General features: G+C 41.0%; 52 protein-coding genes (2 of these 52 running past the window's edge). 45 read left to right on the plus strand and 7 right to left on the minus strand.

Annotated elements, in window-relative coordinates; all coding sequences use genetic code 11:
* From tig to yihA, 3 genes are all read left to right on the plus strand, one after another.
* Positions 1-637 carry the 3' end of a trigger factor gene (gene tig, locus ACTFWY_RS03400; RefSeq protein WP_003126431.1) on the plus strand. It extends 647 nt beyond the left edge of the window, so 637 of the gene's 1,284 nt are visible here — the last part of the coding sequence; the start codon falls outside the window, past its left edge; its stop codon occupies positions 635-637.
* Between the two features lie 288 nt (positions 638-925).
* Positions 926-2,170 carry an ATP-dependent Clp protease ATP-binding subunit ClpX gene (clpX, locus tag ACTFWY_RS03405; RefSeq protein ID WP_005471356.1) on the plus strand — a complete coding sequence of 415 codons (1,245 nt, stop codon included), beginning with the start codon at positions 926-928 and terminating at the stop codon, positions 2,168-2,170.
* Between the two features lie 81 nt (positions 2,171-2,251).
* Positions 2,252-2,839: a ribosome biogenesis GTP-binding protein YihA/YsxC gene (yihA, locus tag ACTFWY_RS03410; protein ID WP_003126435.1), complete on the plus strand. Its 588-nt coding sequence runs from the start codon at positions 2,252-2,254 to the stop codon at positions 2,837-2,839.
* A gap of 114 nt (positions 2,840-2,953) precedes the next feature.
* Here the strand turns inward: yihA and ACTFWY_RS03415 are convergent, their stop codons facing one another.
* On the minus strand, positions 2,954-3,136 hold the full coding sequence (locus ACTFWY_RS03415) for an SPJ_0845 family protein (RefSeq protein ID WP_029486767.1): 183 nt from the start codon (positions 3,134-3,136) through the stop codon (positions 2,954-2,956).
* A 131-nt stretch (positions 3,137-3,267) separates the two neighbouring features.
* Here ACTFWY_RS03415 and ACTFWY_RS03420 point away from each other — a divergent pair, with 131 nt between their 5' ends.
* Positions 3,268-4,599 carry a hypothetical protein gene (locus ACTFWY_RS03420; RefSeq protein WP_138372002.1) on the plus strand — a complete coding sequence of 444 codons (1,332 nt, stop codon included), beginning with the start codon at positions 3,268-3,270 and terminating at the stop codon, positions 4,597-4,599.
* 123 nt (positions 4,600-4,722) lie between these two features.
* On the opposite strand, the gene ACTFWY_RS03425 is transcribed toward ACTFWY_RS03420, so the two are convergent.
* The 3 genes from ACTFWY_RS03425 to ACTFWY_RS03435 are packed head-to-tail and all read right to left on the minus strand — an operon-like array spanning position 4,723 to position 8,316.
* Positions 4,723-6,627, minus strand: coding sequence for a PTS fructose transporter subunit IIABC (locus ACTFWY_RS03425; RefSeq protein WP_103299792.1), 1,905 nt, complete (start codon positions 6,625-6,627; stop codon positions 4,723-4,725).
* A 22-nt stretch (positions 6,628-6,649) separates the two neighbouring features.
* Positions 6,650-7,564, minus strand: a complete 915-nt coding sequence (gene pfkB / locus ACTFWY_RS03430) for a 1-phosphofructokinase (protein ID WP_003126439.1) — start codon at positions 7,562-7,564, stop codon at positions 6,650-6,652.
* Entirely contained in the window at positions 7,561-8,316 is a 756-nt protein-coding gene (locus ACTFWY_RS03435) for a DeoR/GlpR family DNA-binding transcription regulator (RefSeq protein WP_003126440.1), read from the minus strand. The genes pfkB and ACTFWY_RS03435 overlap by 4 nt, the downstream gene beginning before the upstream one ends.
* Positions 8,317-8,519: 203 nt before the next feature.
* Between ACTFWY_RS03435 and ACTFWY_RS03440 the strand changes: the two genes are divergently transcribed.
* A complete protein-coding gene (locus ACTFWY_RS03440; protein ID WP_081132025.1) occupies positions 8,520-9,986 on the plus strand; it encodes an alpha-amylase in 1,467 nt (488 codons plus the stop codon).
* Positions 9,987-10,161: 175 nt separating this feature from the next.
* Here ACTFWY_RS03440 and ACTFWY_RS03445 read toward each other — a convergent pair whose 3' ends face one another.
* Positions 10,162-11,709 carry a ClC family H(+)/Cl(-) exchange transporter gene (locus tag ACTFWY_RS03445; protein WP_060813319.1) on the minus strand — a complete coding sequence of 516 codons (1,548 nt, stop codon included), beginning with the start codon at positions 11,707-11,709 and terminating at the stop codon, positions 10,162-10,164.
* 167 nt (positions 11,710-11,876) lie between these two features.
* Between ACTFWY_RS03445 and pcrA the strand changes: the two genes are divergently transcribed.
* The 27 genes from pcrA to coaE all read left to right on the plus strand — a co-directional run bounded on the left by pcrA (position 11,877) and on the right by coaE (position 43,111).
* The gene (pcrA, locus tag ACTFWY_RS03450) at positions 11,877-14,117 is read left to right on the plus strand and encodes a DNA helicase PcrA (protein WP_021149781.1); all 2,241 of its coding nucleotides are present in this window, start codon (positions 11,877-11,879) and stop codon (positions 14,115-14,117) included.
* Between the two features lie 12 nt (positions 14,118-14,129).
* Positions 14,130-16,160, plus strand: coding sequence for an NAD-dependent DNA ligase LigA (gene ligA, locus ACTFWY_RS03455; RefSeq protein WP_103299797.1), 2,031 nt, complete (start codon positions 14,130-14,132; stop codon positions 16,158-16,160).
* A complete protein-coding gene (locus tag ACTFWY_RS03460) occupies positions 16,150-17,247 on the plus strand; it encodes a CamS family sex pheromone protein (protein ID WP_311828169.1) in 1,098 nt (365 codons plus the stop codon). Before ligA ends, ACTFWY_RS03460 begins: the two co-directional genes overlap by 11 nt.
* Before the next feature lie 105 nt (positions 17,248-17,352).
* The gene (gatC, locus tag ACTFWY_RS03465; RefSeq protein WP_003126448.1) at positions 17,353-17,658 is read left to right on the plus strand and encodes an Asp-tRNA(Asn)/Glu-tRNA(Gln) amidotransferase subunit GatC; all 306 of its coding nucleotides are present in this window, start codon (positions 17,353-17,355) and stop codon (positions 17,656-17,658) included.
* The gene (gene gatA / locus ACTFWY_RS03470; RefSeq protein ID WP_311828170.1) at positions 17,658-19,130 is read left to right on the plus strand and encodes an Asp-tRNA(Asn)/Glu-tRNA(Gln) amidotransferase subunit GatA; all 1,473 of its coding nucleotides are present in this window, start codon (positions 17,658-17,660) and stop codon (positions 19,128-19,130) included. The genes gatC and gatA overlap by 1 nt, the downstream gene beginning before the upstream one ends.
* Positions 19,127-20,557 carry an Asp-tRNA(Asn)/Glu-tRNA(Gln) amidotransferase subunit GatB gene (gene gatB / locus ACTFWY_RS03475; protein WP_003126451.1) on the plus strand — a complete coding sequence of 477 codons (1,431 nt, stop codon included), beginning with the start codon at positions 19,127-19,129 and terminating at the stop codon, positions 20,555-20,557. Before gatA ends, gatB begins: the two co-directional genes overlap by 4 nt.
* Before the next feature lie 10 nt (positions 20,558-20,567).
* A complete protein-coding gene (locus ACTFWY_RS03480) occupies positions 20,568-21,602 on the plus strand; it encodes a diacylglycerol kinase (protein ID WP_003126452.1) in 1,035 nt (344 codons plus the stop codon).
* Between the two features lie 376 nt (positions 21,603-21,978).
* The gene (locus tag ACTFWY_RS03485) at positions 21,979-22,278 is read left to right on the plus strand and encodes a YlaN family protein (protein WP_003126453.1); all 300 of its coding nucleotides are present in this window, start codon (positions 21,979-21,981) and stop codon (positions 22,276-22,278) included.
* Between the two features lie 2 nt (positions 22,279-22,280).
* Entirely contained in the window at positions 22,281-23,444 is a 1,164-nt protein-coding gene (locus ACTFWY_RS03490) for an FtsW/RodA/SpoVE family cell cycle protein (protein WP_003126454.1), read from the plus strand.
* Positions 23,445-23,465: 21 nt separating this feature from the next.
* On the plus strand, positions 23,466-26,894 hold the full coding sequence (locus ACTFWY_RS03495; protein ID WP_252711921.1) for a pyruvate carboxylase: 3,429 nt from the start codon (positions 23,466-23,468) through the stop codon (positions 26,892-26,894).
* Between the two features lie 16 nt (positions 26,895-26,910).
* Positions 26,911-28,041 (plus strand): CAP-associated domain-containing protein, encoded by a 1,131-nt coding sequence (locus ACTFWY_RS03500; protein WP_103299802.1) that lies wholly within the window; start codon positions 26,911-26,913, stop codon positions 28,039-28,041.
* Complete coding sequence (locus ACTFWY_RS03505; protein ID WP_003126467.1) at positions 28,031-28,474, plus strand: YlbF family regulator; 444 nt, start codon at positions 28,031-28,033, stop codon at positions 28,472-28,474. Before ACTFWY_RS03500 ends, ACTFWY_RS03505 begins: the two co-directional genes overlap by 11 nt.
* The gene (locus ACTFWY_RS03510; RefSeq protein WP_003126468.1) at positions 28,446-28,793 is read left to right on the plus strand and encodes a YlbG family protein; all 348 of its coding nucleotides are present in this window, start codon (positions 28,446-28,448) and stop codon (positions 28,791-28,793) included. Before ACTFWY_RS03505 ends, ACTFWY_RS03510 begins: the two co-directional genes overlap by 29 nt.
* Before the next feature lie 101 nt (positions 28,794-28,894).
* A complete protein-coding gene (rsmD, locus tag ACTFWY_RS03515; RefSeq protein WP_242387054.1) occupies positions 28,895-29,449 on the plus strand; it encodes a 16S rRNA (guanine(966)-N(2))-methyltransferase RsmD in 555 nt (184 codons plus the stop codon).
* Position 29,450: 1 nt separating this feature from the next.
* On the plus strand, positions 29,451-29,945 hold the full coding sequence (gene coaD / locus ACTFWY_RS03520) for a pantetheine-phosphate adenylyltransferase (RefSeq protein WP_003126473.1): 495 nt from the start codon (positions 29,451-29,453) through the stop codon (positions 29,943-29,945).
* Positions 29,935-30,978 carry a SepM family pheromone-processing serine protease gene (locus ACTFWY_RS03525; RefSeq protein ID WP_021149767.1) on the plus strand — a complete coding sequence of 348 codons (1,044 nt, stop codon included), beginning with the start codon at positions 29,935-29,937 and terminating at the stop codon, positions 30,976-30,978. The genes coaD and ACTFWY_RS03525 overlap by 11 nt, the downstream gene beginning before the upstream one ends.
* 228 nt (positions 30,979-31,206) lie before the next feature.
* Entirely contained in the window at positions 31,207-31,626 is a 420-nt protein-coding gene (locus tag ACTFWY_RS03530; RefSeq protein ID WP_005471385.1) for a DUF1149 family protein, read from the plus strand.
* A gap of 5 nt (positions 31,627-31,631) precedes the next feature.
* On the plus strand, positions 31,632-32,003 hold the full coding sequence (locus ACTFWY_RS03535; RefSeq protein ID WP_311828171.1) for a VOC family protein: 372 nt from the start codon (positions 31,632-31,634) through the stop codon (positions 32,001-32,003).
* 267 nt (positions 32,004-32,270) lie between these two features.
* Positions 32,271-33,005 carry a metallophosphoesterase family protein gene (locus ACTFWY_RS03540; RefSeq protein ID WP_003126481.1) on the plus strand — a complete coding sequence of 245 codons (735 nt, stop codon included), beginning with the start codon at positions 32,271-32,273 and terminating at the stop codon, positions 33,003-33,005.
* A 382-nt stretch (positions 33,006-33,387) separates the two neighbouring features.
* Positions 33,388-35,571: a Tex family protein gene (locus ACTFWY_RS03545; protein WP_103299807.1), complete on the plus strand. Its 2,184-nt coding sequence runs from the start codon at positions 33,388-33,390 to the stop codon at positions 35,569-35,571.
* On the plus strand, positions 35,568-36,008 hold the full coding sequence (locus tag ACTFWY_RS03550; RefSeq protein ID WP_176333557.1) for a SprT family protein: 441 nt from the start codon (positions 35,568-35,570) through the stop codon (positions 36,006-36,008). Before ACTFWY_RS03545 ends, ACTFWY_RS03550 begins: the two co-directional genes overlap by 4 nt.
* A 138-nt stretch (positions 36,009-36,146) precedes the next feature.
* Entirely contained in the window at positions 36,147-37,481 is a 1,335-nt protein-coding gene (murC, locus tag ACTFWY_RS03555; protein WP_003126484.1) for a UDP-N-acetylmuramate--L-alanine ligase, read from the plus strand.
* 269 nt (positions 37,482-37,750) lie between these two features.
* Positions 37,751-38,218: a MaoC family dehydratase gene (locus tag ACTFWY_RS03560; RefSeq protein WP_003126486.1), complete on the plus strand. Its 468-nt coding sequence runs from the start codon at positions 37,751-37,753 to the stop codon at positions 38,216-38,218.
* Entirely contained in the window at positions 38,199-38,891 is a 693-nt protein-coding gene (locus tag ACTFWY_RS03565) for a Bax inhibitor-1/YccA family protein (RefSeq protein WP_003126488.1), read from the plus strand. Before ACTFWY_RS03560 ends, ACTFWY_RS03565 begins: the two co-directional genes overlap by 20 nt.
* Before the next feature lie 126 nt (positions 38,892-39,017).
* Positions 39,018-41,663 carry a DNA polymerase I gene (gene polA, locus ACTFWY_RS03570; protein ID WP_103299812.1) on the plus strand — a complete coding sequence of 882 codons (2,646 nt, stop codon included), beginning with the start codon at positions 39,018-39,020 and terminating at the stop codon, positions 41,661-41,663.
* A 15-nt stretch (positions 41,664-41,678) separates the two neighbouring features.
* Positions 41,679-42,521, plus strand: a complete 843-nt coding sequence (mutM, locus tag ACTFWY_RS03575) for a DNA-formamidopyrimidine glycosylase (protein ID WP_003126490.1) — start codon at positions 41,679-41,681, stop codon at positions 42,519-42,521.
* A complete protein-coding gene (gene coaE, locus ACTFWY_RS03580; protein ID WP_156247466.1) occupies positions 42,518-43,111 on the plus strand; it encodes a dephospho-CoA kinase in 594 nt (197 codons plus the stop codon). Before mutM ends, coaE begins: the two co-directional genes overlap by 4 nt.
* A 140-nt stretch (positions 43,112-43,251) precedes the next feature.
* Here the strand turns inward: coaE and ACTFWY_RS03585 are convergent, their stop codons facing one another.
* Entirely contained in the window at positions 43,252-44,049 is a 798-nt protein-coding gene (locus ACTFWY_RS03585) for an ABC transporter ATP-binding protein (RefSeq protein ID WP_003126492.1), read from the minus strand.
* 128 nt (positions 44,050-44,177) lie between these two features.
* Here ACTFWY_RS03585 and ACTFWY_RS03590 point away from each other — a divergent pair, with 128 nt between their 5' ends.
* The 12 genes from ACTFWY_RS03590 to ACTFWY_RS03645 all read left to right on the plus strand — a co-directional run bounded on the left by ACTFWY_RS03590 (position 44,178) and on the right by ACTFWY_RS03645 (position 54,852).
* Entirely contained in the window at positions 44,178-44,510 is a 333-nt protein-coding gene (locus ACTFWY_RS03590; protein ID WP_135172123.1) for a CsbD family protein, read from the plus strand.
* Between the two features lie 306 nt (positions 44,511-44,816).
* Complete coding sequence (locus ACTFWY_RS03595) at positions 44,817-45,458, plus strand: FusB/FusC family EF-G-binding protein (protein ID WP_138371989.1); 642 nt, start codon at positions 44,817-44,819, stop codon at positions 45,456-45,458.
* 201 nt (positions 45,459-45,659) lie between these two features.
* Positions 45,660-46,160, plus strand: a complete 501-nt coding sequence (gene nrdR / locus ACTFWY_RS03600) for a transcriptional regulator NrdR (RefSeq protein WP_103299819.1) — start codon at positions 45,660-45,662, stop codon at positions 46,158-46,160.
* Between the two features lie 14 nt (positions 46,161-46,174).
* Positions 46,175-47,536: a replication initiation and membrane attachment family protein gene (locus ACTFWY_RS03605; protein ID WP_167757160.1), complete on the plus strand. Its 1,362-nt coding sequence runs from the start codon at positions 46,175-46,177 to the stop codon at positions 47,534-47,536.
* Complete coding sequence (gene dnaI, locus ACTFWY_RS03610; protein ID WP_003126498.1) at positions 47,536-48,468, plus strand: primosomal protein DnaI; 933 nt, start codon at positions 47,536-47,538, stop codon at positions 48,466-48,468. Before ACTFWY_RS03605 ends, dnaI begins: the two co-directional genes overlap by 1 nt.
* 18 nt (positions 48,469-48,486) lie before the next feature.
* Positions 48,487-48,921 carry a hypothetical protein gene (locus ACTFWY_RS03615; protein WP_003126500.1) on the plus strand — a complete coding sequence of 145 codons (435 nt, stop codon included), beginning with the start codon at positions 48,487-48,489 and terminating at the stop codon, positions 48,919-48,921.
* A 509-nt stretch (positions 48,922-49,430) separates the two neighbouring features.
* Positions 49,431-50,126: a tRNA (adenine(22)-N(1))-methyltransferase gene (locus tag ACTFWY_RS03620; RefSeq protein ID WP_103300798.1), complete on the plus strand. Its 696-nt coding sequence runs from the start codon at positions 49,431-49,433 to the stop codon at positions 50,124-50,126.
* Positions 50,126-51,241: a Nif3-like dinuclear metal center hexameric protein gene (locus ACTFWY_RS03625; protein WP_103300799.1), complete on the plus strand. Its 1,116-nt coding sequence runs from the start codon at positions 50,126-50,128 to the stop codon at positions 51,239-51,241. Before ACTFWY_RS03620 ends, ACTFWY_RS03625 begins: the two co-directional genes overlap by 1 nt.
* A gap of 12 nt (positions 51,242-51,253) precedes the next feature.
* Positions 51,254-52,483, plus strand: coding sequence for a peptidase T (gene pepT / locus ACTFWY_RS03630; protein WP_113849645.1), 1,230 nt, complete (start codon positions 51,254-51,256; stop codon positions 52,481-52,483).
* Positions 52,484-52,614: 131 nt separating this feature from the next.
* Entirely contained in the window at positions 52,615-53,523 is a 909-nt protein-coding gene (locus ACTFWY_RS03635) for a diacylglycerol/lipid kinase family protein (protein ID WP_103300801.1), read from the plus strand.
* A 20-nt stretch (positions 53,524-53,543) separates the two neighbouring features.
* Entirely contained in the window at positions 53,544-53,816 is a 273-nt protein-coding gene (locus ACTFWY_RS03640) for a DUF1294 domain-containing protein (protein WP_005471409.1), read from the plus strand.
* Positions 53,817-53,826: 10 nt separating this feature from the next.
* Entirely contained in the window at positions 53,827-54,852 is a 1,026-nt protein-coding gene (locus ACTFWY_RS03645; protein ID WP_005471411.1) for a lysylphosphatidylglycerol synthase transmembrane domain-containing protein, read from the plus strand.
* A gap of 127 nt (positions 54,853-54,979) precedes the next feature.
* Here the strand turns inward: ACTFWY_RS03645 and ACTFWY_RS03650 are convergent, their stop codons facing one another.
* Positions 54,980-56,503, minus strand: a complete 1,524-nt coding sequence (locus ACTFWY_RS03650; RefSeq protein ID WP_005471413.1) for an ABC-F family ATP-binding cassette domain-containing protein — start codon at positions 56,501-56,503, stop codon at positions 54,980-54,982.
* 407 nt (positions 56,504-56,910) lie between these two features.
* On the opposite strand from ACTFWY_RS03650, the gene clpB reads away from it, so the two are divergent.
* Positions 56,911-57,671, plus strand: the start of a protein-coding gene (gene clpB, locus ACTFWY_RS03655; RefSeq protein WP_311828173.1) for an ATP-dependent chaperone ClpB. The gene runs 1,843 nt beyond the window's last position; 761 of the gene's 2,604 nt are visible here — the first part of the coding sequence; the start codon lies at positions 56,911-56,913; its stop codon lies off the right edge, out of view.

Below are 57,671 nucleotides of genomic sequence, written 5' to 3' on the forward strand. Positions count from 1 at the left end.
CGTCACTTTCCCTGAAGATTATCAAGCAGAAGATCTAGCAGGTAAAGATGCGGTCTTTAAAGTAACAGTTCACGAAGTCAAAGCAAAAGAATTGCCTGAATTAGATGATGAATTTGCCAAAGATGTTGATGATAGCGTTGAAACACTTGCTGAACTAAAAGAAAAATACCGCAAAGAATTGACAGAAACAAAAGAAAAAGCTGCTGAAGATGCAAAAGATGAAGCAGCGATTCGCCAAGCAGTAGAAAACGCAGAAATCGTTGAATTACCACATTCAATGGTCCATGACGAAGTTCACCGCTCAATGGATGAGTTCTTGAACAACATGCAACGTCAAGGAATTTCACCAGAAATGTACTATCAATTGACTGGTTCAACGGAAGCTGACTTGCATCAACAATTTGAAGGCGAAGCAGAAACTCGTGTGAAAACTAACCTTGTGATTGAAGCAATCGCAAAAGCAGAAGGTTTGGAAGCAACTGAAGAAGACATCGAAAAAGAAATTCAAGAGCTTTCAGAAGCTTACAACATGCCTGTTGATCAAATCAAACGCGTCTTGACAGAAGATATGTTGAAACATGACATCACAATGAAGAAAGCCGTTGAAATCGTAACTGGTACGGCGAAAGAAGCTTAATTTTCATCAAAAGAGCGGCAAACGTCTTTTCCGATGTTTGCCCTTTTTGATTGATCAAAAAGCAATGGTGTGTATATTTCATACGATCGTTTTTTGCTTACTTTGCCTTTTTGAGCAGGAGGATCTTAACTTATTTTGCGGACGTGGTCAATTGCTAAGAAAACGTAACGGCCATGAGAAATAGCTTTTTCTTTCAAATGAGTTATGATAAGATGATTAAAGACTGTAAAGATAGTAAAACCAATTCCACTCCTTTACAGGTTAGAAATTTATCAAGGGGTGAACAGTATGTACGACAACACAAATGGAAATGACGCTGTTCGTTGTTCTTTTTGCGGGAAGACGCAAGAGGAAGTAAAGAAGATCGTTGCCGGTCCTGGTGTATACATATGTAATGAATGTATCGACTTGTGCAAGGAGATCATTGACGAAGAGTTCTACGAAGAAGCCATTCGTGAATTTACCGAGGTACCTAAACCACAAGAATTGCTGCATATATTAAATGATTACGTCATCGGACAAGATCGTGCGAAAAAGACACTTGCTGTAGCGGTTTACAATCATTACAAACGAGTGAACGTTGAGCCGACCGCAGAAGACGTTGAGTTGCAAAAAAGCAATATTTGTCTAATTGGACCAACTGGCTCTGGGAAGACGTTCCTTGCTCAAACATTGGCCCGTTCATTGAATGTGCCATTTGCTATCGCCGATGCCACCAGCTTGACGGAAGCTGGATATGTCGGAGAAGATGTAGAAAATATTTTGCTGAAACTTCTGCAAGCAGCGGACTATAACGTTGAAATGGCAGAAAAGGGCATCATTTATATTGATGAAATCGACAAAATCGCTCGTAAAAGCGAAAATGTTTCGATCACGCGAGATGTATCGGGTGAAGGGGTGCAACAAGCGTTGCTGAAGATCTTGGAAGGGACACAAGCAAGTGTACCGCCTCAAGGTGGACGGAAGCATCCTCATCAAGAAATGATTCAAATCGATACGACGAATATTTTATTCATCGTTGGTGGTGCATTTGACGGGATTGATACCATCGTTAAAAACCGGATGGGTGAAAAAACGATCGGTTTTGGAACGAACAACAAACGGTTCTCAGAAGATGAAAGCATCATGCAACATATCATTCCTGAAGACTTGTTGAAATTCGGCTTGATCCCAGAATTTATTGGCCGTTTGCCGGTTATGGCAGCTTTAGACAAATTGACGACCGATGACTTGGTCCGTATTTTGACGGAGCCGAAAAATGCGCTAGTCAAACAATACCAAAAACTGCTAGCATTAGACGATACTGAGCTTGAGTTTGAACCAGCTGCTCTACGCGCGATTGCGGATAAAGCGATCGAACGCAATACGGGTGCTCGTGGTTTACGTTCGATTATCGAAAATATCATGATGGACGTGATGTTCAATGTTCCTTCTGATGAGTCGATTGAAAAAGTCATTATTACCGAAGATGCAGCCAAAGAAATCGGTGAACCGACAATCATTTATAATGAAGAAACAAAAAAAGCAGTTTGATTTTAGTAAGTCGGATAGTTTGATGACTATCCGACTTTCTTTCTGAAAGCATATGAGATTTTATTAGAAGGGAGCGAGCAGATGAAAGTACATGATGCAGAAATTGTGATCAGTGCTGTTTCACCGGCACAATATCCGGATACACATTTACCGGAAATCGCGTTAGCGGGTCGTTCCAATGTTGGGAAGTCTTCCTTTATCAATACATTGATTAATCGAAAAAATTTAGCGCGAACGTCTTCGAAACCTGGTAAGACCCAAACATTGAATTTTTACTTGATTGAAAATACCTTGCATTTTGTGGATGTGCCAGGATATGGCTATGCAAAAGTTTCAAAAACGGAGCGGGCAAAGTGGGGGAAGATGATCGAGACGTATCTTGCAGAGAGACAGCAGCTGCGGGCAGTCGTCTCTCTAGTGGATCTGCGCCATGCGCCTTCTCAGGAAGATATTCAAATGTATCAGTTTTTGAAATATTATGAGATTCCAGTAATCGTGGTGGCCACGAAAGCAGACAAGATTCCTCGCGGGAAATGGAACAAGCATGAAAGTGTGATCAAAAAAGCGCTGGAATTCGATCCAGCAGACACCTTTATTCTTTTTTCTTCCATCACTAAACAGGGGAAAGAAGAAGCTTGGCAAGCGATAGAAGCGGCCATCAAGCAATAATAGATAAGAGGTAAGATGCATGGGGCAATCTCTCAGGACTAGAAAATAAACGGAGAAAGTTTGCTCCGGAACATCTTTTATCGGAAAAATTCTGTGCAAACAAAAAAACATCGATTAGGATGTTTTTTTTGTTTGTTTTTTAAGATCCGTATTTTTTTCAGTTTCTTCTTTATCTTCTTTCGCATTCAAGAAGCGTTCGATGTCGGGTTTGTTTTCTTTTTTGTCATTGTCGGGAAGAATAGCAAACTCATCGAACATTTTATCAAGAGAATCTTCACGTTGGAATTTTAATCCCATATTCCCACCTCCAAGCGCCTCTAGTTTACCATGAAAACCAAAGTTTTTCATCTCAAAAGTAAGCGAAATAGTGTTCAATCATGAATCCCTTTACTATAATAAAATAAGAAGTACATAAAGAGGTGAGAAAGATGATCAAAACGAAGAAAATCTATGCCTTTATTCAATCGGCACAACTCGCCGATGCTCTGATGCGTGAACAAATAGCCAACTGGTTCGCTTTGGTCCGTCTTTCCTTTACCCCCACCAGCTACTATTTAAATCAAAAGGAAATCCACTCCTATGATATCGCTGAAGTACGCTCATTGCTGGAGGGAAGTATTGATGAGGTCAATTTTGAACTGATTTTAACCGATGGACAAAATGAATCCAGTATACACGTTGTCCAAGAAGCCGTACTGCAACGACATCTTTTTACATTTGATGTTTTTCAGGGATCGCGAGAACTATTACTGAGTTATATAAAGACCACAATGGAACAAGGCGGTCTCTTTAGTTATATTCGAGCTTATGATGAATTCCTCAATCATAATGTCGAAAGTGTAGAGAAACGCTATAACTTTCAGAAACCAGAAGAAATCGCTGAATTACCAAAGCGAAAAAACCATGCCAAAGAAATCGTGATCGATTGCAATCAATTTGCCGGATATGATGTTTTTTATAACGGGTTTTGTTTAACTTCCTGTTGGCGCATGTATTTCTCAGAGTACTATGAGCGAGTATTACCGTTAGTGATTATTAAAGATGCCCAACAAGTAGAACAAATCCAAACGATGGAGGAAGGGGTTGTCATGGTGGAGCTTTACCGTGATCCGTTTCAATGGGATCATCCTGCCAACCTTTCTTATCAACGTTTGTTTCGGGACCAAATCGGGGTGGATCAACTTACTTGGGATAACGGAGTAGGGATTTTGCGAGAACCGTTTATTGAATACGCGTTTGGCCATCAGTTGATCCAAACGATCCAATATCAAAATGATCGTTTACAGCCCACCGTCAAACGCAAAGCGACCCATTTTATCACTCGGAACTTTGATTTAGTTCGTGAGATTTACCAAGAACGTCGGGTGAGGGGATTGTTGAATGCACAGGCTTATTTCCCTTGGATCGACCAAGAAGGCATGCGGATGATGGATTACATTGTCTTAAAACCACAGTTAACGCTCGATAATGGCTTAGATGCTTATGAATTTTATATTCGCAGTCATTTAGAGGCGGATTACACTACGGAACATTTTGAAGAATACACCGTCTGTTTGCAGTTCTATTTGCCGCAAGAGGCGATGACAGATATACCTATCGACGAATTGAAAGATCGTATGTCAGATGTTCGCTTTGGTTTTTTGCATCGCAGCAAAAAATATACCTGGGTCAATCTAAAAAAAGAAACCCATCGCTTGCGGGTCTATTTTATGAATATGGAACGCTTAGCTGAACACCAATCCATTTCCGGAAATAAATAGAGCCATATAAAATAGCAAAGACAAGAAAGTTGAATGATTCTCGCAAAAAAATCTCCAGTGTGTTTCAAACACACTGGAGATTTTTTTTGCATAGGAGACGCTAGTTGTTTCACACAACACGTATTAAGCGGTAGTTACTTCTTTTTTTAACAAACCGAAGATGATTCCTGAAACAATCGCACCAATTAATATGAACAATAGGAATAATAATGGTTTTGATAGTAAAAGGACCACAAAGATCCCGCCGTGAGGAGCCATCAATTGAATATTGAATGCACCGACTAGGGCACCAGTTAAAGCAGAACCAATCACGAAACTTGGAATGGCCCGAAGAGGATCAGCTGCTGCAAAAGGAATCGCACCTTCAGTAACAAAAGATAAGCCCATCACGATATTCGTCAAACCTGCTTCTTTTTGATCTTTAGTGAATTTATTTTTGAATAAAACTGTTGCGATAAAGATCGCCAATGGCGGCACCATTCCACCAGCCATGACTGAGGCCATTACGACACTACCACCTTCGGCAACCGTTGTGGCAAGTGTTGCTGTACCGAACACATAGGCAGCTTTGTTGATTGGACCACCTAGATCGGCTGCCATCATAGCTGCTAACAGAGCACCTAGTAAAGCGGCATTTGTTCCACTCAATCCTGTTAAGAAGCTGTTTAAGCCGTCATTGATCGCTTTCATTGGGACATTGATCATTAGCATGAGGAACCCAGTAATCAACAAACCAAAAACAGGGTAAAAGAGAATCGTTTTGATTCCATCTAATGACTTAGGCAAACCTTTGAAAAGATTGCGCAAGAATTTGATGACATATCCTGCTAAAAATCCACCAATCAATGCACCAAGGAATCCTGCGCCACCACTGTTTGCCAATGCGCCAGCAGCAAAACCAACGATCAAACCTGGGCGATCACTGATACTCGATGCAATAAATCCAGCCAAGACAGGTAACATGAATCCGAAAGCGGCATTACCGATTTGATTGAACCAAGCAGCTTGTTGATTATAACTACCTAATTGATTTAAAGCGTCTTGCGGTACACCCATGAATTGATCGACCATAAAGGAAATAGCGATCATGATTCCGCCTGCAATAACGAATGGCAACATATGGGAAACACCATTCATCAAATCTTTATAGATTCGTTGACCAAACGTACCATCAGCAGAAGATTCTTCTGCAACTGTTTGTCCGCTACTGTGAAAGACAGGAGCATCACCGCTTAAAGCTTCATTGATCAGTTGTTCCGTCTTACGAATCCCGTCACTAACAGGACGATTCACTAGATGTTTGCCGTTGAAACGATCCATCTCGACCTTTTTATCAGCAGCGACAATGACGCCAGCTGCTCGCGCAATATCCTCTTCTGTTAATCGATTTTTAATGCCTTCCGAACCATTCGTTTCAACTTTGATTTCTACGCCTAGTTCTTTGGCTTTTTTCTTTAATGCATCTTCAGCCATGTAAGTATGAGCAATACCCGTTGGACAGGCTGTAACAGCAACGATATAAGGGCGATCACTCACTGATTCTGTAGTTGTGACATCTGTCTGTTCTTCTTTTTGTACTTCTGCTTCAGCAAATAGTTGTTGGACTGCATCCGCAGTTGGTGCTTTCTTTAATTTCTCAACAAATTCTGGATCAATCAACAAGCGGGAAAGAGCAGCTAAGGCTTGTAAATGGGTATCATTAGCCCCTTCAGGAGCAGCAATCATGAAGAAGAGGTAAGTAGGTTGACCATCCAGTGCCTCATAATCCACACCGGTTTTACTTTTAGCAAATAAAACAGTCGCTTCATTGACTGCTTGATTTTTCGCATGAGGCATTGCGATACCGTCGCCAAGACCGGTTGATGTTTGGGCTTCGCGAGCCAAGATCCCTTCTTTGTAGACAGCAATATCTGAAATGCGGCCAACTTCATAAAGTTTGGCAACCATTTCGTCAATCGCACCTTTTTTATCCGTTGCTTGAAGGTCCATGATCATGGCATCTTTTAAGAGTAAATCGTTGATTTTCATTGTTTATCCTCCTTATGTTAAGTCAAAGTATCTTTTCAATAACAACTTCTGGCAATAATTCTTGAATAAATGCTGATGTGGCTAAATCATCTGAAAAAGCAGTGGCGCTGCCGCAAGCAACTCCCCATTTAAAGGCTTCCAGTGCATTTTTTGTTGCTGTATATTGTCCGATAAAGCCAGCAATCATTGAGTCGCCAGCTCCAACCGAGTTTTTCAGTGAACGCTTCAGAACATTCGAGCGGTAGATTTCGTTTCCAGTAAAGAAAATGGCTCCATCTCCGCCAAGGGAGACAATGACATTCTTGGCGCCATCAGCGATTAATTTTTGTCCATAAGGTAAAATATCTTCGAAGGAGTGGAATGTCGTTTGATACAGTTCCGCTAATTCATGATTGTTGGGTTTGATCAGCAACGGTTGGTCGGGTAATGCTGCGAACAACTCTGGACCCGTTGTGTCAATGACGAACTCGGCTCCAGCTTCTTTGACGATGGCGATCAACTCTTGATAGTAGTCAGCCGTCAGTCCATTCGGTTTGCTACCAGAAAAAATGACGATATCTTCCTTGGTAAGAGAAGACAGTTTGTCTTTCAATTGCTGACTTTCATCCTTTGAGATTGTTGGCCCTAATCCATTGATTTCAGTTTCTTCGCCAGATTTTAATTTAATATTGATCCTTGTATCGGCAGCAACTTGTGTGAAATCGGTCGTGATTCTTTCATTGATCAGCCAATCTTCAATGAAACGTCCAGTGAATCCGCCAATAAATCCAAGTGCAGTGGAAGGGATCTGGATCCGCTGTAAAATACGAGAAACATTGATGCCTTTGCCGCCAGGAAGTTTAAAGTCTTGCTTCATTCGATTAAGTTCGCCCAATTGTAATGCTTCGACGTGGACAATATAGTCAATTGATGGGTTGAGTGTGACAGTATAAATCATTCGGATACCTCCATAATAGTTGTTTGTGTTCGAAATTTAGCCGCATAGTTTTTCGGACAGAAGTCTGTGATAATCTCTGCGTCTTCAATGGCAGCAACTTGAGCAAAAGTAGTTTGTTGAAATTTAGAATGGTCCAGTAATACATAAGCTTTTTGACTATTTTCAATCGCGATTTTTTTGATCATTGCTTCTTCAGGATCTGGAGTCGTAAAGCCTGCGTCTACATGAGCACCATTCATTCCAATAAAACAGCGATTGAAGCGCAGTTTTCGCAATTGCTCACTGGCACCGCTCCCCAAGACAGCGTTCGTACTGATTTTGATCGTTCCTCCTAAAATCAATGTCTCGATTCCTTGATCGATCAGTAATGCCGCATGTTTGACAGAGTTGGTTACAACCTTCACATTTGAGATCGATGACAAGAAAGGGATCATTTCTAAAGTTGTGGTTCCAGCATCCAAGTAAATGACCTCATCCTTTTTGATCAATGAGACGGCATATTGGGCGATTTTTTGTTTCTCTACTTGGAACTTTTGCGTTTTTTCTTTCATATTGGGTTCAAATCCAAGGTGCTGGATCTTTTTGGCACCTCCATGGATTCGGACCAAAACTCCCTGTGCTTCAAGTTCTTGTAAATCGCGACGGATAGTGGACTCAGATGCTTGTAATTGATGGATCAATTCGCTGACTTTCACGATATCCGTTTCTTCTAAAAGGGCTAAAATCCTTTGATGACGCTCTTCTGTAAGCATTTACATCACCTCTTCAATTGTTATGATAGCACATAAAACAGTCATAATCAATCACAATCGGTTAAAAACAGTCAAAATGTAAGGGTAATACATTCTTAAACGGTCAAAAACGGTCGGCAAATCATTCAGAAAAGAATCGAAATGGGTTAATGTTTGACAAGAATGGCTATTCTTTGGCTTAATTATTTTAAGGGGGGAATTATATGAAGAATGAAGTGATATTGCAAGGCTTCGAATGGGACTTGCCTGCAGACAGTCAACATTGGAATAGATTGAAAGAAATGAGTAGTGAGCTTAAAGATTATGGATTTACAGCGGTATGGTTGCCTCCTGCATATAAAGGTACAGCGGGCGTCGAAGATGTTGGCTATGGTGTTTACGACTACTACGATCTTGGAGAATTTGATCAAAAGGGATCAATACCGACCAAGTACGGAACCAAAGATGAATATCTTGAAGCAATCAAAGCGTTGCAAGATCAGGGGTTGGAGGTTTACGCAGATATTGTATTCAATCATTTGATAGGAGCCGATGAAAAAGAAACGGCACCAGCGGTCAAATACAGTTGGGACAATCGCAACAAGCCGATAAGTGATGAAGAAGAGATCGAAGCTTGGACGAAGTTCACTTTCCCTGGAAGAAAAGGGAAATACAATGACTATGTCTGGACGTGGAAAAATTTTTCTGGCGTTGATTATGATGACCGAACCAACGATCATGCCTTGTTTAACTTTGCCCAAAAAGGGTGGGAAGATCAAGTGGATGATGAGATGGGCAACTATGATTATCTAATGGGCTGTGATTTGGATATGGAGAATCCAGAAACTATCGAACAGCTGGATAAATGGGGCAAATGGTATCAAGAGTTAACGAATGTGGATGGCTATCGCCTAGATGCTGTCAAACATATTGAGTTTAATTATTATGTTAATTGGCTTTTGAATCGCCGAGAAGAAAAAGGCAAAGATTTATTTGTGGTGGGAGAATATTGGTCGGGTGATCTGCCGAAACTAGAAGAGTATCTCGATTCTTCTGGAAATCTGATCCATCTGTTCGATGTGCCACTGCATTACAATTTCTATGAAGCATCTCATTCGAATGGTGCGTACGATATGAGTCAAATCTTTGCAGGTACATTGACTGCTTCTCGAGAAGACTACGCTGTGACTTTTGTCGATAATCATGATACGCAAGTCGGTCAGAGTTTACAGTCATGGGTAGATGGCTGGTTTAAAGTGCATGCCTATGCGTTGATCTTGTTGCGAAAAGCTGGAGTACCAGTTGTTTTCTGGGGGGATCTATTCGGTATTCCTGAACAAGGTATTGAACCAGTTGGAGAAGATTTAGAAAATCTCCTGAAATTGCGTGAGAAAATCTCCTTTGGCAATCAAGTTGATTATTTCGATGACCCAAATTGTATCGGTTGGGTACTGACAGGAGATTATGAGCACGAACTGTCTGGCTTGGCCGTGGTCATGACGAATGCCCAAGGTGCTGAGAAAGAAATGACCATCAGCGCCATTCATGGTGGCGAAACTTACGTAGATATTTTGAAAAATAATGAAGCAAAAGTTGTCTTAGACGAAACAGGTAAAGGAATTTTCCCAGTCAATGACGGTCAAGTTTCCGTTTATGTGGATGAACGTTTGGTAGAAAAATACTATAGCTGATTACAGAAGCTGATTTTAGAAAGAACCGTTTGGCAATATTATACGACAGCGATTGTATGGCAATGAAAGAAGGAGCAAAGCTGCAGACACATGTTCTGCAGCTTTGCTCCTTCGATTTTTTTCTGATCGACAAATAAAGACAGGAGGATGTTGACGGCAATTTGGCAGCCAATGTTTAAGTCAGAGGACCATCAGCTAAATAGCTGATTTTTTTCTTCACTTCCGAAACACTATTCGAATCCGTTAAGATCAAAAGGGCATCACCAACTTTCATGATCGTATCTCCGCGGGTCAAAATTTCATTTTCGCCACGACGAATGGAAATCAGCAACATGTTTTCTGGCCAAGGAAAGTCTCGAACGGCCATCCCATCAAATGAACTTTCTGCGGTTACCGGATACTCGATCACTGTTTTCGTTCCTCGGATATTCACAGCGGGTTCTTTATGCATCTTTTCAAGGAGAGACTCATAAATAGGATGACCACCAAGACCATCGACCACGATATAAGCTACTAAACTAACTAGTCCTAACGGCATTAGGTGATTGATTGATCCAACCATCTCTGTTACTAAAATAATAGCAGTTAAAGGAGCCTTACCGATCGCTGTAAAATAACCAGCCATTGCTACGATCACGAAATTCTTGATATAAATAGGATCCAGACCGATCGACTGTGCCAAAAAGGTACCAAAGATCGCACCAATCAGCGCACCTAATGTTAAGATTGGTAGGAAAATCCCCCCAGGCAGTCCAGCTCCATATGAAATCATGGAAAAACAGTAACGCAAAATCAGCAACATGACCAAAAACAACAGGGGAGCCCCGGTTTCTCCTAAAGTCAAGATAATTTGATTCCCGCCGCCTAAATAGTCTGGTAAAAATAGACCGATTGGAATAATCAGCACAAAAGGAATCAATCCATACCAGTCAGAGGATATGGGTAGTTTTCCATACCATTTAGGCAAAGACAGCAATGTCCACTGGTAAAATCGTCCTAAGATCCCTAGTAAGATACCTAAGATGACTAAAGCACCGTAATATTTCAAAGGCAAGTCATTGATCTTTCCTTGGTAAAGGACAGGTTTCAATCCAAAAAAATTTAAAGAGACAAAGTTAGCGGTAATCACTGAAGCAAAAGATGTCAGCCATACAAGAGGTGAAAAGGAATGGTGGATCTCTTCTAAAATGAACAGCAAACCGGCAATCGGTGCATTGAAAGCCGCCGACAATCCTGCACTGGCACCACTGGAAATCAATATTTTTTCTTCTGACTTTGGGGCTTTGAAGAACTGACTTAAACCTTGTCCGACAGCAGCACCTAGTTGAATCGAAGGACCTTCCCGCCCCAAAAAAAGACCCGATCCGACGGATAAAATGCCCCCGATAAACTTTTTCCAAAGGACAGAGAACCAATTATAATCGATCTCGCCACTTAACTTCCCTTCAACTTGAGGAATACCGCTGCCTTTGATTTGAGGTTCTGATTTTACTAAAAGGATCACAATAATTGCAGTGATGATAGAGAGAATTACCCACAGTATGATCTGATCTGGATGATCAGCAAGGTGTCGATAGACAGCAGCAACTTTTTCGCCTATCCATTCAATCGCAAGGCGAAACAAACTAACCACGATCCCCACAAATGCTCCTACCAAGATTCCTTTGCCTATAAAGGCCAGGCGGGTTGTATCTAAATAATGGATTTCATGTTTCTTCATCAAACTCCTCACTTTCCTTATTTAATTTAGCCCTTTTTTGAATAGATAACAAGGAATTTTTTTGAAGGACAAAAAAGAAAAATTTAGCAACTTTTCAAGGCGTTCGGTTTTCCCTACAATCGGATAATGCTATAATTGAATGGATTGAGAAAGAAAGGATGGTTAAAACCATGTCATCCAAAAATGAATTACTTGCGAATATGAATCCCCGGCAAAAAGAGGCCGTGATGCATACAGAAGGACCTCTGTTGTTAATGGCCGGAGCCGGTAGTGGCAAAACGCGGGTCTTAACCCATCGGATTGCTTATTTGATTGAAGAAAAAAATGTCAATCCTTGGAATATTCTAGCCATTACTTTTACGAATAAGGCGGCTAGAGAAATGAAAGAACGGGTGAATCAGCTTCTTGGATCTGGGGGAGAAGATGTTTGGGTCTCTACGTTTCACTCGATGTGTGTCCGGATTTTACGAAGAGATGTTGATCAGATCGGCTACTCTAGAAACTTTACGATCATTGATACCTCTGAACAAAACACTTTGATGAAACGAGTCTTAAAAGAGTTAAATATTGATCCAAAAAAATATGACCCGCGTTCCATTTTAGGAGCGATCTCCAATGCCAAAAATGAATTGTTGACTCCGGCAGATTATGAAAATCAACAAGGGAGCTTGTTTGAACAGATCGTAGGCCGCTGTTATGCGCTGTATCAAAAGGAATTACGAAATAATCAATGTATGGATTTTGATGATCTGATCATGAATACCATTCGCTTGTTTAAGGAAAATGAAGATGCACTGCAGTTTTATCAACGAAAATTTCACTATATCCATGTGGATGAATACCAAGATACGAATCATGCCCAATATACGCTTGTTAATTTATTAGCGGACCGCTTCAAAAATCTTTGTGTCGTGGGAGATGCGGATCAAAGTATCTATGGCTGGCGGGGTGCCAATATGCAAAATATTTTGGACTTCGAAAAAGATTATCCGGATGCAGCAGTGATTTTGTTGGAACAAAATTACCGCTCAACTCAGACGATTTTGAATGCTGCAAATCAAGTCATCAAAAACAACCGCAACCGTCCAGACAAAAATTTGTGGACTGAAAATAGAGCCGGTGAAAAAATCACTTACTATCGCGGGGATAGTGAACGAGATGAAGCTCGTTTTATTGTCAGTGAGATGCAAAAACAAATTGCAGATAAAGGACGTAAATTCGGCGACTTTGCTGTTTTGTATCGGACCAATGCTCAATCCCGGGTGATTGAAGAAATGCTATTAAAAGCAAACGTGCCTTATACAATGGTGGGCGGACGCAAATTCTATGATCGGAAAGAAATCCGTGATATCTTGGCTTATCTTTCGGCCATTGCTAACCCAAGCGATTCTCTAAGCCTAGAACGGATCATTAATGTGCCTAAACGTGGTATCGGGGCGACTTCTGTCGAAAAACTTCGTGAGTTTGCTTCGCTTCATGAATGGTCCTTGTTAGAAGCTGCGATGAATGTCGATTTAGCCAATATCTCAGGCAAGGCCGGCAAAGAACTTGGTAGCTTCGGCATGATGATGGACCAGTTTGCCCAAATGATTCCTTATCTGTCAGTGACAGAACTGACGAAAGAAATTTTGGATAAAACAGGTTACAAACAAGATTTGATCAATCAGAACAATCTGGAATCACAATCCCGGCTGGAGAACTTGGAAGAGTTCTTAACAGTGACCCAAGAATTTGACAAACGCTTTGAGGCACAAAATGAAGATGATGCCGATGCGCCAGAAGAAAAATTGACTGTCTTCCTCAATGACCTCGCTTTACTTTCCGATGTTGATTCCTATGAAGAAGAAAGCAGTCAAGTGACATTAATGACATTGCATGCGGCAAAAGGATTGGAATTTCCTGTGGTCTTTTTGATTGGGCTAGAAGAGAACATCTTCCCGTTATCTCGAGCATTGATGGAAGAAAGCGAACTGGAAGAAGAACGTCGTTTGGCTTATGTGGGGATTACTCGTGCAGAAGAAGAGCTATTCTTGACAAACGCATTTTCTCGTACATTGTATGGACGCACTCAATACAATCGTCCTTCTCGGTTTGTGGAAGAGATTGAACAAGATCTTCTGCAGTCACTGGGAGAAAGAACTCAGCCGAAAGGGGCAGCTGCTTCCTTTCAGCCTAAAGTTTTCAAACCAACGTATACCCAACCTCGTCAGTCCACTGTTTCGTCGAGACAAACCACGACTGCAGCCGGCAATCAATGGCAAGTGGGGGAAAAAGTCAACCATAAAAAATGGGGTGTCGGCACGATCGTTCGGACCACAGGGGCCGCCCAGGATCTAGAATTAGATGTCGCTTTTCCCCAACAAGGAGTAAAACGGCTGCTTGCAGCATTTGCTCCGATCGAAAAACTATAAGGAGGAATCAAAATGGCTGTGCCATCAACTGAAGTTCAACAACGAGCGGAAGAATTAAGAACCACTTTGAATCAATATGCCTATGAGTATTATGTGAAGGATCAGCCGTCTGTCGAAGATTACGTCTATGATCGACTTTATAAAGAACTTGTTCAATTAGAAACGGATTACCCGCAGCTGGTCACAGAAGATTCTCCTACTCAGCGAGTGGGTGGAATCGTTCTGCCTGGATTTGAAAAGGTCATCCATGATATTCCTCTGTACAGTTTGAATGATGTGTTTGATAAAGAAGAAATCATCGCTTTTGATGCGCGAGTCCAAAAAGCGCTAGGTCGTGCCGTTGATTATGTCTGTGAATTGAAGATCGATGGGCTATCAATCTCTTTGAAATATGAGAATGGACGGTTTGTGCGTGGTGCAACACGGGGTGACGGAACAGTCGGCGAGAATATTACGGAAAACTTGAAGACAGTCAAGTCAATTCCATTAAAATTGAAAGAACCTGTTTCATTAGAAGTCCGAGGCGAATGTTACATGCCTAAAGCTTCTTTCATCCGTTTGAATCAAGTACGGGAAGAAGAGGGCTTAGAGGTATTTGCCAATCCTCGAAATGCCGCAGCAGGAAGCTTGCGGCAACTGGATACACGGATTGCTGCCAGCCGTAATTTGAGCACATTCTTATATACTCTGGCAGATTTCGGTCCTATCGAGGCACACGATCAATTCTCAGCGCTTGATGAATTAGACAGTTTGGGTTTCCGGACAAATCATGAACGGCGTTTGTGCCGAACGATCGATGAAGTTTGGGCGTATATCGAAGAATTTCACGAAAAACGCAGTGAGCTGCCTTATGAAATCGATGGTGTTGTCATCAAAGTCAATGACTTCTCCGATCAAGATACACTAGGATTTACGGTTAAAGCTCCTCGGTGGGCGGCAGCTTATAAATTTCCACCCGAAGAAGCAGAAACGACCATTGAAGATATTGAATGGACAGTTGGACGCACAGGTGTTGTGACACCAACAGCGGTCATGACGCCGGTTCGAGTAGCTGGTACAACAGTAAGTCGTGCCAGCCTGCATAATGTCGATTATATTCGCGCTAAAGATATTCGCTTGAATGACTCTGTGATTATCTATAAAGCAGGAGACATCATTCCAGAAGTTGCCAACGTATTGACGGATAAGCGGTCAAAAGCCAGTGAGCCCTATCCGATTCCTACCCATTGTCCCATTTGCGACAGTGAATTGGTCCATTTAGATGAAGAAGTGGCACTGCGCTGCATCAATCCGAAGTGTCCTGCACAAATGAAAGAAGGATTGAGTCATTTTGTTTCCCGAAATGCTATGAACATTGAAGGGTTAGGCCCACGAGTTCTTGAACAAATGTATGAAAAGCACTTAGTTGCTGATGTTGCAGACCTATATTATTTGACGGAAGAACAATTGTTGACATTAGACAAAATCAAAGAAAAATCGGCAAACAATATTTTGTCAGCAATCGAAGCCAGTAAAGAAAATTCCGTTGAGCGTTTGATATTTGGCTTAGGGATTCGCCATGTCGGATCTAAAGCAGCAAGAATTCTTGCGGAACATTATCGCAATCTGCGTAATCTAAGTAAAGCGGATGAGTCGGAGATCGTTTCTTTAGAAACGATTGGGCAAACCATCGCGGATAGTGTTGTCACTTATTTCAACAACGAAGAAGTCCATGATCTTTTAGATGAGTTGGAGAAAGCAGGGGTCAATTTTGATTACCTTGGTTTAAAAAATGAGGAGCTCTCGGCTATTGACTCACCCTTTAAAGGTAAGACAGTTGTCTTAACAGGAAAGTTGACTCATTTCACTCGGGAAGAAGCAAAGGAAAGAATTGAGAACCTTGGCGGCAAAGTGACGGGAAGTGTCTCAAAGAAAACAGATATCGTCGTAGCGGGAGAAGAGGCTGGTAGTAAATTGACGAAAGCGCAAAGCTTGGGCATTACAGTTTGGGAAGAGAATCAAATGGTGGCAGCGATTGAAGGGAGCCATAACCATGAAGATTAAACACTTCTTGATCGTCGCGATGTCGTTAAGCTTTTTGTCAGGTTGCGGCAATCTCAACAAAGGAATCACGAATATCAACGAAGGTGAAGAGACGGCCAGCGGTAATATTACCACTGGCCGTGTCGATAATTCAGTCTATCAGGCAGTCATGACAGACGGCAAGTACCAACCGAGTGCTGCTAGAGGATTGAATGCAGAGCAAATGAACAGCGGGTTCAATCAAACCAATTTTGAGAATGGCTTGCTGAGGCTGTCCAAGCAGACTTTTTCTGTCGATACGTGCTACTTTCAAGAAGGTCAAAAAATTCCTGCTGATACGATCAAGAATTGGCTGAAACGTGTCTCTGATGATAACCCGCAAGGTCTTAACCCTGCCGGTTCAGATCAGCCGCTTATTTTTCAACAATTGATGGAGCAAGATTTTATTAAAGAAGACGGCAAAACATTGGCAGGTATTAGTTTAGGCTTTGCCTTTAATACCGTCTACTATGGCAGCGACGAGACCATTTCTATCTCTCGTGATGAGTGGATGGCAAACGCGCGGAAGACAGTCAATGCTGTTTTGACACAAGTAAGAAAAATCAAAGGGTTGGAGACTGTACCTATCGTGATCGGGTTATTCGAACAAGCTGCTAAAGATGATATCGCCGGAGGCAATTATGTTTATCAAGCAGTCAGCCAAGATGGAGGAACAACTATCGATCAGTATGAGAAAGTAGCAGAGGCCCACATTATTTTACCTGTAGCTGCGGGGGTCACCAATGCTGCAACCGATGATGGTTTGGATAATAAGTTCAAAACATTTCGTGATGCTGTCATTAGTTTCTTTCCTGACTTGAGTGGTGTGACCGGCAATGCGTATTACGTAAATGATCAACTCCAAAAACTTGTTTTGAAAGTCGAGTCGAATTATTACAGTAAAACCGAGATCACCAGTTTTGTTCAGTATAGCGCAAAGCAAGTGGAATCTGTCTTCAAAGGAGTTCCTGGCGAGATCGAAGTCCAAGTTGGCTCTCTAGGGAAACAGCAAGCTTTTATTGCCCGTAAAGATGGGGAAGAAAAAATCGAGACCTACATTTTCAATTAAGTATGATAATTTTCAAAATGTATTTCATGATTTGCTGGAAAAGTGATACAATACATTGGAAAAACGTAAACGTATTTTTATGGATGCGAGAAAGAGGAGGATTTTATGGCGATAAGCGAAGAACAAGTCAAACACGTTGCCAAGCTAGCAAAATTATCATTCTCAGATGATGAATTACATGAGTTTACCTCTCAGCTAGGAAAAATTATTGATATGGTAGAAACCTTAGAGGAAGTAGACACAGAAGGTGTGCCATTTACATCAAACGTTGCTGAAACAATCAATGTGATGCGTGAAGATATCGCAGCAGAAGGCTGGAACCGACAAGAATTGATGCGTAATGTGCCGGAATCAGAAGATGGTTTCATTAAAGTACCAGCAATTATTGATAATGGGGAGGCCGGTGCGTAATGACAGAATTAGTAAGTAAAAGTTTGGAAGAGCTCCATGGCATGCTTGTTGCCAAAGAAATTTCAGCTGTCGATTTGGCAGCAGAGACATTCGAGCAAATCAAAGCGACTGAACCAAAAGTGGATTCTTTTATTACATTGAACGAGTCAAACGCGATGGCATTAGCCAAAGCAATTGATGAGAAGGGTATTTCTGAAAGCAATGTTTTGGCAGGGATTCCGATTGGGATCAAAGACAATATCGTGACCAAAGACCTACTGACTACAGCTGCATCTAAGATCTTGGCTAACTTTGAACCAATATATGATGCAACTGTGATGGAAAAAGTCTACCAAGCAGACATGATACCAGTCGGTAAATTGAACATGGATGAATTTGCCATGGGAGCAAGTACGGAAACTTCTTACTTCAAAAAAACAAAGAATGCGTGGGATCATACCAAAGTTCCTGGCGGTTCTTCTGGTGGTTCTGCAGCTGCAGTAGCTGCTGGGCAAGTACCAGTCTCATTAGGGAGTGACACAGGTGGTTCGATCCGGCAGCCTGCTTCTTTCAATGGAATCGTAGGAATGAAACCAACATATGGTCGTGTTTCACGTTTTGGTCTGATTGCGTTTGCTTCTTCATTGGATCAAATCGGACCAATGACTCGTTCAGTAAAAGATAATGCACTGGCATTGTCTGCCATTAGTGGATTTGACGCCAAAGACAGCACTTCTGCTGGAGTAGCAGTACCAGATTTTGCTTCAGGGTTAACTGGCGATATCAAAGGTATGAAAGTTGCGCTGCCAAAAGAATATATGGGTGAGGGGATTCAACCTGGTGTCCGTGAAGCTGTGTTGAAAGCGGCAGAAACATTCCGAGCATTAGGAGCAACAGTCGAAGAAGTCAGCTTGCCTCATTCTAAATATGGCGTTTCCGTTTATTATATTATTGCCTCTTCTGAAGCAAGCTCTAACTTGCAACGTTTTGACGGAATCCGTTATGGCTACCGTTCAGAAAACGTAAAAAATCTAGACGATGTGTATGTCAATTCTCGTAGTGAAGGATTCGGAGAAGAAGTAAAACGCCGGATCATGTTAGGGACATTCTCATTAAGTGCTGGATATTATGATGCTTACTTCAAAAAGGCTGGACAAGTCCGTACATTGATCAAACAAGATTTTGACAAAGTATTTGCTGATTACGATTTGATTATTGGTCCTGCATCTCCAACCGTTGCTTTTGGTCTAGGTGAAAATATCAATGATCCAATCACAATGTACATGAATGATATCTTAACGATTCCAGTCAATTTGGCTGGATTGCCAGGTATGTCTGTACCAGCAGGATTTTCTGAAGGATTACCAGTCGGTTTGCAAATCATTGGTAAACATTTTGATGAAGCAACGATGTATCAAGCGGCTTATGCGTTTGAACAAGCAACTGATTTTCATACGAAAAAACCAGTGATTTTAGGAGGGAATAACGCATGAACTTCGAAACAGTCATTGGGCTTGAAGTCCACGTAGAATTAAAAACCAACTCAAAAATCTTTTCACCGGCGCCAGCACATTTTGGTGCCGAGCCAAATAGCAATACGAATGTGATTGACTGGGGTTATCCAGGGGTATTACCGGTGATGAATAAAGCCGCGTTAGAATTTGGGATGAAAGCAGCACTAGCGTTAAACTGTGAAATTTCCAAAGATACTCATTTCGACCGCAAAAACTATTTCTATCCGGATAATCCGAAAGCCTATCAAATTTCTCAATTTGACCAACCAATCGGTCATGATGGTTGGATCGAGATCGAAGTAGCAGGCAAAAAGAAAAAAATCCGTATTGAGCGGGTTCATCTTGAAGAAGATGCTGGGAAAAATATGCATGGCATCGGCGGCTATTCCTATGTGGATTTAAATCGTCAGGGCACGCCGTTGATCGAGATCGTTTCTGAAGCAGATATGCGCTCGCCAGAAGAAGCCTATGCTTATTTGGAAGCTTTGCGCTCTATCATCCAATTTACAGAAGTATCTGATGTGAAGATGGAAGAAGGATCCATGCGTTGTGATGCCAATATCTCTTTACGTCCTTATGGCCAAGAAGCTTTTGGTACCAAAACCGAATTGAAAAACCTAAACTCTATGTCCTTTGTCAAAAAAGGCTTGGCTTTCGAAGAAAAACGCCAAGCAAAAGTATTGCTTTCTGGCGGTGAGATCCAACAAGAAACACGTCGTTTTGATGAAACCACTAATAAGACAATCTTGATGCGGGTCAAAGAAGGATCATCTGATTACCGTTATTTCCCAGAACCAGATATTCCTAAATTTGTTATCGATGACGAATGGATCGAACGAGTACGGCAAACATTGCCAGAACTTCCACAAAAACGCCGCCAACGGTACATCAACGAACTTGGATTGCCAGAATACGACGCAATGGTCTTGACACTGACCAAAGAAATGTCCGACTTCTTTGAAGCAACCATCGATGCTGGGGCAGAACCAAAACAAGCATCAAACTGGTTGATGGGTGAAGTTTCGGCCTACTTGAACAGTGAAAAATTGGAATTAGAAGAAACCAAATTAACGCCGGATAATCTTGCAGGAATGATCCAACTGATTGCTGATGGAACGATCAGTTCTAAGATTGCGAAAAAAGTCTTTAAAGAATTGATCACCAATGGCGGCGATGCCAAAGAAGTTGTCAAAGCGAAAGGATTGATCCAACTATCCGATCCAGCACAACTTCTGCCAATGATCAATGAAGTCTTAGATAAGAATCAACAATCTGTTGATGACTTCAAGAACGGAAAAGACCGAGCAGTTGGGTTCTTAGTTGGACAAATCATGAAAGCAACTAAAGGACAAGCGAACCCTGGCGTTGTGAACAAATTACTTCAAGAAGAATTAGCAAAACGATAAGAGGCGGAATATGAAAAGAGCCAGAGTCATTTATAATCCAACATCAGGAAAAGAACTGATTCGTAAACATCTTGCCGATATATTAGAAGTCTTAGAGAAAGCCGGTTATGAAGCCAGTGCTTTTGCGACGACTGCTCTCCCATTCTCTGCTCGCGATGAAGCAAGTAGGGCAGGGAGAGCCGGATTTGATCTGGTTGTTGCAGCCGGAGGCGACGGAACCATTAATGAGGTAGTTAATGGTATCGCTCCGCTAAAAAAGCGCCCCAAAATGGCGATCATCCCAGGCGGAACAACCAATGATTATGCTCGTGCATTGAAGATTCCTAGAAACGATGTGAAGGCTGCTGCAGAAGTCATTCTCAAGGAACAAACGATCAAAATGGATATTGGAAAAACTGATCGGGATTATTTTATCAATATCGCTGCAGGTGGACACCTGACTGAGTTGACCTATGATGTTCCTTCAGAGTTGAAGAGTGTGTTCGGTTATTTGGCATATCTTGCTAAAGGCGCAGAATTGTTGCCGCGAGTCAAACCAATCAAGATGCACTTTAAATATGACGATGGAGAATATATTGGCGGCGCTTCGATGTTCTTCCTAGGATTGACGAATTCAGTGGGAGGTTTTGAACAAATCGCCCCGGATGCGAAACTTGACGATGGGAAATTTTCGCTGATCATAGTGAAAACGGCAAATATTTTTGAGATCGTTCATCTGATTGCATTGATGATGAACGGTGGCAAACATATCAATGACCGACGCTTGATCTATACAAAAACGTCTCGTTTGGAAGTCGATGCGCCAGATGCAAAAGATCGTTTGATGATCAATTTAGATGGTGAATACGGCGGCGATGCCCCGATGATCTTTACCAACTTGCATAATCATATTGAATTTTTTGCTAACCTAGATCAAATTCCAGATGACGCAGTTGTTGGAGAATCTTACGAAGAACTTAGTCAGGGATTCATCAAAGAAGTCGAACGGTTATCAGATGAGGACATCAACGGTGATGGCTTTATCGGTGAAAAGCAGAAACAGTAGTAATCAAAAGAACATGAAGCGGTGCGCTTCCTGTTCTTTTTTTGAAAGGAAAAAAGAACATGTGGACAATTCCACTTCTTTTTTTTCAATAAAGGCTGCTGGATCAATCTTTTGTCTTTTTCCTTATTAAGAGAATCGCAAAGGATGTTTCACAATTGGCTCGTGTTTCACGATTTACAAAGCAAAGCGGAACCCAATGAAACAGAAAAAAACGAATGAAAATACTTCTTTTTTTTATATCAGTCGATAATTCGCTTTTTTTGTTAGCAAAAAAAAAATTATGTTCGTTATTTACGGTTGAATTTATGGCATCCTACTGTGCCAAATCGGTATAGAATATGCTATAATAATGAAACTAAGAAATGGGGGGACCAGAATGGCGCAGATTGATTCAGAAATGGCATTGAATCTGCTTTTAGAGGATGCCGAACGAATCAAACGATTGATTCGCAATCAAGAAAATAGTTTGTGTATTGCTCAGTGTAAAGCATTCGAGGAAGTCGTTGACACACAAATGTATGGCTTATCACGACAAGTCGCTTTCGCAACACGCTTGGGTATTGTAGACAATGCTGCTGGCCAACAATTGATGGCAGATCTGGAAAAAGACCTAAATCAATTGTATAGCGAAGTATATGAAGAACAAAAATCTACTGAAATCGGCAAGGAGGCATAATCTTGCCAGAAAAAGTTAAAAAAAGACACCTTTTAGACTATAGCATTTTAATACCTTACCTTATTTTATGCGTAACTGGTTTGATGATGGTTTACAGTTCGACCTCATATGTCGCAATGACAGCAAAGCCACCGACTACTTCAGCAGCTTATGTGATCAATCAAGCCGTTTTTTGGGTGGTAAGTTTGATTATGATCACGATCATGTACAAGATGAAAACTGATGTCTTTCGCAATAAGAAGTTTGTCCAAATTGCCATGATCGTTATTTTCTTTCTTTTGATCGCCGCCTTTTTCTTCCAAAAAAGGAATGGTGCATGGGGCTGGCTCTCGATTGCAGGATTCTCTGTTCAGCCAGCGGAGTACTTAAAGTTTATTATCATTTGGTTCTTGTCGGTCACATTCTCTTATCGCCAAGAGGGCATCCAGCAAGACTTCTGGGGTTCTGTGAGAAGACCAATGGCGATCGTATTGGCTTATACGGTGATTTTGGCCTTCTATCCCGATTTCGGGAACGCTGTTATTATTTTCATGCTGGCTTTTGTGGTTTTGCTGGCTAGCGGATTAAACTATGTGTATACCCTGATATTAGGTGGGGCCACAGTTCTCTTTAGTTTTTTGGCGATTACTTTTGTCAATTTGACAGGTGGGAAATTTCTGCCTGAATATATCTACAATCGATTTGCCGCTTTCACCAATCCTTTTGCCGATGAATTTGATACAGGACATCAAATGGTCAATGGATATTATGCCATGTTCAATGGCGGATTATTTGGTCGCGGATTAGGAAATAGTATTCAAAAACGAGGCTTCTTGAATGAAGCCCATACCGATTATATTTTTTCAATCGTGATGGAAGAACTTGGCTTGATTCCCTCAATCGTTTTGTTGGGGATTCTCTTTTATATGGTAGGAAGAATGTTTTTGATTGGCATTCGATCAAGAGATTCCTTCAATTCCATGATGTGTATTGGGATCGGGACATTATTTATGTCACAGATCTTTATCAATTTAGGTGGGATCACCGGCTTGATTCCGTTAACGGGGATCACTTTTCCTTTTTTGAGTCAAGGAGGATCAAGTTTGTTAATGTTGTCGATTTGTATCGGCTTTATTTTGAACATTAGTGCAGAAGAAAAGAGGAAACAATATAGTTTGAATTATTGATCAATGGAATGGAGTGGTATGATGAAAAAAGTATTAGTCGCTAATCGTGGAGAAATCGCGATTCGAGTTTTCCGTGCGTGTGCAGAGTTGGGCATCAAAACAGTGGGTATCTACGCTGCAGAAGATGAATATTCAGTCCATCGTTTTAAAGCGGATGAAGCGTATCTTGTCGGAAAAGGCAAGCGCCCCATTGAAGCCTATCTGGACATAGAAGATATTATTCGCACCGCGAAAAAGGCCGGTGCCGAAGCGATTCATCCCGGTTACGGATTTTTATCCGAGAATTTAGCGTTTGCGCAACGCTGTGAAGAAGAAGGCTTGATTTTTATTGGACCTTCGACACACCATCTGGATATCTTTGGCGATAAAATCAAAGCCAAAACAGCTGCAATCGAGGCTGGTATCCAATCCATTCCAGGTTCCGACGGACCCGTCAACACTATTGATGACGTTTTGCTGTTTGCTGAAACCCATGGTTATCCAATCATGATCAAAGCAGCCTTAGGCGGTGGTGGCCGCGGCATGCGGGTCGCTCACGATGAGAAAGAAGCCCGAGAAGGTTACGAACGAGCGAAAAGCGAAGCGAAAGCGGCATTTGGTAGTGATGAAGTCTATGTAGAGAAATACATCAGTAATCCAAAACATATCGAAGTGCAAATATTAGGGGACAGTCATGGCAATGTTGTCCATCTATTTGAAAGAGATTGTTCTGTCCAACGTCGACACCAAAAAGTGGTGGAAGTCGCTCCATGTGTATCAATGAATGCTGCCCAACGAGAAAAAATTTGTCAAGCTGCGGTACAGTTGATGAAACATGTCGGGTATATCAATGCGGGAACCGTAGAGTTTTTGGTAGAAGGAGACAATTTTTACTTTATCGAAGTGAATCCTCGGGTTCAAGTAGAGCATACCATTACTGAAATGATCACTAACTTGGACATTGTAACGACACAAATTTTGATTGCTCAAGGGAAAGACTTGCACAAAGAAATCGGTATCCCGCAACAAAAGGATATCCACTTTGAAGGGGTTGCGATCCAGTGTCGTGTAACGACAGAAGATCCTGCCAATAACTTTATGCCTGATACTGGAAAAATCGATACTTATCGTTCACCTGGTGGTTTTGGCGTTCGGCTAGATGTTGGTAATGCCTATGCTGGCGCCGTTGTAACTCCCTATTTTGATTCATTGCTGGTAAAAGTTTGTACCCATGCAGCGACATTTGATCAAGCGATTCAAAAAATGATGCGCTGCTTGAAAGAATTTCGGGTTCGTGGAGTCAAAACCAATATTCTCTTTATGCGTAATGTTGTTTCTCATCCGCAATTTCGTTCTGGCGAAGCGAAAACGACATTTATTGATAATACTCCTGAATTGTTTGAGTTTCCTCGCATTCGTGACCGCGGAAATAAAACAATGAAATATATCGGTGAGATTACGATCAATGGCTTTCCGGGAATCGAGAAACAGAAAAAACCATTTTATAATGATCCAAGAATCCCGCAACAGATCGAGACATTGCCTGATTTCGTATCGGCTAAAACCATTTTAGATACTCAAGGTGCTGATGGTGTCATTCGTTGGATCAATCAGCAAAAAAATGTTTTACTAACGGATACGACTTTCCGTGATGCGCATCAAAGCTTGCTGGCTACACGAGTTCGCACCCAGGACTTCAAGAAGATCGCTGCGTTGACAGAAGAGGGAATTCCTCAACTATTCTCCAGTGAAATGTGGGGCGGAGCAACGTTTGATGTTGCTTACCGTTTCTTGACAGAAGATCCATGGGAACGGCTGCGTATGTTTCGTAAGAAAATGCCGAACACATTGTTACAAATGCTGTTTCGAGGATCAAATGCGGTGGGATATTCAAATTATCCAGATAATGTGTTAGAAGAATTTATCAAAGAATCTGCTGCGCAAGGAATCGATGTCTTCCGAATTTTTGATAGCTTGAACTGGGTTCCGCAAATGGAAAAAAGCATCCAAGCAGTAAGGGACGCAGGCAAAATTGCAGAAGCAGCGATCTGTTATACCGGAGATATTAATGATCCGACTCGTCAAAAATACTCGATCGATTATTATAAGGATATGGCCAAGGAGTTGCAAAATCTTGGTGCACATATCATTGCGATCAAGGATATGGCAGGATTGCTGAAACCACAAGCGGCGTATCGCTTGATCAGTGAACTGAAAGCGAGTATTGATGTACCAATTCATCTGCACACCCACGACACAAGTGGCAATGGCATCATCACTTACTCTGCCGCAACCAAAGCGGGTGTCGATATTGTCGATGTTGCTATGTCTGCAGTCAGTGGAGCAACTAGCCAGCCAAGTATGAGTAGCCTTTACTATGCGTTAGTCAACGGCGAACGTTGTCCAGAAATTAATGTCGATAATATCCAGCAGTTGAATCATTACTGGGAAGATGTTCGTATGTATTACCATCCTTTCGAGAATGGGTTGAATGCTCCTCAGACAGAAGTGTATAAACACGAGATGCCTGGTGGTCAATATTCGAACCTGCAACAACAAGCAAAAGCAGTGGGACTTGGGGAAAAATGGGACGAAATCAAAGAAGTTTATCATGAAGTCAATATGATGTTCGGTGATATCGTCAAAGTCACGCCATCATCAAAAGTGGTTGGCGATATGGCTCTTTTCATGGTACAAAACGGGTTATCTGAACAAGACATTTATGATAAAGGTGAAACCTTAAGTTTTCCAGAATCAGTCGTTACTTTCTTCCAAGGTGAACTAGGTCAACCAGTCGGCGGTTTTCCAAAAGAATTACAACGGATCATTCTGAAAGGTCGGCCAGCATTCACAGAACGTCCTGGTGCGTTTGCTGAACCAGTAGATTTTGAAAAAGTCAAAGCCGAATTAGCAGAAAAGATCGGCTACCAGCCTAAAACAGAAGAAGTATTGAGCTATTTGATGTATCCGCAAGTCTTTTTAGACTACCGAAAAGCATATGAACAGTTTGCCGACGTCAAGGTCCTAGATACACCAACATTCTTTAATGGGATGCGATTAGGTGAAACGATCAATGTTGAACTTGAAAAAGGGAAAATCTTGATCATCCGCTTGGATGAAATCGGCGAACCAGATATTGAAGGCAACCGCACGTTGTTCTTTAACTTGAATGGACAACGTCGGGAGATCTTAGTCAAAGATTATTCGATCATCAGCTCCGTTCAAACAAAACGCAAAGCTGAGCCAACAAATAAAGAACAAATTGGTGCAACGATGTCAGGTTCTGTTCTACAAGTATTAGTCAAAAAAGGGGATCGGGTAGCGAAAGGACAAACCGTTCTAGTAACTGAAGCGATGAAGATGGAAACAGCGATCGAAGCTCGTTTCTCAGGTGTGGTAGAACACGTCTATGTTGCAGAAGGAGAAGCCATCACATCAGGTGATTTGCTGATCGAAATCAAAGAGAAGTAGGAAGTAGGTCTTGAAGATGAAACGTAGAGGAATTTTATTTTGCTGCTTGTTTATTTTGGCGCTGGTCGTCGTCTATCTGCAGCCAGTATTTTTTCAGCGGGTTTCTCCTTCAAGACCTCTTTTTGATAATCCTGTAAAAGCGCCTACCAATTTGAATTATGAACCAATCAAAGCAGATGGCTTAGCAAAAGCGATCGGTGAACCTCTTTCTGATTTTGAAGAAGATTTTGGCTCGCCGATACGCACGTATCGCACAGGATATGACTTTGAAGTTCGCGTATATAATCACCTAGATGATCAACAATATCTCGAAATCAACACCGACGGCGAAAGTGTTCAGGCAATCAAAGTGATTGGCCAGGGCGGCGCATCCTTAGCCCCATTTTCGATTGGGATGACAATGACAGATCTTACAGAGCTTACGATGATCTATCCGAATTTTACATTGAGTCAAAATGATCGTTCAGTGAGTTTTGAACTTATGGAACAAGATATGAACTATCGTCCCTTAGTGGCGTTTGACAATGGCACTTTCGCGGTTTTGTTTTTTGATCAAACGACATCGGAATTAGCAGCAGTCACTTATCTGGATCAAACGACATTATTGAAGCTGTCTCCTTATCAATTAACAGAAGGGGAGCTGCCGCTGTTTCAAGAGTCTCAAACAGTGAACCAAGAAACAGCTGCTCTTGAAAAAGAAACGTTAGCTTTCGTGATCATCCAAAAAATGCGTGATCAAAAAGAGCTGGAAAGTTTTGGGATGGCTTTAGATACTCATAGTGAAGCCAAAGATCTCCTTCAAGAAATCACGGAGAATCTTTCGGATCACTTAACATCTCAACGGATTCATGCCTATCAAAAAGCATTGACAGCAGAACGAACCAGCACCTTCACTCTGACCCAAGAAGAATGGCAGGATATTTTAAAGGAAAAGGAAATTTCAACCGTTTCTTCCATCTTTGAAGCACCTGTCTACGATCCGACATTTACGATTTTATCATGGTATAGTGATCCTTCGGTTTACAATGTTTTATCGAATCAAACCCCTGAGAAGATAGGAATTGCTTTTTCTAAAGCAAATATGGTAGTCTTAATCCAAGAAGATGAGAATGAACACACAGAGGATAGCACATCAGATGATTTATAATGACCATTTATATGCAATTGAAGACCAAATTGAACAATTAATTTCCAGTATCAAGAACAGTCAGTTGTTTCGCTCTTATTGTTACAACAAGAAGGCGATGTACCAAGACCAAGAAGTATTGGGATTAATTGATTCATTTGTACATAAAAAGACCGATTTTGAAAAAATAGCTGCTTATGGCACGTTTGCTCCCGGGTATAAAGAACAGCAGCGGGCATTACGCAAAGCCAAAAGGGCACTTGATTTGAATCCTCAAGTCGGAGAATTTCGACACAGTGAAAACCAGCTGCAAGTCTTGCTTGATGAGATCACAGTGTCGATAGCTGATTGTTTCTCAGAGGAAGTCAAAGTGGACGCTGGAAGTCCTTTTTTTCAATCGAAATCAACATGTGGAGGAAGTTGTCATGCAAGAGGAGACGAAAGAAACGTTTGAGATCCAAAAACGACGGGGACTGATCGTATGGGTCTATAGTTTACGCCAATTAAAAAATTTACGCAGATTCGGATTTGTCCATTATGTGTCACGCAAAATGAAATATGTGGTCATGTACTTGAATGAAGAAGACTATGAAATGAAAAAAAATAAAATCGAACAATTTCATTTCGTACGGCAAGTGGAACCTTCATATCGACCAGATGTTGAGATGAATTTTGCGGAAAAAATCGGCACTGACGCAGCATATCAAGTGAGTGATGATGGATTTGATGTGGAAGAAAAAAATACGACGATTCGACTGGCAGAAAATGTATAACAAAAGTTTGGGTGCCAATCGCACCCATTTTTGTTGCTCAAAAAGATGACGGTCACTGGAATACTTTTTTAAGAAATTATAGAACCTTTGGAGGAACGCATATGCGTGTTGTTGCAGGAGATTATCGAGGAAGAAAATTGAAGAGCTTAAGCGGGGATAATACCCGGCCAACCACCGATAAAGTGAAAGAATCGATTTTTAATATGATTGGTCCTTATTTAGATGGCGGCTTGGTATTGGATTTATTTGCGGGCAGTGGCGGATTAGCTATTGAAGCTGTTTCTCGCGGCGCCGCACATGCCATCTGTGTCGATCGCAGTTATCCAGCGATTAAGATTATTCGAGAAAATATTGGCATCACAAAGGAGCCCGAAAAGTTTACTGTTTTAAAAATGGATGCCAAACAAGCCCTAAAAGACTTTGTGGGCACTCAACAGCAGTTCGACTATATTTTTTTGGATCCTCCTTATGCGAAGCAAGAGCTGGTTTTGCAGCTGGAACAAATGGTACAAGCGGATCTTATGGCAACTCATGCGGTCATTGTTTGCGAAACAGCAAAAGAAGTGGATTTGCCAGAGAGGATTGGCACATTGGTCCAAAGTAGACGGCAGGTTTATGGGATTACGGCAGTCACGATTTATAGAAATGAGGGATAAGATGAAGAGAATAGCATTATTTCCGGGCAGTTTCGACCCATTGACTGCTGGTCACGTAGATCTGATCGAACGGGGAGCTTCCCTTTTTGATGAATTGATCATTGGTGTCTTTGTGAATACTAGTAAAGTCAACTTCTTTACCGGTGGCGAAAAAGTGGAATTGATCACTGAGGCACTAGCGCATGTCCCGAATGTTCGCGTTGTTGCGCAAGAGACGGAATTGACCGTTACGGCTGCCAAAAAAATGGGTGCCCAATTTTTACTGCGAGGAATTCGGAGTGTCAAGGATTATGAGTACGAACGAGATATCATGGAAATGAATCACCACTTAGATCCGACGCTCGAAACAGTCTTTTTATTGGCAAATGCCAAATACAGTTATATTAGTTCAAGTTTGCTAAAAGAAATCTTGCATTTCGGTGGCGATGTGGAAGCCTATTTACCACCAAATATTTACCAAGCAATCGTAAAGAAGCGTGATGCTCATGAATCTTAAATCAACCGTTAAATATACCTTATTACTTGTTGCAGCATTAGTAGTTGCCGCCTGTGCCTTTTTACCAATCCCTTATTATATTGAACAGCCTGGGGCAACGATCAATTTGAAAGAACTAATTACAGTCAATGACCAAAAAGATCAAAACGATGGCTCGTTTTCATTGACCAGTGTCGGTATTCGGCAGGCAACCGTTTTTACGGCAATTGGCAGTAAATTTAATCAATTTCAAGACTTGGTTTCTGAAGAAGAACTTTTTGGCGGTGCAACGGATGAAGAGTACAATCGGATCCAACGTTACTACATGGAATCCTCTCAAAATAGTGCCATTGAGCAAGCACTGAAGCTAGCAGATATTCCCTACACAATGAACTATAAAGGTGTTTATGTTATGGGTGTAGAATCCAACTCTAGCTTCAAAGGAAAAATTTCTGTTGGTGATACAGTAGTAGCTGTCAATGGAAAACGATTTGACAACAGTCAAGATTTTATTGATTATGTTCAAAGTCAAAAAGTCGGTGATAAGATCCAAGTGACGTATCTCCAAGATGATGTAGAAAAAGAAGCAACCGGATCGCTGATTGAATTGCCATCGAATAAAAAAGCCGGCATCGGCATTTCGTTAGTTGACCATACGGAAATTAGTTCAGATCAAGATATTGTTATTGATGCAGGAAATATCGGTGGACCATCAGCAGGCTTGATGTTCACATTAGAAATCTACGAACAATTGACGCAGCAAAACCTGCGTAAAGGGCATAATATTGCCGGTACTGGAACGATTTCCAGTGACGGAACCGTTGGCCGCATTGGTGGTATCGATAAAAAAGTAGCAAGCGCAAGTGAAAGTGGTGTAGAAATCTTTTTTGCACCAGAGGATGAAATCACGAAGGAAGAAAAAGAAGTTGATCCTTCGATCAAAACAAATTATCAAGAAGCTTTAGCAGCTGCGAAGAAACTAGGGACTGACATGAAGATCGTACCAGTCTCAAATGTGCAAGACGCACTAGATTACCTCAAAACGCTTAAATAAAAAATTTTACTTAACGAAATAGAAGCAAGAACCCATCAAGAAGCAAGAACCCATCAAATAGAAAAACAATTTATCAAGTCACGATTGTATCCTAACGATCCAATTGTAACGACGGAACAAGTTTTCTAGCATGGAGGAGATCTTGCTTCTTTTTGTCTGGATTTTTTTAATGAAGGTAGGCTGGATGTCATCGGTATGCTATACTTTTAATCAAGGAGTGTGAAGACTGTGGAAATCAAACGACAACAACCAATCGTCGAAGCTTATCATTTCGATATGAAGCCTAAAGACAAAGAAATGGAAACCAAATTGAATGTTGGCTTTGCCCCGTTGAAGGTACAAGATGAAGAGTATATGAAACAAAATAGCATTATTGGCGCCCGCTTGGAATTTCAACTCGTTTTTCCTGAATATGTGCTGTCCGGTCGGGTAGGGCAGGTCAATCACATCTTGAACCGGCAAGTCCGTTCAGGTGAAGACTTAAGCAAAGCGGAGACAGACCGCTTAGTGGAGCCGCTGTTTGATATTATCAAACGCTTAACCTATGAAGTAACAGAAATCATTACCGACAAACCAGGTCTGCAATTGAATTTCAATACGTCAAATGAAGCCTCAGAAACATCAGAATCATCAACAACAGAGGAGTGAGAGATATGTTTGCGAATCAAATGCAGATCATGTTATATGTAGAGGACGTGCCCAAATCCGTTGCGTTTTGGCAATCATTGGGATTTGAAATCATTGATGAGCAAACGGCAGATGGGACTTCTGTCGTTGAAATAGCACCAAGCAGAGAATCAGATGCTCGTTTTGTGCTTTATGATAAAGGCTTTATTGGCGCCCATTCTCCTGAAGTAGCATTGAACTCACCATCGATCATGTTTTTTTCAGAAGATATCACAACGCTTTACAAGAAATTACTAGATACAAATGTAGAAGTTGGCGACCTGATCCAGATGGAAGAACGAATGGTCTTTAATTTTGCAGATCCAGATGGTAATTACTTTGCTGTTTCTGGAAAATAAAAAAAGAGAATTCCCAGTACTTAACTGGAGAATTCTCTTTTTTTGATTCAATCAATTAACAATCAAAATTCAAACTATTTCTTACCATGTGCAGCGATAGCTCCTGTATCAAAAGCTTCTCGCATGTCTTTTTTAAAATGGATCCATTGTTGATGCAGCCAATTCATCTTCTCGCTCCTTTAGTTGGTTTTATTATAAGGAAAGGGCTAACAGTTGTAAAGTTTCGCTGGCTTTTTTATAATAATTTAAAGAAGGGGATGAACCCAAATGAAAAAACTCATTTACGTCATTAGTGATATCCACGGGATGTATGATCTTTTTAAAAAACTTTTATTGGATTACGATCCATCACTGCATCAGCTTGTTCTGATTGGGGACTTGAATGATCGAGGGCCACGAAGTAAAGAGTGTCTCTTGTTGGGTAAACAATTGGTGGAAGAGACAGGAGCGATTTATTTGCGCGGGAACCATGAAGAATATTTTCTGCAATTTTTGAACGCACCAGAAGACTGGTATTCCGCTTATGTCCGCAATGGAGGCAAGGAGACGATGGAAAGTCTTTTACATCCGGGAGCAACAGAAGAGTACTCGCCAACTGAGATTGCATTAATGATCCGGAGTCGCTACCGTGACTTAGTGGCGTTTTTGATGGCAAGGCCGCTTTCTTATGAATGGCAAAAATATCTTTTTGTTCATGCTGGTGTTGATTTGACCAAGAAGCATTGGCAGGATACTTCTGACCACGATTTTATCTGGATCCGAGAGCCATTTCATACTGGAGAAAATCATACGGGAAAAACAATCGTCTTTGGACATACCATCACACCCATGCTTCATGGTGACATGGAAACAACGGATTTATGGTTTCATGATAATAAGATTGGCATTGATGGAGGGGCTGTTTTTGGTGGTTCCGTTCACGGCGTGATTTTTGATGAAGACGGCATTGTACAAGATATTGAATACCAAAATTTAACCGGCCCTTGGCATCCAGACTTTTAAAAAACTTTTCTAATCATAGAGGAATCTATGTGTCATTATGACTATTGGGTCTAAAGGTCCTTGGAAAAAGATAGGGTATACAAACTATTTCCAAACAGATTAGTTAAGATGGATCCGCATAGTAAAAAGGAAACATCCATGCTTGGTAATAACTAAGGCTTTCGAGGACGTTGAAGAAAGATTTTGAATGTAGATGACACTTCCTGCTGATGATTCAGCGGAAGTGTTTTTTGCTGGTTTATACCTTGAGCTTTAATTTCGCACCTCATGTTCTGTATGTTCTGTTTTTAGCCTGTTACTTACGTCTCTTTTCTGAGGTGTCTTTTTTATGTTAAACTTTTTATGTTAAACTTAGAGCAGTTAAATTGAAAGGTGAACGAATATGGCAGAATTAAATCATGATGTGTTGCACTTACTAATGCAGGAAACCACATCTTACAATCAACGACAAATCACGAAAGTACTGGAACTGCTCCATGAAGGAAACACCGTTCCGTTTATCGCTCGCTACCGCAAAGAAATGACTAGCGGTTTAGATGAGGTACAAATTCGTGAAATTGAAGAGCGCTATCAATATCTGGAGAATTTGGAAAAACGCAAGCAAGAAGTTGCTCGGTTGATCGACGAACAAGGAAAATTGACTAGTGAATTGGCGCAATCGATTCAGCAAGCAACAAAAATGCAGCAGGTCGAAGATCTTTATCGTCCTTACAAACAAAAACGGCGTACGAAAGCAACTATTGCAAAAGAAAATGGCTTGCAGCCGTTAGCTGACTGGATAGCGGCATTTCCAACAACAGGAGATGTCTATGCAAAAGCGGCAGAATTTACCAATGAAGCCATCCCTGACCCTGAATCTGCGTTACAAGGTGCCCACGAGATCATTGCTGAAACCATTGGAGATGAGCCGATCTATCGTTCTTGGATCAGAAGTTATTTTGCAAATAAGGGAAGTTACACGAGTACACTTCGCGATGCTGAAAAGGATGAGAAAGGTGTTTATGAAATGTATTACGATTTTCAGCACCCCATCAATAAAATGGTTTCTCATCGTATTTTGGCAACGAATCGCGGTGAAAAAGAAGATGTTTTAAAGGTTGCCTTAGTCGTCGATGAGTCAAAAATCACTGATTATTTTGAACGGCAACTCATTAAGCACGCCAATTCACCAGCAACTCCATTTGTTCGTGAGGCTTATCTTGATGCTTATAAACGATTCATTGCACCATCGATTGAGCGGGAAATCCGCAATGAATTAACAGAGAAAGCAGATGAACAAGCAATTGCCATCTTCGGTGAAAACTTGCGAAATCTTTTGCTGCAGCCACCTTTAAAAGGAAAAATCGTCTTAGGGTTTGACCCGGCTTACCGAACAGGTTGTAAATTAGCTGTGATTGATGAAACTGGGAAAGTATTAGCCATCGAAGTTATTTACCCTCATAAACCGGCACCGATGAATAAACGCCAAGCAGCTGGTCCAGCACTGCAACGTTTGATCAATCGATACGGTGTCCAAATGATCGCTATTGGGAATGGGACGGCAAGTCGTGAATCAGAACAATTCGTTGCCGAACAATTGAAACAAATCGATCATGAAGCATTTTATGTGATTGTGAATGAAGCGGGTGCATCCGTGTATTCCGCCAGCCCAATCGCCCGTCAAGAATTTCCGGATCTACAAGTGGAAGAACGCAGCGCCATTAGTATCGGGCGTCGACTCCAAGATCCTTTAGCTGAACTGGTCAAAATCGATCCTCAATCTGTAGGGGTTGGTCAATACCAGCACGATGTTTCACAAAAACGATTGAGTGACCAACTTGATTTTGTGGTCGAAACTGCCGTCAACCAAGTAGGGGTCGATGTCAATACTGCTAGTCCTCAACTGCTGCAGCATGTCTCAGGATTGAATAAAACGACTGCACAAAATATTGTTGCTTACAGAGAAGAAAACGGTAGCTTCACGCAAAGAAGCCAATTAAAAAAGGTGCCTCGTTTAGGACCTAAAGCTTATGAACAAGCGATTGGATTTTTGCGGATCCCTGGTGGGAAGAATATTTTAGACAACACTGGAATCCATCCGGAAAGTTATACTGCAGCCAAAGAAATTTTAGAAGTTGCTGGAGTTAAACTAACTCAACTAGGAGCCCAATCAGCAGAAGCCAAAGAACGACTTGCACAGTTAAATGTTGCTGATCTTTCTAAACAACTAGCGATCGGAAAAGAAACGATCACAGATATCTTGAAATCACTGATGCAACCTGGAAGAGATATGCGAGATGAGATGCCGGCACCATTATTGCGTAAAGATGTCCTGAGCATGGAAGACCTTAAACCAGGAATGGAATTGATGGGAACTGTCCGGAATGTGATTGACTTTGGTGCGTTTGTTGATATTGGTGTCAAACAAGATGGTTTGGTTCATTTATCAAAATTAAGCCGAAATTTTGTCAAGCATCCGAAAGACGTTGTCGCTGTCGGAGATATCGTTACTGTCTGGATTGAACAAGTCGATACCACGAAAGGCCGAATCAGCCTGACAATGGTTGATCCAACACACGGAAAATGACCACCAAAGAATTGCAGCAGCTCGTTGAAAAAGTTTCTCTAGAATCGTTTGGCAAACCATTTCAACATGAGGCGTATTTCAATGGGCGGCTAAAGACCACCGGTGGACGTTATCACTTAAGCGATCATCATTTAGATTTCAATCCGCATTTATTAGCTGAATTTGGTGTAGATACATTCATTCAAATCATCAAGCATGAGTTGTGTCACTATCATCTGCATTTAGCTGGCAAAGGCTACCGACACCGAGATCCAGAATTCAAAGCTCTTTTGGCAGCTACTGGTGGACTTCGTTATGCCCCAAGTATGATGAAAAATGCGAAGCATCAGTACCAGTGTCAACAATGTGGAGCTGTGATCAAGCGAACGAGAAGGCTGAACACTAAACGTTTTGGCTGTGGAAAGTGCCGCGGACGCTTGAAAGAAATAGCGATTTGAGCAAAAAGTCAAGCCCAAAAACAAAACTCGTTGCTATTTTTTTCATTTTGTATGATAATGTAGGACGTGCAACAAATCTAAATGTTAATAAACATGCGTTTATTGTAATGTGAACTTGAGAAAAGAGGATTTTAAAAAATGGAAAATCAAGACAAAGTATATCATTTTGTTGGAATCAAAGGTTCCGGCATGAGTTCATTGGCTTTGGTTCTGCATGAAAAGGGCTATCATGTACAAGGTTCAGATGTGGAAGAGTACTTCTTTACACAGCGTGATCTGGAAAAAGCCGGAATCACATTACTGCCTTTCGATAAAGAGAATATTCAGCCAGAAATGGTGATTATCCAAGGAAATGCCTTTCCGGATACCCACGAAGAAATCCTTCGTGCGAAGGAATTAGGGTTAGAAATTACGCGTTACCATGATTTTATTGGTAAATTCATTCAACCTTACACAAGTATTGCAGTCACTGGTTCTCATGGTAAAACCAGTACGACAGGTCTATTGTCCCATGTGTTGAGCGGTGTTCGTCCAACTAGTTTTCTGATTGGCGATGGAACAGGTCATGGAGACCCTAACGCAGAGTTCTTCTCATTTGAAGCCTGTGAATATCGTCGTCACTTTTTAGCGTATTCTCCAGATTATGCGATCATGACGAATATCGATTTTGATCACCCTGATTATTATCAATCGATCGACGATGTTTTCTCAGCTTTTCAATCGATGGCCAAGCAAGTCAAAAAAGGAATCTTTGCGTTTGGTGACGATGCCTATTTAAGAAAATTAGAAGCAGATGTACCGATCTATTATTATGGTGTGAATGATGATGATGATGTACAAGCAAAAAACATTCAGCGTACAACGACAGGTTCTGAGTTCGATGTCTATATCCATAACGAAAACATCGGTCACTTCGTGTTACCGGCATTTGGCCAACATAATATCAACAACGCTTTAGGGGTCATTGCAGTAGCCTATAAAGAAGGGCTGGATATGACAGAAGTTGCGGAAGAAATGTTGTCATTTCCTGGTGTTAAACGTCGTTTCAGTGAGAAGAAAGTCGCTGATATGACAATCGTTGATGATTATGCTCATCATCCGGCAGAAATCAGAGCAACAATTGACGGCGCACGCCAAAAATACCCTGAAAAAGAAATTATCGCTGTTTTCCAACCCCATACCTTTACCCGAACGATTGCATTGATGGACGAATTCGCAGAGGCATTGGATCTAGCCGATAGCGTTTATCTATGCGATATCTTTGGCTCGGCTCGGGAATCTCGCGGCGATGTGAAAATTGAAGATCTTGGGAACAAGATTCAAAAGGGTGGACAAGTGATCAAAGAAGAGAATGTTTCACCATTATTGGATCATCAAGATGCTGTGATCATTTTCATGGGTGCTGGGGACGTACAAAAGTTTGAATCAGCCTATGAAAAGTTGTTGAGTAATACGACTCGAAACGTGTTATAAAAAATACGGAGCGATGACCAAATCAAATCACCCGAGCAGATCAACGAAACAAATGGTATCTCAATTGCACTGGCTGTCAACAGAACTATGATACAAAATCAACCAGTGAGACCTACTATTTAGCCTTCGTTGCTATTGCTCGCATCGATTTGACAAAAGTCAGCGCCCCGTTTTTGCTTTTTTGGGACATCGCACCACGAACTTGCACTTTTATCTGCATCTGATAAAATGAAATCAGAGTAAAATTATTTATTTTGGAGGAAATAAATTTGAACATTGGTAAACCGCGAAAATTAGGTAAGAAAATTGATGAAATCGAGGAAGGCGATTCGTTATCTTTAACAGAATCGATCGAAGACAGTCAGCTTTTGTTGTATCTCGGTTTGACAAATGATGCCAATCCGCTTTATATTCAGCATGACTATACCCAAAAAACAGAATACCAACGGCCAATCGTGCCTTCGGTAATGTTGATGGGGATTATTACAAGTGCGATTTCTAAACATTTGCCAGGACCAGGTTCTCATGTGGTGAATTTTTCGGTGAACTTTATTGAACCTGTTTTTCATTATGAGACGTTGACCTTCGATTTCGAAGTGATCAAAGTCGATAAGATGAAAGACGTAGTGACGATCTCTGTTGAAGCTGTCAATACGCAAGAAGATCGTGTGTTGGATGCAGTAGTGATGGTCCAACCTCCAAAAATCGTAGAGGAAGGTGAAGAAAATGAACAATGAAGTAGTTAATGCCCAAGGGCTCAATCGTTTTTATTCCAAAGTCTATCTATTTTTTGCTGTAGGACTAGGAATCAGCGCAGTGTCTGCCTACTTTTTCGGACAAGTATTTGCAGAACAAACAATGAATTTTATCCGTAATTTTCCACTAGGCTTTACAGGGTTATGGATCCTTCAAATTATTTTGGTCTTGGTATTAGGCGCAAAAGCGCAAAAGAATCCTTCGCTGACCATAGCAGGATATCTGGTTTACTCCCTTTTAAATGGGGTGACGCTGTCAGTTACACTAATGTATTATGACTTCGGATCGATCGCAGGTGCATTTGTTTCCGCAGCGATCACTTTCGGCGTAATGTCAGCATTTGGTATCATGACAAAACGTGATTTAAGTGTTGTGGGACGAATCGGCTACGGCATATTGATCGGGATCATCATTTCGACATTGCTGAATGTGTTTATTTTGCATAGTGGTCCAGTTGACTTTTTCTTGTCAATCGTGACAGTATTTGTCTTTATGGGAATCACTGCCTATGACAACCAACAGATCCGTAATCTATACCAAGCAACGAATGGCCAAGCAAATACTGGAATGGCTGTCTTCATGGCATTACAGTTGTATCTTGACTTTATCAACTTGTTCTTAGCGATTTTGCGAATCTTTGGTAAAAACAACTAATGAGGAAATGCGAGGAAACTCGCATTTTTTTTTGCAATTGGCTTAATCGAACAAAGGCAATCCATCGCTTTTCATGGATTTCTTTGATAGAATAAGAGAGAACTTTTGAGGTGAGGAGTTATTCAAATGACAAAAAATAAATTATTGCTAGTTGACGGAAATAGTGTCGCATTTCGGGCTTTTTTTGCACTGCACAATTCATTGGAACGTTTTAAAAACAACAATGGTTTGCATACCAATGCGATTTACGCTTTTCACACCATGTTTGAAAATGTAATGGCAAAAGAACAGCCAACTCATGTCCTGGTGGCTTTCGACGCGGGCAAAACAACTTTTCGGACTGCGATGTATGAGGAATATAAAGGCGGCCGTTCAAAAACGCCTGGAGAATTCAAGGAACAAATGCCCTATATTCGCGAATTGATCACCGCTTTAGGTGTTCAGTATTATGAACTGGACAATTATGAAGCGGATGATATTATCGGCACATTGGCACAAAAAGTTGACAAAGAGCAATTTGATGTTGTGGTACTATCTGGAGATCGCGATTTGACCCAGTTGGCTACCGACCATGTGAAGGTTGATATCACAGTAAAGGGTGTCAGCGAGATCGAAAGTTATACGCCAGAACATGTTGCAGAAAAATATGATGGTTTAGCGCCATTACAGATCATTGACATGAAAGGATTAGCTGGAGATGCCTCTGACAACATTCCCGGTGTCACAAAAATCGGTGAAAAGACGGCCATCAAACTTTTGAAAGAATATGGTTCAGTTGAAGGAATCTACGAGCATATCGATGAGATGAAACCAAGCAAGATGAAAGAAAACTTGCTCAATGATAAAGAGACAGCCTTTTTGTCAAAAAAATTGGCAACGATCGATGTGGATGCGCCAGTGGATGTGGCCATTGATTCATTGAAGTACGAAGGAAAAGATCTGGATAAATTGATTCCATTCTATCAAGAAATGAACTTCAATTCTTTCTTGGAAAAATTAAATGTGGTGACTGAACCGGAAGAAATGGAAGATATTCTTTTTGACGTTGTAACAGAGGTCACTCCGGAAATGTTTACTGAGGATATGGCTCTTTATATCGAGATGCTGGGCGATAACTATCATTTAGAAGATATCGTTGGTGTCGCTTGGGGGAATCAGCAAAAAATTTATGTGACCAATCAAGATGATCTCTTTGAAAATGAGTATTTTATTGCTTGGCTAAAAAATGCCTCTTCACAGAAGAAAGTCTATGATGCAAAACGAACGTATGTGGCGCTGAATCGTTATGCGACTGCACCACAAGGGATTGTCTTTGATACATTATTAGCTGCTTACTTGCTAGATACCAATGATTCAAATAATGATATTGCAGGTGTTGCTAAGCATTATGGATTTGATGCGATTCAATCGGACGAAGCTATCTATGGCAAAGGTGCGAAACGAGGACTACCGGCAGATGAAGAAGTCTTTTTCGCTCATTTAGCTCGAAAAGTTGCGGCGATCAACTACCTTTCTGTCCGTTTGGCGAAAGAGCTAGCAGAGAAAAATCAGACTGCACTCTTTACTGATATGGAATTGCCATTATCAAAAATTTTAGCAGAGATGGAAATCACTGGGATTCGCGTGGACGCTTCTCGTTTGCATCAGATGAAGGGCGAATTTGCAGAACGTTTGCATGAAATCGAACAAAAGATTTATCAAGAAGCTGGCGAAGAATTCAATTTAAATTCGCCAAAACAATTAGGCGTGATTTTATTTGAAAAAATGGGGCTGCCAGTGATCAAGAAAACTAAGACTGGCTATTCAACGGCAGTGGATGTTTTGGAACAGTTGAAGGAACAGGCACCGATCGTCGAAGACATTTTGATCTATCGTCAAATTGCCAAAATCCAATCCACCTATGTGGAAGGACTGCTTAAAGTGATTCAAGGAGATGGCAAAGTCCATACCCGTTACGTGCAGACTTTAACACAAACTGGACGTTTGAGTTCCGTTGATCCAAATCTGCAGAATATCCCAATCCGATTAGAAGAAGGGCGGAAAATTCGAGAAGCCTTTGTTCCAAGAGCCAAAGATTGGGTCATTTATTCTTCGGATTATTCTCAGATCGAGCTGCGGGTTTTAGCCCATATCTCGAATGATGAGCATTTAAAAGCGGCCTTTGTAGAAGGACAAGATATTCATTCAAGTACCGCTATGCGAGTCTTTGGGATCTCCACTCCAGAAGAAGTTACACCAAACATGCGACGTCAAGCAAAAGCGGTCAACTTTGGGATCGTTTATGGTATCTCTGATTATGGACTCTCCCAAAATCTTGGGATCACTCGCAAAGCGGCGCAGCAATATATTGATACCTACTTTGAAAAATATCCAGGGGTCAAAACTTATATGGAAGAAGTTGTCCGTGAAGCGAAAGACAAAGGCTATGTGGAAACATTGTATCATCGTCGTCGCTATTTACCAGATATCAATTCCCGCAATTTTAATTTGCGGACATTCGCGGAACGTACAGCAATCAATACACCGATCCAAGGCAGTGCCGCAGATATTTTGAAAATTGCCATGATTGATTTGGATCGTCGTCTAAAGGATGAAAAATTACAAGCAACGATGCTTTTACAAGTCCACGATGAACTTGTCTTCGAAGTACCAGAAGATGAATTAGAACGCTTAGATGCTCTTGTCAAAGAAGTCATGGAAAATGCTGTTTCACTGCATGTGCCATTGTTGACAGATAGTAACTGGGGCAAAACGTGGTATGAAGCAAAATAAATGAGGTGAGATGTTGTGCCGGAATTACCAGAAGTGGAAACAGTTCGCAGAGGACTAGAGAAACTGATTTTAAATAAAACGATCAAAGAAATGGAGATTCGTTGGCCCCGGATCATTGAATCTCCAGAAGTACCGATTTTTGCAGCGATGCTAAAAGGACAACAATTTCAAGCTTTTGATCGTCGAGGCAAATTCTTGATTTTCAAATTGACCGATTATGATCTGATTTCCCATTTACGCATGGAAGGCAAGTATGAATTTTTTGAAAAAGAAGGGGTGCCGGACAAACACACGCATGTGATTTTTCAATTCACTGATGGCAGTGAATTGCATTATCGGGACGTGCGAAAATTTGGACGTATGACTTTAGTTGAAAAAGACCAGAGCAGTACGTATAAAGGAATCATGCAGTTGGGGCCGGAACCATTGCCGGAACTGTTTCTGTTGACAGACTTTACTCGTGACCTAAAGAAATCAAAAAAAGCCATCAAGCCGCTGCTTTTAGATCAAAAGCTTGTGACAGGTTTAGGCAATATCTATGTGGATGAGGCTTTATGGGAAGCAAAGATTCATCCCGAGCAATCGGCAGCGACACTGAATGAAGCCGAAATTAACTTGTTGCATCGGGCGATCATTGATGTCTTAGCCCGAGCAGTGGAGGCAGGAGGCACAACGATTCGGACCTATTTGAATGCGTTAGGCGAAGCGGGGCATTTCCAAGTCTCTCTACACGTTTATGGTCAAACCGGCAATCCTTGTGTCCGCTGTGGTACCCCGATCGTAAAAACAAAAGTTGCACAACGAGGGACCCACTATTGTCCATTCTGCCAGCAATTACACGCGGGGACAGAAAGATGAGCTTGGTTGTAGGTGTAACGGGCGGGATTGCTACTGGCAAGAGTACCGTTGTCAAGTGCTTTGAAGAAGCTGGTATCCCAATCATCGATGCTGATATCGTTGCTCGCGAAGTGGTGGAGCCAGGGATGCCAGGGCTTGAAAAAATCGAAACTGTTTTTGGGCCAGAGGTCATCAATCCCGATGGGACACTAGCTCGGAAAAAATTAGGAAAAATCATTTTTGCGGATGACAATAAACGGGAATTGCTGAACCGCACATTAGGACCCTTTATCCGTAAAGAAATCCTACGACAGATTGAAGTCATGAAAGCAAAAGCTGATCTTGTGATCGTAGATATTCCTTTGTTATACGAAACTGGTTATGAATCCCTGCTAGATCAAGTAGCGGTGGTCTATCTTCCGGAATCGATCCAGTTGCAGCGACTGATGAAGCGAGACCATTTAACCAGCATCGAAGCCCAACAACGTATCAATAGTCAAATGCCAATAGAAGAGAAGCGCAAACGGGCAGATATCCTCTTTGACAATCAAGGAACCATTGAAGAAGTTAAGACGCAAGTACAAGAATGGCTTGCTAAAAGAAAGAATTAAGACAGAGACACCGGCACAAAGGAGCCCCCTTTATTTCTGAAAAGCTAACAGTTGACGCATTACTTTGTCGTTTGCTGGAAACTGAAGTTAGAAAGGATATCTGGAAAGAGGCTTTGGTTGTCGCTGTCTCTTTTTTTGTTTCATTTTTTGTTTAGTGAGTTGCTTTTTGGTAAAACTGCCAGACGATCGGAAGTGACTTCATGAAAAAAAACAGGTTTCCCATAAAAAGCAGATAACGTTTTTTCGTTAAAAATTTGCTGGCGCTTGCCAGAAGCGTGGATTTTACCATTTTTCAGCATCATGATATGGTCAAAAATCGGTAAAATCTCTTCTGTATGGTGGGTCACATAAATCAACGTAGGTGATTCCTTGTGCGCCATCTCGCCAATTCGACTTAGCAATTCTTCTCGAGCAAAAAGATCCAATCCATTACAAGGTTCATCTAAAATCAACAATTCGGGATTTGCCATCAAAGCGCGGCTGATTAAGACTAATTGACGTTCCCCTTGAGATAACTGATGAAATGGCTGGCCAATCAGTTGACTGCCGCCAGTTGAACAAAGAATGGCAATAGCTTGGTTCAAGTCTTTCATTTGGTAGTCTTCATAAATACCGATACTAGCATATTTTCCCGATAGAACGACCATTTCTGAGAGCTCCTGAGCAGGAATCTTCTCTTGCAAGGTCGCACTTATCCAACCAATTCTGCGTTGAAGGTCTGGCACAGATGTTTTTCCGTAGACTTGACCTAGGACTTGCCGTTTGCCAGAAGTCGGCCAGATCATCCCAATGATCAGTTGTAATAAAAGTGTTTTGCCAGCACCATTTAATCCTAAAAGTGCCCAATGCTGATTTTTAGCAATTTGCCAGTTGATGTCTTGCAACAAAACAGTTTGCTTGCGAACCAACTGGATGTCTTCAAAATTTAAGATGTCCATAAACTGCTCCTTGTCAAAGAATATTCTGAAAATTTGATTCAGTATACCATATCTTTAAATGAAGCGCATACGTATCTTTTGTCAATCGAAGAAATTCTTGCTATGCTAATAAAAAAGGAGGAATCATCATGGGATCATTGAAAGACGAAAAAGATGTAATTGTTGGTTCTGCAAAAGAAAAAATTGGTGAATGGATCAATAATGAAAAAATGGAACAAGAAGGAAAAGAACAGGCAAATGAAGCAAAAGCCAAAAAAGATCACCGTCAACAACAGGTAGACGAAATTGAGGATCGGCATGATGAATTAGATGCTCAACCAGGTGATAAAACATCAGAAACACTTGGTCGGGACCGATTGCTAAACGAAAATGAAGACACAGATGCTGCAAAGATCTCTTCAACCGAACGACGGGATGCTGATCATTTGAAACATTATACAGGAATCGAAGAAAAACTCTAGACAGGATCTGGAGTTTTTTTTATGATAAACCATATTCGTCAATCAATATAAATAGATAAAAAAGAAGGAAATCCTGTTTTAAAAGGTAACAATAATTCCACTTTGACAAGAAAAGAATGCTGTCTGCGGACAATGATTGACAACCCCTGAAGGAAAAACTATAATAGCCAATGACTTTCCACAAAAAAAGGGAAGTCCAGGAGGTGGTCAACAAATGCTGAATTCTGCATTGTCCTTGACTGTGGTCAGAGGAATTTATCAGTAATATCTTTTGTTTTTTCATTAAAGAGAGGATCGATATCTATTATGACCACCATTGAACCCTATCAATTTCATTTCATCAAACATCAAGTCCAACAATTAGTTCGGACTTATCAGTCTGTTAATGATCGCCATACGATTCGCACAGTTGAAATGTTAACTAAAGAAGCCATTCAACCATTTTTTTCTGAGGAGGACAAAGAAGCACAGTCTCTGATTCGTCAATTTTTTGATTCATCTTTGACGATGTCAAAGAGCTTGACCATTCTTGAAGCACTAAAAAAGAATGTCCGACCTTTTCAAGTGCCTTCAGTCAAACAAACAGAGAAACTGTTTCGTAAAGTAAAAAAATTAAAAGTACCTGATTTTTCCCAAACAGACCTTCGTGATTATACGTATTTGGCTTGGGATGACATCGGCAGTCAAAGTAAATTTATGATCGTAAATACTCAAAAAGGCTACCAAGGAATCTATGGTCATTTATCTACAGAAGTAAAAAAAGGAATCTGTCCTTTATGTCAGCATGAGTCTACTGTCTCCATGTTTTTATCGTTGACAAAAAGTGGTGGCGATGGAACATACACCAAACGAGGAAATTACATTTGTCGCGACAGTGAGCAATGCAACCAACAAATGGAACAACGGGAAACTCTGGATGAGTTTGTGTCACTGTTACAAATGAGATAAGGAGGAGAACGACAGAATTGATTCTGTCGTTATTCTTTTGTGGCTAAAAAAACACCCGTCACATTATTTAAAATTTGTAATATTTCTTTCGCTTGAAAGACTTTACCTATTAGATAAAAGAATTTCATGTTATAATTAAGCATATAAATCATCGCTGTCTCGCCATCATTCGAGACACGGAAGAGAGAACGGGGTGGAACTATGCAATGTCCAAAATGTCATCATAACAATTCTCGAGTGATTGATAGCCGCCAAGCCGACGATGGTCGCGTGATTCGCCGCCGCCGCGAATGTGAAAACTGTGGTTATCGATTTACCACATTTGAACGAATTGAAGAAGCACCATTATTAGTTATTAAGAAAAATGGCGCTCGTGAAGAATTTAATCGTGAAAAGATATTAAGAGGGTTGATACGCTCTGCTGAAAAAAGACCCGTTACAATGGAACAAATGGAAAAAATTGTTGATCATGTGGAGAATCGTGTGCGAGCACTAGGTGAAAATGAAGTTTCGACAACGATGATTGGCGAATATGTCATGGAAGATCTAGTCGACTTAGATGAGATTGCTTACATTCGGTTTGCTAGTGTCTACCGCCAATTCAAAGATATGTCAGTCTTCTTAAAAGAATTGCAGGACATCGTTGAAAAGGCAAAAGAACCAAGTGATCCGCAAGAAACAGCAGAGAATCAAGAAGAATAGGAGGTCCCTGAATGGTGGGCAACATATTACCAAATCAATTGTATCGTGTCTTCAAAAGTCGTCCACTAACAACTGAAGGGAAGGATGCGCTGATTCATCTTTATCAGCCAATCATCGAAAGTGATGCCTTAGCACTCTATCTGACACTGACTGCGGATCAGCAGGATCCGCAAGAAAGTGAGTTTATTCATCTAGATATTTTGAATGCGATGAATGTAGGGTTACAGCGTTTTATTCAAGCACGAAATAAGTTAGAAGGAATCGGCTTACTCAAAACGTTTGAAAAAGAAGATGACGAGTTAGGAATCACATTTTTGTATCACCTGCAAGAGCCAGTTCATGCGAGCGATTTCTTTCAAGATGAACTCTATAGTTTCTTATTGCTTAACCATGTTGGCGAGCGAAAGTTTCGACAACTTGTTTCATTGTTCCAACCAGCAAAATGGCAAGCAGAAGGCTATCAAGAAGTTACGGCTTCTTTTATGGATGCTTATCGCTTGGATACACAACAATTTGCAGCCAATGAAGAGGAATTACAGGAAGTCAATGGCAAATTCCAAGACACTCAAAGCAGACTGGTGTTAGATGAACAACAACTAGATTGGGATTTTCTTCTTTATGAAGCACAACGCCGCTACATCCGTGCAGACAATTTCGATAAAGATTTTCGGCAAAAACTACTCCTATACCATTCATTATACGGCTATGATGTGATGGAGCTGTTGGATCTGATGACAGATTCGGTTTCTTTAACTACTGGAAAAATCGATCAGAAGGCATTAGAACAATTGATTTTACAAAAAGCACGGACGCGTTTTACCAAAACTGTAAATAAAGTGGATCCCACTTCAGATGAAGAGATCCGACGATTTAATACATTAAAACAAAATGGGTATAGTGATAACGATCTAGCATTGATCCGCGAAAGTGAGAATAATGCGCCGATGGCATTCTTGAAAGCAATCAAAGCTGAAAAAAAGAGCTTTGTCACAGACTCCGAACAATGGCTGCTAAAAAGCTTAGTGGAACGCTCGCCATTATCCAATAGTGTGATCAATGTTCTTATTCATTATGTGTTAGTGGTACAGAACAATGCGGCTTTGCCAGCAAGTTATGTCAATAACATTGCGGCACAATGGTCTGAATTGCAAGTAAAAACCGCGGAAGAAGCGATCAAGCATGTACGGGACTTAGTTAAAGAAGCAAAAGAAAAACGCACACGGCCGCAAAGCCCGTCTAAAAAGATCATTCGTGAAGAAAAACTGCCAAGCTGGGCCGAAAAACCAGTTGAAGAAACGACATTATCCCCAGAACGTCAGGCAGAGATTGACAAAAAACTGCAAGCCTACTTGCAAAAGAAAGCAGGTGACAATTAATGGAAGATGTTGGGAAGAATCTATCAAAAATTTTAGACAAACGAAACTATCGCGATCGTTTCTCAGAAATGATGGGGGACGTATTGAAAGATCCGGATGTCAAAGAATTCATTTCAGAACATCGGGAGGAACTGACAGATGCAGATATCCAAAAAAGTTATGCGAAACTCTATGAATTTGTTCAAGAAAAACGAAAGTTTCGTTTGAATGACCCTACGATGATTGCACCTGGATATGAGCCACGACTAGCGTTGAACTTTCATTTTATCGATGTCACTTATGTGCCCACGCAAGAGCTTTTAGCGCATCAACGACAAGAAGAGATCCGTAGTCGCATCAAAGCAATGGATATGCCGAAAGATATTCAAGAGGCCAATTTTGCTCAGTATGAAAGTACTCCCGGCCGGGGCGAAGCTTTGATGGCTGCAGTCGAGTTTATTGAAAACCTAAAAAACGATCCAAGGGCTTTTCACAAAGGATTATATCTGGTGGGTAGTTTTGGGATCGGCAAAACTTATTTACTAGGGGCAATTGCCCGGGACCTTGCGGAAGCAGGTTATACGACGACCCTTGTTCACTTCCCGACATTTGCTGTCGAAATGAAACAAGCAATCGGCAAAGACTTGGTTGGCGACAAACTCAATGCAGTTAAAAAAGCCCCCATCCTAATGATGGATGATATTGGTGCAGATGCCATGAGCAGCTGGATCCGTGATGAAGTCTTTGGTGTCATTCTGCAATATCGGATGCAAGAACAACTGCCAACGTTCTTTTCCTCCAACTTTTCCATGCAAGAGTTAGAGAAGCATCTATCCGTTACTCAACGTGGAGAATCAGAGCCATTGAAAGCCAAGCGGATCATGGAACGAATTCGTTACTTGACAAAAGAGATCCAAATGACTGGCAAAAATCGCCGGAATTCGGAAATATAGAAGAGAGGAGAACTTCTTATGAAGAAATTGACGATTTTAGGTTTGGCTTTGACAACCTTATTATTAGCTTCCTGCGGTTCGCCGTCAGATAATGATTCGATGAGTGAAACAACTAAAAACGATGAAAGCACGACAAATAGCACTGTCGAAAGCGAGGCAACGACTATTTTTACAGGAGTTCTTCAAGAAAATGCAACAGCTGGCGACAACGAAACGATACAGATTTTTCTAAATGATATCGAAGCAGTCGACGATCAAGAAACGATTGTTCCTAACTTTCAAACAGACGGCGTGATCCTACACGCACCGCAAGAATCATTTGAAGGTCAAGTTTCTGAGTTGACCAAAGGAACAACGGTCCAAGTCACATTGTCAGGCTTGCCAGTAATGACTATGTCAATCCCACCTCAAGTTCCAGGAAATTCAATCAAAACAGTTGAAATCGTGCAATAACCCCACGCGTTGTCCCAACGGACAACGCGTTTTGCTGCGAATCACTGCGATTGGCTTGCGAAGCAAGACAGAGCAGATGATGAGCAGTACTAGGTGACCGAAGGGAGAGTAGTAACCTTCGTATGAATCACTGCGATTGGCTTGCGAAGCAAGACAGAGCAGATGATGAGCAGTACTAGACGACCGAAGGGAGAGTAGTAACCTTCGTATGAATCACTGCGATTGGCTTGCGAAGCAAGACAGAGCAGATGATGAGCAGTACTAGACGACCGAAGAGAGAGTAGTAACCATCGTATGAATCACTGCGATTGATACTCAACTGGGTGACGGGAGCGCAGTAACCTTCATATGGATCACAACGATTGGTTTGAAAAGCAAGATATGCAAGTTTTCTTTACGAAAAGTGCAAAAGCAACTCTAGGCGAAGTAAAGCCGTAAATAAAAGGAGTAAAAACTCTCCCTTTAAAATGCAATAAAGAATGATATACTATTTCTGAAGGAGTGACGTTATGAACGAACAATCATTATCCCTGCGATTGACTCGTGTTGGCGAACAGATTCCGGATCAAGCCCGCTTGGCAGATATTGGATCAGATCATGCCTATTTACCCGTGGCATTGATGCTACAAAATAAAATTCAGTATGCAGTAGCAGGTGAAGTTGTAAAAGGACCATTCGAATCTGCTTCACGGCAAGTCGAAAAAAATGGCTTGAGCGACAAAATCACTGTTCGCTTAGCAGATGGGTTAGCTGCAATCCAACCTGATGATCAGATTGATACGGTGGTTATTGCTGGTATGGGTGGCACTTTGATTCGAACAATTTTAGAAAATGGAAAATCTCAGCAGAAAATTACTGGGAAGGAGCGCCTTGTCTTGCAACCCAATGTGGGGGAGCGGACTTTGCGAGAATGGCTTCAGGAGAATAATTACATGATTTTACACGAAGAACTGATTGAAGAAAACCATAAAAACTACGAAATCATCGTAGCTGAAGAAGGCAGTAAAATCTATACACCACAAGAATTATTTTTTGGCCCGTGTTTATTGAAAGAAAAAAATCTCGTTTTTTATAAAAAATGGGCCCATGAATTGCAGCAGCGAGAAATCGTTTTGCAAGAACTAGAGAAAGCGGCAATTCCTCCTCAAGATAAAATAAGTGAGTTAAACGAACAGATTGATTGGATCAAGGAGGTGCTGGAATAATGTTAGCTAGAACGTTTATTGAACGTTTCGAAAGATATTGTCCGCAATGGTTAGCAGAAGATGGTGATCCAGTGGGATTGCATATCGGAACGTTGGACAACGAGATCCAACGGGTAATGATGACATTAGATGTTCGTCCAGAAGTCGTTGCAGAAGCAATTGAAAAACAAGTAGACTTCATTGTTGCCAAACATCCACCGATTTTTCGTTCCATACGTCGTTTGAGAGCCGATGATCCGCAACAAAAAATGTATATGGATCTGATCAAACATAATATTTCGGTCTATGCTGCGCATACGAATATGGATATTATTCATGATGGGCTGAATGACTGGTTTTGTGAAATGCTTGGAATAGAAGAAACCACGTATCTCGTTCCCACCCATACAATCAAAATGAAAAAATTGGCTGTTTTTGTTCCAATTGAGCAAGGCGCATCAATGAGGAAAGCTTTAGGAAAAGCTGGAGCTGGACAGCAAGGCAATTATCAAAACACCAGCTATTCACTGATTGGTACCGGCCGTTTTACTCCTCAAGAGGATGCGCATCCTGCGATTGGTGAAATTGGGGAAGAAGAGTCGGTACAAGAAGCAAAAATCGAAGTGATTTTCCCAGAAACCATCACCGAAAAGGTGTTGCAAGCGATGGTTGAGGCGCATCCCTATGAAGAACCCGCCTATGACCTTTATTCCTTGGATAACTTGTCTCAGCATTATGGGATCGGGCGAGTAGGTCAATTAAAAGCACCTGTTTTGTTGGAAGATTTCATCGATGAAATCAAAAGTGTTTTTCAGTTAGAGGGGTTGCGTTTGATCGAACCAAAAGCAAAGCGGCAAAACGTTCAACGGATTGCTATATGCGGCGGCAGTGGCGAACAGTTTTATCAAGAAGCCGTGAAGGCCAAAGCAGATGTGTATATTACTGGAGACATCAGTTATCACACCGCTCATGATATACAAGCAAACAGCTTGACGGCAATCGATCCAGGTCATAACATTGAACGGGAATGTATCCCTCGTTTTATCAAAAAATTCAATGAATGGAAAGCGGAAGAAGGTTGGCAGGTAGACTTTATTCCTTCAGAGACTTCCACAAATCCATTCCAATATAAATAGGAGTGATCAATTATGTACGAAAATTTATTACCGCGTTTTTTAAGATATGTAAAGACGGAAACTCGTTCTGATGCGACAAGCCAAACAACACCCTCCACACAAACGCAAGTGGCGTTTGCCAAGACATTGCAAAAAGAAATGGAAGAATTAGGACTTCATGATGTCCATTATAATGAGGAAAATGGTTTTGTGATTGGTACGTTACCAAGTAATGTTTCCGAACCAGTTCGTTCCATTGGATTTATCGCACATATGGATACGGCGGATTTTAACGCGGTGAATGTGGATCCCCAAATTATTGAAAACTATGACGGTGAGTCAACGATCAAATTGGATAAAGAGGGCAAATTTACACTGAATATCAAAGACTTTCCTAATTTGAAAAATTATCGTGGAGAAACATTGATTACGACAGATGGCAGCACGCTTTTAGGAGCCGATGACAAAGCAGGTATCGCAGAGATTTTGACGGCGATGGAAATTTTGCTTAACCATCCTGAAATCAAACACGGAGAAATCAAAATCGCCTTTGGACCAGATGAAGAAATTGGGGTGGGGGCTGATAAATTTGATGTGGCTGATTTCAATGTTGATTTTGCTTATACCATGGATGGCGGTCCAGTGGGTGAGTTGCAATATGAAACTTTCAATGCTGCACAAGCTGAACTGACGATCCAAGGGAAAAATGTGCACCCAGGAACCGCAAAAGATACGATGATCAATGCTTTGCAATTGGCGATTGATTTTCATAATCAATTGCCAAAAGATCAAGTGCCGGAAAAAACAGATGGTGCTGAAGGGTTTTTCCATCTGATGGCGTTGAATGGAACCGTCGAAGAAGCAAAAATGGCGTATATCATTCGTGATCATGATCGTGAAACGTTTGAAAATCGTAAAAAACAATTGCTTACAATCCAAGAAAAAATGAATGCTCAATTTGACGAAGCAAGAATCCAAATGGATTTATATGATCAATATTACAACATGAAAGAAATCATTGAAAAAGACATGAGTATTATTGAGTTAGCTAAGTCTGCAATGGAAGATCTGGGTATCGAGCCAGTGATCGAACCAGTTCGAGGCGGAACAGATGGATCGAAGATCTCTTATTTAGGGATTCCGACACCAAATATTTTTGCCGGTGGTGAAAATATGCATGGACGCTATGAATTTGTTTCCTTGGAATCAATGAAAAAAGCAACTGATGTAATCGTGAAGATTGCCGAAAAAAACGCACAGTAGAACTTTATTTTGTTTCGTTTTCAAGTGGAAAAATATCGCTTGATAATGAAAAATGAGTTGAATAATGGGCTGAGACTTGATGCAGAAGTCTGCACCATTCGCAGCCCTATTTTATTTAGGAAGTGAAAAATATGAAGATCATGGTTTTATATAATGATACGGCTGGTAAAAGCGATGCCAAGGATACTGCAGAGTCTTTTAAGAACTATCTAGAAGAACATGATCCTAAAAGTGAAGCAGTCTTGCAACCTTCCAATCCTGATATTGAGCCGGAAACAATCCAAAAAAATGCGAAAGAACACCAAATCGATACGATTGCAATCATTGGTGGAGACGGTACAATCCATCATGCGCTGCAAACATTTGTGGATCAGTTAGATAAGCTGACAGTGGCAATTATTCCAGGCGGAACGGTCAATAACTTTGCCCGTATGTTAGGGATTCCTCTCAAACCTGAAGAAGCATTTGAAACGATATTGAATGGGACTGATCGACAAATTGATTATGGATTGGTCAATGACTCCATGATGATCTCGACGATGACCATCGGATTGCTGGCCGATACGGCAGCGGCTACTTCGCAAGAAGAAAAACAACAGTTCGGACCACTCGCTTTTACCAAGCGGTTTTTCCATTATTTATTCAAAAAGAAACAATACAAATTAGAAATTATTGCAGACGGAAAACGCTGGCGTGGCAAGAGTCAATTGTTAACAGTAGTCATGTCCAATTCAGCTGGCGGATTTACCAATTTCGATGAGTTGGCACGACCAGATGACGGGCTGTTTCACATGATTTTATTGCCAAAACTCAATCTATTGGAATTCATTATTTATTTGCCCCGGATCATACGTGGTCGTATTGCGAAAGTGCCAGGTGTCGAGTACTTTACTGCAAATGAAATTGAGATTCGTGCTCAGGAAAAAACTGTTTATACACGAACTGATGGCGATCCGACAGATAATTTGCCTGTTAAAATGAAGGTGATGAAACAGGCCCTTCGTGTCCGTGTTCAAGAAGAAGACTTGGATGCTAAATAATATCAACCAGGGGAGAAATGATGACAGAATTTATACAAAATCCATTGTGGTTTTATTTACTTATAGCGAATCTTTATCTTTTTGGCTTGATGGGGTATGATAAATACCAAGCCGTAAGAAAAAAATGGCGTGTCCCTGAATGGAATCTGTTGTTTATGGGATTGATTGGCGGCGGAATCGGTGGATTGATCGCGCAACGCGTTTTTCACCATAAAACACGCAAACGTAAATTTTATATTTTTTTTGCTTTCGGTGTGATTGTAGATCTTCTATTGTTTATTAAGTTTGCCTAAGGAGTTAAAAATGAAAGCAAAAGTGAAATTTGCCTTAAACCTGCTATTAATGGTCGTGATCTTAGGTGCGATGTACTATTTTATTCGCAGCTCTATGACTGATATTTTGGCGGAATTAAGACAAACCAGTCTGTCGATCGTTACAGCAGTGATGGCGTTAGGAACAATTTACTTATTTATTGAAGGACGTTCCGTCAAAGAGATCGCTGTAGGATTTCAACCGGAGTTTACAACGAAAGACGGCTTATTTACCGTTTGTTACTCTGGATTCTATCGAATTATTACTTTTGGTGCTGGGACGTTGATATCAGAAGTCAATTTTTATCGTAAAAATGGATTGAAATTGTCACAAGGTGTGGGTGTGACTACGTTGCATATGGTCATGTATAAATTGGCGGTCTTGACTTATGCTATCGCAGGGCTAGTGATTCAATTTTCTTTATTCTTTGAGAAAGCCCCAAATATGATTTGGGTGATATTAGCTGGTATGGTCGTTACTTTTCTGATTATTGCCTTTTTACTTGCACTTTCTGTAAGTGTCAACGTTCAAGTCGCTTTTGTGGTAATCAGCGACAAACTTTTCAAAAGTAAGAGCATGCGCAAAATCATCGATACTTGCAATACGCAGATTTACTCGTTACGGGAGACAGTCTATTCGATTCTCCGTGATCGTACGGCTTTTTTACGGATCTATTTCTGGAATGTCGTTAAATTGGCTGCTTGGTATGTGATTCCTTATGTAGTATTGGCACCTAAACATCCAGAAATCGACTTCTTACTGACGCTTTCTTTTGTCAGTTTTGCAGTGATCCTATCGGGTGTTATTCCTACGCCGGCTGGAATCGGTTCGTTTGAATTTGTTTATATGTTACTTTTTGGACCAATGGTAGGAACTGTTGATGCAGCGTCATCGATGTTGCTTTATCGATTTGCTACTTTTATTTGGCCATTCGTGATCGGTTTCGTCTATGTCATTTTGGAAAAACGCAAAACCATGAGTGCTGAGTTGGAAGAGTTGAAGAACGAAAAAGCGTGAGCAAAGGAATGAAACTTTTTCTTTCTCCTATTAAATCTAAATCAAAAAAATCTCGAAGGCATGCCTCAAAAACTTCAGCTAGTTCGCTGAAATTTCGGCACTTCTTCGAGATTTTTTAGTGTCGTACTTATTCACTTAATTCAATAATTCGATCTGCAAAGTCTTCGTAGAAATCGGCTTCGTGGGAAACCACTAAGACAGTTCCTTGAAAATCAGCCAGTGCTGCATTCAGATTATCTTTGGTTGCTTGGTCAATATGATTAGTAGGCTCATCCAATAGAAGAAAATTGCTTTTGATCATCATCATTTCAGCAAGTTTGACTTTTGTTTGTTCGCCACCACTCAATGATTTTAGCGCTTCTTGTGCCAGCTGACTCGGCAATCCTGCACGGGATAATTGGCGGCGTAGTTCTTTGATTGTAGCTTTAGGAAATTTATCGCTCATATAGTGCAAAGGATTTTGTAATGGTTGTTCCCAAGTTAAGTCTTGCGAGAAATAATTGAATTTTGTGTGTTGGGGAAATGAAACCGATCCATTGATAGCCGGTATCTGACCTAAGAGTGTCTTGATCAACGTTGATTTCCCAATTCCATTAAACCCGCGAATAGCGATTTTTTCACCGTAGCGTATCGTCAAATCGATCGGTGACAAAAGCGGTTTGTCATAGCCAATTTCTAAGTGTGTTGTTTCCAACGCCAATGTTGTGACGATAGGGGCATAAGGAAAAGCAATATGCGGTGTCGGGGCATCTGTTGGTGGCGTTAATCGTTCGATTTTCGCTAATTGTTTTTCTCGGCTTTTAGCCATCGTAGAACGAGAACCCGCTTTATATTTTCGAATATAGGCTTCCGTTTTCTTGATATGTGCCTGTTGGGCTTCATATTGTTTCAAATAACTTTCATTTTGCAACGCTTTGAGCTTCAGTGATTTTTCGAGATTGCCGGTATATTTCGTTAATTTGCCAAATTCGATATCGATGATATGCGTCGTGATCTGGTTGAGAAACTGTTGGTCATGAGAAACCACCAAATAGGTGCCATTGAAATCCTGGAGAAATTGAACCAGCCACTTGATGTGCTCATCATCTAAGTGATTGGTTGGTTCATCCAAGATCAGCATATCGGGTTTTTCCAATAACATTTTTGCTAAGATTAATTTTGATCGCTGCCCACCACTTAAATTGACCAGTGGGGTCTCCATACCAAGAATGGCAATGCCCAGACCTTCCGCTAAGTCAGCAATCAGTGTGTCCATTTGATAGAAGGAACCTTGATCCAATTGATTTTGTAATTCACCGGCTTTTTCAAGTAACTCATCATCCAATGTTTCAGCATATTCACCATATAGTGAAGCAATTTTTGCCTCTTTTTCAAAATCAGCAGCAAAGGCTGAGCGTAAGAAATCGCGAATGGTTTGGGTTTCGTCCACATTGACATATTGATCCAAATAGCCCATTTTCAGATTTTTTGGGAAAGTGACCTGGCCTTCATCAGGAAGAATCTCCCCGGTAATGATTTTGATCAAGGTACTTTTTCCGGCACCGTTTCGTCCAATCAGTCCGACTTTCTCGCCACGATTGATTTGAACGCTGACTTCTTCATACAAGATTTTGTCGCCGAATTGTTGCGATAGATTTGATAGTGTTAACATGATTTTCCTCCATATAAAAAAGCCATAGACAGTCATTGTCTACAGCTTACAATCTTTTTAGTATCCATCAAAAACCAGGGCATGAGAAAGAAACCTCACTCCGAGTCTTTGATGAAGCAGATGCGCTAGGCGCTTGTAGGCTCTTAACAATGCTTCATCGTGTTCTTGTTAAGAGCAGATTTTCTGATAAATTTAAAGATAAATTTAAAATAGTAGCGTGACATCTGCTTTTCCTCCGTAGAAATTGTTCATTAAGCATAACATCTTAGCTTTCCCCGTGTCAACTTTTGCTGATAGTTTGCTAAAAAAGAAAATCAAAAAGTGCTTGCATATCTTTTGACCATTACTGACCAAAGTGGTATACTACAATGTAGGAGAAATCCTAGAAATGACGGGGAGGTAGAACAATGAACCCAGAAAAAATGACAACAACTTTACAAAGTGCCATTGCAGAAGCACAACAAGTAGCGGTAACACGCCATCATCAGGAGATCGATATCGCTCATTTATGGAAAATTTTATTGCAAGCCAATCAATTTGGCCGCAATTTTTATACGGACGCTGGTCTTGATGTCGATGCTTTCGAGAAGGAAGTTGACCGACTATTGGATGAAATCCCATCTGTTGAAGGTGGCAATGTTCAATACGGACAAAGCATGAGTCAAAACTTATTTCGTTTGCTTTCTGAAGCAGACCAACTAAAAAAAGAGTTCAATGATGAGTATTTATCGACTGAAGTCGTTTTACTCGCATTAATGAAACTAAAAAACCATCCATTGACCAATTACTTAAAAGGTCAAGGAATCAATGAAAAAGAATTAAAAGCAACCATTGAATCTTTGAGAGGAGGAGAACGTGTGACATCTCAAAACCAAGAAGAACAATACAAAGCCTTAGAAAAATATGGTGTGGACCTCGTTCAACAAGTCCGCAGTGGAAAAATGGATCCGATCATTGGCCGGGATGAAGAGATCCGCGATGTGATTCGTATTCTTTCAAGAAAAACCAAAAATAATCCTGTTTTGATTGGAGAGCCTGGTGTCGGTAAAACAGCGATCGTTGAAGGACTGGCGCAACGAATCGTTAGAAAAGATGTACCGGAAAACTTAAAAGACAAAACGATTTTCTCTTTAGACATGGGCGCATTGATCGCTGGAGCAAAATTCCG

This window comes from Enterococcus sp. 125944 (assembly GCF_051909435.1).
In the GTDB taxonomy this organism is placed as follows: domain Bacteria; phylum Bacillota; class Bacilli; order Lactobacillales; family Enterococcaceae; genus Enterococcus_D; species Enterococcus_D gallinarum.

Bases quoted from the DNA above. Each gene is read 5' to 3' on its own strand.
- ACTFWY_RS03650 (WP_005471413.1), bottom strand. From the start codon at position 56,503: ATGTTAACACTATCAAATCTATCGCAACAATTCGGCGACAAAATCTTG.
- yihA (WP_003126435.1), top strand. From the start codon at position 2,252: ATGAAAGTACATGATGCAGAAATTGTGATCAGTGCTGTTTCACCGGCA.
- ACTFWY_RS03595 (WP_138371989.1), top strand. From the start codon at position 44,817: ATGACCACCATTGAACCCTATCAATTTCATTTCATCAAACATCAAGTC.
- ACTFWY_RS03585 (WP_003126492.1), bottom strand. From the start codon at position 44,049: ATGGACATCTTAAATTTTGAAGACATCCAGTTGGTTCGCAAGCAAACT.
- clpX (WP_005471356.1), top strand. From the start codon at position 926: ATGTACGACAACACAAATGGAAATGACGCTGTTCGTTGTTCTTTTTGC.
- ACTFWY_RS03615 (WP_003126500.1), top strand. From the start codon at position 48,487: ATGAAGAAATTGACGATTTTAGGTTTGGCTTTGACAACCTTATTATTA.
- ACTFWY_RS03625 (WP_103300799.1), top strand. From the start codon at position 50,126: ATGTTAGCTAGAACGTTTATTGAACGTTTCGAAAGATATTGTCCGCAA.
- ACTFWY_RS03525 (WP_021149767.1), top strand. From the start codon at position 29,935: ATGAATCTTAAATCAACCGTTAAATATACCTTATTACTTGTTGCAGCA.
- pepT (WP_113849645.1), top strand. From the start codon at position 51,254: ATGTACGAAAATTTATTACCGCGTTTTTTAAGATATGTAAAGACGGAA.
- ACTFWY_RS03495 (WP_252711921.1), top strand. From the start codon at position 23,466: ATGAAAAAAGTATTAGTCGCTAATCGTGGAGAAATCGCGATTCGAGTT.
- ACTFWY_RS03635 (WP_103300801.1), top strand. From the start codon at position 52,615: ATGAAGATCATGGTTTTATATAATGATACGGCTGGTAAAAGCGATGCC.
- coaD (WP_003126473.1), top strand. From the start codon at position 29,451: ATGAAGAGAATAGCATTATTTCCGGGCAGTTTCGACCCATTGACTGCT.
- ligA (WP_103299797.1), top strand. From the start codon at position 14,130: ATGGCTGTGCCATCAACTGAAGTTCAACAACGAGCGGAAGAATTAAGA.
- gatC (WP_003126448.1), top strand. From the start codon at position 17,353: ATGGCGATAAGCGAAGAACAAGTCAAACACGTTGCCAAGCTAGCAAAA.
- ACTFWY_RS03620 (WP_103300798.1), top strand. From the start codon at position 49,431: ATGAACGAACAATCATTATCCCTGCGATTGACTCGTGTTGGCGAACAG.
- ACTFWY_RS03460 (WP_311828169.1), top strand. From the start codon at position 16,150: ATGAAGATTAAACACTTCTTGATCGTCGCGATGTCGTTAAGCTTTTTG.
- ACTFWY_RS03480 (WP_003126452.1), top strand. From the start codon at position 20,568: ATGAAAAGAGCCAGAGTCATTTATAATCCAACATCAGGAAAAGAACTG.
- ACTFWY_RS03590 (WP_135172123.1), top strand. From the start codon at position 44,178: ATGGGATCATTGAAAGACGAAAAAGATGTAATTGTTGGTTCTGCAAAA.
- pcrA (WP_021149781.1), top strand. From the start codon at position 11,877: ATGTCATCCAAAAATGAATTACTTGCGAATATGAATCCCCGGCAAAAA.
- coaE (WP_156247466.1), top strand. From the start codon at position 42,518: ATGAGCTTGGTTGTAGGTGTAACGGGCGGGATTGCTACTGGCAAGAGT.
- ACTFWY_RS03425 (WP_103299792.1), bottom strand. From the start codon at position 6,627: ATGAAAATCAACGATTTACTCTTAAAAGATGCCATGATCATGGACCTT.
- pfkB (WP_003126439.1), bottom strand. From the start codon at position 7,564: ATGATTTATACTGTCACACTCAACCCATCAATTGACTATATTGTCCAC.
- ACTFWY_RS03415 (WP_029486767.1), bottom strand. From the start codon at position 3,136: ATGGGATTAAAATTCCAACGTGAAGATTCTCTTGATAAAATGTTCGAT.
- rsmD (WP_242387054.1), top strand. From the start codon at position 28,895: ATGCGTGTTGTTGCAGGAGATTATCGAGGAAGAAAATTGAAGAGCTTA.
- ACTFWY_RS03640 (WP_005471409.1), top strand. From the start codon at position 53,544: ATGACAGAATTTATACAAAATCCATTGTGGTTTTATTTACTTATAGCG.
- ACTFWY_RS03645 (WP_005471411.1), top strand. From the start codon at position 53,827: ATGAAAGCAAAAGTGAAATTTGCCTTAAACCTGCTATTAATGGTCGTG.
- ACTFWY_RS03485 (WP_003126453.1), top strand. From the start codon at position 21,979: ATGGCGCAGATTGATTCAGAAATGGCATTGAATCTGCTTTTAGAGGAT.
- dnaI (WP_003126498.1), top strand. From the start codon at position 47,536: ATGGAAGATGTTGGGAAGAATCTATCAAAAATTTTAGACAAACGAAAC.
- nrdR (WP_103299819.1), top strand. From the start codon at position 45,660: ATGCAATGTCCAAAATGTCATCATAACAATTCTCGAGTGATTGATAGC.
- ACTFWY_RS03420 (WP_138372002.1), top strand. From the start codon at position 3,268: ATGATCAAAACGAAGAAAATCTATGCCTTTATTCAATCGGCACAACTC.
- ACTFWY_RS03435 (WP_003126440.1), bottom strand. From the start codon at position 8,316: ATGCTTACAGAAGAGCGTCATCAAAGGATTTTAGCCCTTTTAGAAGAA.
- ACTFWY_RS03440 (WP_081132025.1), top strand. From the start codon at position 8,520: ATGAAGAATGAAGTGATATTGCAAGGCTTCGAATGGGACTTGCCTGCA.
- polA (WP_103299812.1), top strand. From the start codon at position 39,018: ATGACAAAAAATAAATTATTGCTAGTTGACGGAAATAGTGTCGCATTT.
- gatA (WP_311828170.1), top strand. From the start codon at position 17,658: ATGACAGAATTAGTAAGTAAAAGTTTGGAAGAGCTCCATGGCATGCTT.
- ACTFWY_RS03545 (WP_103299807.1), top strand. From the start codon at position 33,388: ATGGCAGAATTAAATCATGATGTGTTGCACTTACTAATGCAGGAAACC.
- murC (WP_003126484.1), top strand. From the start codon at position 36,147: ATGGAAAATCAAGACAAAGTATATCATTTTGTTGGAATCAAAGGTTCC.
- ACTFWY_RS03505 (WP_003126467.1), top strand. From the start codon at position 28,031: ATGATTTATAATGACCATTTATATGCAATTGAAGACCAAATTGAACAA.
- gatB (WP_003126451.1), top strand. From the start codon at position 19,127: ATGAACTTCGAAACAGTCATTGGGCTTGAAGTCCACGTAGAATTAAAA.
- ACTFWY_RS03535 (WP_311828171.1), top strand. From the start codon at position 31,632: ATGTTTGCGAATCAAATGCAGATCATGTTATATGTAGAGGACGTGCCC.
- ACTFWY_RS03550 (WP_176333557.1), top strand. From the start codon at position 35,568: ATGACCACCAAAGAATTGCAGCAGCTCGTTGAAAAAGTTTCTCTAGAA.
- ACTFWY_RS03510 (WP_003126468.1), top strand. From the start codon at position 28,446: ATGCAAGAGGAGACGAAAGAAACGTTTGAGATCCAAAAACGACGGGGA.
- ACTFWY_RS03540 (WP_003126481.1), top strand. From the start codon at position 32,271: ATGAAAAAACTCATTTACGTCATTAGTGATATCCACGGGATGTATGAT.
- ACTFWY_RS03500 (WP_103299802.1), top strand. From the start codon at position 26,911: ATGAAACGTAGAGGAATTTTATTTTGCTGCTTGTTTATTTTGGCGCTG.